The sequence below is a fragment of the Streptomyces sp. NPDC023838 genome (assembly GCF_040639555.1).
GTDB lineage: Bacteria > Actinomycetota > Actinomycetes > Streptomycetales > Streptomycetaceae > Streptomyces.
Window position 1 is genome coordinate 57,672 of record NZ_JBFAAD010000020.1, and the last position, 57,671, is coordinate 115,342.

At 71.4% G+C, this 57,671-nt stretch carries 40 protein-coding genes, 1 tRNA gene, 1 CRISPR repeat array and 1 riboswitch (2 of these 43 cut by a window edge); of the genes, 12 read left to right on the top strand and 29 right to left on the bottom strand.

Annotation, left to right across the window (positions count from 1 at the left end):
• A protein-coding gene (locus AB0G17_RS23645; RefSeq protein WP_361386326.1) for an RNA polymerase sigma factor SigF crosses the window boundary here: on the top strand, positions 1–264 show its 3' portion. It extends 585 nt beyond the left edge of the window; 264 of the gene's 849 nt are visible here — the last part of the coding sequence; its start codon lies beyond the left edge, outside the window; the stop codon is at positions 262–264.
• Between the two features lie 76 nt (positions 265–340).
• Here AB0G17_RS23645 and AB0G17_RS23650 read toward each other — a convergent pair whose 3' ends face one another.
• Positions 341–1,033 carry an aspartate/glutamate racemase family protein gene (locus tag AB0G17_RS23650; RefSeq protein ID WP_361386155.1) on the bottom strand — a complete coding sequence of 231 codons (693 nt, stop codon included), beginning with the start codon at positions 1,031–1,033 and terminating at the stop codon, positions 341–343.
• Positions 1,034–1,092: 59 nt separating this feature from the next.
• On the opposite strand from AB0G17_RS23650, the gene AB0G17_RS23655 reads away from it, so the two are divergent.
• Together AB0G17_RS23655 and AB0G17_RS23660 are read left to right on the top strand one after the other, a co-directional pair.
• A complete protein-coding gene (locus AB0G17_RS23655; RefSeq protein ID WP_361386158.1) occupies positions 1,093–1,704 on the top strand; it encodes an HD domain-containing protein in 612 nt (203 codons plus the stop codon).
• Between the two features lie 214 nt (positions 1,705–1,918).
• Positions 1,919–2,791, top strand: coding sequence for an NAD(P)H-binding protein (locus tag AB0G17_RS23660; protein WP_361386161.1), 873 nt, complete (start codon positions 1,919–1,921; stop codon positions 2,789–2,791).
• Here the strand turns inward: AB0G17_RS23660 and hutI are convergent.
• The 4 genes from hutI to hutU all read right to left on the bottom strand — a co-directional run bounded on the left by hutI (position 2,770) and on the right by hutU (position 8,869).
• Positions 2,770–3,939 (bottom strand): imidazolonepropionase, encoded by a 1,170-nt coding sequence (gene hutI, locus AB0G17_RS23665; RefSeq protein WP_361386164.1) that lies wholly within the window; start codon positions 3,937–3,939, stop codon positions 2,770–2,772. The two genes, AB0G17_RS23660 and hutI, sit on opposite strands and share 22 nt — an antisense overlap.
• 423 nt (positions 3,940–4,362) lie before the next feature.
• Entirely contained in the window at positions 4,363–5,700 is a 1,338-nt protein-coding gene (locus AB0G17_RS23670; protein WP_361386167.1) for a formimidoylglutamate deiminase, read from the bottom strand.
• Positions 5,691–6,881, bottom strand: a complete 1,191-nt coding sequence (locus AB0G17_RS23675; RefSeq protein WP_361386329.1) for an allantoate amidohydrolase — start codon at positions 6,879–6,881, stop codon at positions 5,691–5,693. Before AB0G17_RS23675 ends, AB0G17_RS23670 begins: the two co-directional genes overlap by 10 nt.
• 332 nt (positions 6,882–7,213) lie before the next feature.
• Positions 7,214–8,869: a urocanate hydratase gene (gene hutU, locus AB0G17_RS23680; protein WP_361386170.1), complete on the bottom strand. Its 1,656-nt coding sequence runs from the start codon at positions 8,867–8,869 to the stop codon at positions 7,214–7,216.
• A 162-nt stretch (positions 8,870–9,031) separates the two neighbouring features.
• Between hutU and AB0G17_RS23685 the strand changes: the two genes are divergently transcribed.
• A complete protein-coding gene (locus AB0G17_RS23685; RefSeq protein WP_361386173.1) occupies positions 9,032–10,390 on the top strand; it encodes a diaminopimelate decarboxylase in 1,359 nt (452 codons plus the stop codon).
• A gap of 173 nt (positions 10,391–10,563) precedes the next feature.
• On the opposite strand, the gene AB0G17_RS23690 is transcribed toward AB0G17_RS23685, so the two are convergent.
• Positions 10,564–11,403: a MurR/RpiR family transcriptional regulator gene (locus AB0G17_RS23690; RefSeq protein WP_361386176.1), complete on the bottom strand. Its 840-nt coding sequence runs from the start codon at positions 11,401–11,403 to the stop codon at positions 10,564–10,566.
• Positions 11,404–11,550: 147 nt separating this feature from the next.
• Between AB0G17_RS23690 and AB0G17_RS23695 the strand changes: the two genes are divergently transcribed.
• Complete coding sequence (locus AB0G17_RS23695) at positions 11,551–11,967, top strand: hypothetical protein (RefSeq protein WP_361386179.1); 417 nt, start codon at positions 11,551–11,553, stop codon at positions 11,965–11,967.
• 334 nt (positions 11,968–12,301) lie between these two features.
• Here AB0G17_RS23695 and AB0G17_RS23700 read toward each other — a convergent pair whose 3' ends face one another.
• Entirely contained in the window at positions 12,302–13,285 is a 984-nt protein-coding gene (locus AB0G17_RS23700) for an SGNH/GDSL hydrolase family protein (protein WP_361386332.1), read from the bottom strand.
• A gap of 188 nt (positions 13,286–13,473) precedes the next feature.
• On the opposite strand from AB0G17_RS23700, the gene AB0G17_RS23705 reads away from it, so the two are divergent.
• The 3 genes from AB0G17_RS23705 to AB0G17_RS23715 all read left to right on the top strand — a co-directional run bounded on the left by AB0G17_RS23705 (position 13,474) and on the right by AB0G17_RS23715 (position 17,880).
• On the top strand, positions 13,474–14,862 hold the full coding sequence (locus tag AB0G17_RS23705; protein WP_361386182.1) for a cystathionine beta-synthase: 1,389 nt from the start codon (positions 13,474–13,476) through the stop codon (positions 14,860–14,862).
• A gap of 576 nt (positions 14,863–15,438) precedes the next feature.
• Positions 15,439–16,659, top strand: a complete 1,221-nt coding sequence (locus AB0G17_RS23710; RefSeq protein ID WP_361386185.1) for an acetyl-CoA C-acetyltransferase — start codon at positions 15,439–15,441, stop codon at positions 16,657–16,659.
• Between the two features lie 417 nt (positions 16,660–17,076).
• On the top strand, positions 17,077–17,880 hold the full coding sequence (locus tag AB0G17_RS23715) for a hypothetical protein (protein ID WP_361386335.1): 804 nt from the start codon (positions 17,077–17,079) through the stop codon (positions 17,878–17,880).
• A 164-nt stretch (positions 17,881–18,044) separates the two neighbouring features.
• On the opposite strand, the gene AB0G17_RS23720 is transcribed toward AB0G17_RS23715, so the two are convergent.
• Positions 18,045–18,368, bottom strand: a complete 324-nt coding sequence (locus tag AB0G17_RS23720) for a hypothetical protein (RefSeq protein WP_361386188.1) — start codon at positions 18,366–18,368, stop codon at positions 18,045–18,047.
• Between the two features lie 135 nt (positions 18,369–18,503).
• On the opposite strand from AB0G17_RS23720, the gene AB0G17_RS23725 reads away from it, so the two are divergent.
• Positions 18,504–18,734: a DUF4287 domain-containing protein gene (locus AB0G17_RS23725; RefSeq protein WP_361386191.1), complete on the top strand. Its 231-nt coding sequence runs from the start codon at positions 18,504–18,506 to the stop codon at positions 18,732–18,734.
• Between the two features lie 124 nt (positions 18,735–18,858).
• Here AB0G17_RS23725 and AB0G17_RS23730 read toward each other — a convergent pair whose 3' ends face one another.
• The gene (locus AB0G17_RS23730) at positions 18,859–19,731 is read right to left on the bottom strand and encodes a Bax inhibitor-1/YccA family protein (protein WP_361386194.1); all 873 of its coding nucleotides are present in this window, start codon (positions 19,729–19,731) and stop codon (positions 18,859–18,861) included.
• Between the two features lie 379 nt (positions 19,732–20,110).
• Positions 20,111–20,192, bottom strand: a tRNA-Leu gene (locus AB0G17_RS23735).
• Positions 20,193–20,671: 479 nt separating this feature from the next.
• On the opposite strand from AB0G17_RS23735, the gene AB0G17_RS23740 reads away from it, so the two are divergent.
• Together AB0G17_RS23740 and AB0G17_RS23745 are read left to right on the top strand one after the other, a co-directional pair.
• The gene (locus tag AB0G17_RS23740; protein WP_361386197.1) at positions 20,672–21,442 is read left to right on the top strand and encodes an ABC transporter ATP-binding protein; all 771 of its coding nucleotides are present in this window, start codon (positions 20,672–20,674) and stop codon (positions 21,440–21,442) included.
• A gap of 84 nt (positions 21,443–21,526) precedes the next feature.
• Entirely contained in the window at positions 21,527–24,052 is a 2,526-nt protein-coding gene (locus AB0G17_RS23745; RefSeq protein ID WP_361386200.1) for an ABC transporter permease, read from the top strand.
• Between the two features lie 117 nt (positions 24,053–24,169).
• Here AB0G17_RS23745 and AB0G17_RS23750 read toward each other — a convergent pair whose 3' ends face one another.
• From AB0G17_RS23750 to AB0G17_RS23815, 14 genes are all read right to left on the bottom strand, one after another.
• Positions 24,170–25,396: a phospholipase D-like domain-containing protein gene (locus AB0G17_RS23750; RefSeq protein WP_361386203.1), complete on the bottom strand. Its 1,227-nt coding sequence runs from the start codon at positions 25,394–25,396 to the stop codon at positions 24,170–24,172.
• 195 nt (positions 25,397–25,591) lie between these two features.
• Positions 25,592–26,893: a cyclopropane-fatty-acyl-phospholipid synthase family protein gene (locus AB0G17_RS23755; protein ID WP_361386206.1), complete on the bottom strand. Its 1,302-nt coding sequence runs from the start codon at positions 26,891–26,893 to the stop codon at positions 25,592–25,594.
• Between the two features lie 225 nt (positions 26,894–27,118).
• A complete protein-coding gene (locus AB0G17_RS23760; RefSeq protein WP_361386209.1) occupies positions 27,119–28,504 on the bottom strand; it encodes an NAD(P)/FAD-dependent oxidoreductase in 1,386 nt (461 codons plus the stop codon).
• 380 nt (positions 28,505–28,884) lie between these two features.
• Complete coding sequence (locus AB0G17_RS23765; RefSeq protein WP_361386211.1) at positions 28,885–29,799, bottom strand: Ppx/GppA phosphatase family protein; 915 nt, start codon at positions 29,797–29,799, stop codon at positions 28,885–28,887.
• Complete coding sequence (locus tag AB0G17_RS23770) at positions 29,796–30,332, bottom strand: DUF501 domain-containing protein (protein ID WP_361386213.1); 537 nt, start codon at positions 30,330–30,332, stop codon at positions 29,796–29,798. Before AB0G17_RS23770 ends, AB0G17_RS23765 begins: the two co-directional genes overlap by 4 nt.
• Positions 30,333–30,410: 78 nt before the next feature.
• Positions 30,411–30,887, bottom strand: coding sequence for a septum formation initiator family protein (locus AB0G17_RS23775; RefSeq protein ID WP_361386216.1), 477 nt, complete (start codon positions 30,885–30,887; stop codon positions 30,411–30,413).
• 147 nt (positions 30,888–31,034) lie between these two features.
• The gene (gene eno / locus AB0G17_RS23780) at positions 31,035–32,321 is read right to left on the bottom strand and encodes a phosphopyruvate hydratase (RefSeq protein ID WP_329399523.1); all 1,287 of its coding nucleotides are present in this window, start codon (positions 32,319–32,321) and stop codon (positions 31,035–31,037) included.
• A gap of 409 nt (positions 32,322–32,730) precedes the next feature.
• Positions 32,731–32,953: a CRISPR direct-repeat array (repeat unit 19 nt; unit sequence GGGCGCGGGGAACTGCGCG).
• A gap of 109 nt (positions 32,954–33,062) precedes the next feature.
• Positions 33,063–33,731, bottom strand: a complete 669-nt coding sequence (locus AB0G17_RS23785) for a transglycosylase family protein (RefSeq protein ID WP_361386219.1) — start codon at positions 33,729–33,731, stop codon at positions 33,063–33,065.
• Between the two features lie 2 nt (positions 33,732–33,733).
• Positions 33,734–33,933, bottom strand: a riboswitch (cyclic di-AMP (ydaO/yuaA leader).
• Positions 33,934–34,192: 259 nt separating this feature from the next.
• Positions 34,193–35,206: a transglycosylase family protein gene (locus AB0G17_RS23790; protein ID WP_361386222.1), complete on the bottom strand. Its 1,014-nt coding sequence runs from the start codon at positions 35,204–35,206 to the stop codon at positions 34,193–34,195.
• A gap of 132 nt (positions 35,207–35,338) precedes the next feature.
• Positions 35,339–36,583 (bottom strand): cytochrome P450, encoded by a 1,245-nt coding sequence (locus AB0G17_RS23795; RefSeq protein WP_361386338.1) that lies wholly within the window; start codon positions 36,581–36,583, stop codon positions 35,339–35,341.
• 120 nt (positions 36,584–36,703) lie between these two features.
• Positions 36,704–37,663, bottom strand: a complete 960-nt coding sequence (locus AB0G17_RS23800; RefSeq protein WP_361386225.1) for a nucleoside triphosphate pyrophosphohydrolase — start codon at positions 37,661–37,663, stop codon at positions 36,704–36,706.
• Between the two features lie 22 nt (positions 37,664–37,685).
• Complete coding sequence (locus AB0G17_RS23805; RefSeq protein WP_361386228.1) at positions 37,686–38,345, bottom strand: SurA N-terminal domain-containing protein; 660 nt, start codon at positions 38,343–38,345, stop codon at positions 37,686–37,688.
• A gap of 68 nt (positions 38,346–38,413) precedes the next feature.
• The gene (locus AB0G17_RS23810; protein ID WP_361386231.1) at positions 38,414–38,848 is read right to left on the bottom strand and encodes a GtrA family protein; all 435 of its coding nucleotides are present in this window, start codon (positions 38,846–38,848) and stop codon (positions 38,414–38,416) included.
• Positions 38,845–39,834 (bottom strand): glycosyltransferase family 2 protein, encoded by a 990-nt coding sequence (locus AB0G17_RS23815; protein WP_361386234.1) that lies wholly within the window; start codon positions 39,832–39,834, stop codon positions 38,845–38,847. Before AB0G17_RS23815 ends, AB0G17_RS23810 begins: the two co-directional genes overlap by 4 nt.
• Before the next feature lie 182 nt (positions 39,835–40,016).
• Here AB0G17_RS23815 and AB0G17_RS23820 point away from each other — a divergent pair, with 182 nt between their 5' ends.
• Positions 40,017–42,467 carry a YfhO family protein gene (locus AB0G17_RS23820; protein ID WP_361386237.1) on the top strand — a complete coding sequence of 817 codons (2,451 nt, stop codon included), beginning with the start codon at positions 40,017–40,019 and terminating at the stop codon, positions 42,465–42,467.
• A gap of 31 nt (positions 42,468–42,498) precedes the next feature.
• Here the strand turns inward: AB0G17_RS23820 and AB0G17_RS23825 are convergent, their stop codons facing one another.
• The 5 genes from AB0G17_RS23825 to mfd form a co-directional block, all read right to left on the bottom strand.
• Entirely contained in the window at positions 42,499–43,320 is an 822-nt protein-coding gene (locus AB0G17_RS23825) for a glycoside hydrolase domain-containing protein (RefSeq protein ID WP_361386240.1), read from the bottom strand.
• A 124-nt stretch (positions 43,321–43,444) separates the two neighbouring features.
• On the bottom strand, positions 43,445–43,789 hold the full coding sequence (locus AB0G17_RS23830; RefSeq protein WP_361386243.1) for a hypothetical protein: 345 nt from the start codon (positions 43,787–43,789) through the stop codon (positions 43,445–43,447).
• A gap of 11 nt (positions 43,790–43,800) precedes the next feature.
• Positions 43,801–54,558, bottom strand: a complete 10,758-nt coding sequence (locus AB0G17_RS23835; protein WP_361386246.1) for a LamG-like jellyroll fold domain-containing protein — start codon at positions 54,556–54,558, stop codon at positions 43,801–43,803.
• A gap of 337 nt (positions 54,559–54,895) precedes the next feature.
• The gene (locus tag AB0G17_RS23840; RefSeq protein WP_361386249.1) at positions 54,896–55,576 is read right to left on the bottom strand and encodes an HNH endonuclease family protein; all 681 of its coding nucleotides are present in this window, start codon (positions 55,574–55,576) and stop codon (positions 54,896–54,898) included.
• Positions 55,577–55,829: 253 nt separating this feature from the next.
• On the bottom strand, positions 55,830–57,671 hold the 3' portion of the coding sequence (gene mfd, locus AB0G17_RS23845) for a transcription-repair coupling factor (protein ID WP_361386252.1). It continues 1,692 nt past the right edge of the window; the window shows 1,842 of its 3,534 coding nt (coding positions 1,693–3,534); its start codon lies beyond the right edge, outside the window — the gene reads right to left on this strand; its stop codon occupies positions 55,830–55,832.

Sequence of the window (57,671 nt, forward strand, 5' to 3'; positions counted from 1 at the left end):
GAGGAGGACGACACCGAGGGCGCGCTCTCGGACCGGATCGGCTACGAGGACCACGACCTCGAAGGCGTCGAGTACATCGAGTCGCTCAAGCCGCTGATCGCCGAACTGCCGCCCCGGGACCGCAAGATCCTGTCGCTGCGGTTCGTCGCCAACATGACCCAGTCCGAGATCGGCGAGGAGCTCGGCATCTCCCAGATGCACGTCTCCCGGCTGCTGGCGCGCACCCTGACGCGGCTGCGCAAGGGGCTGACGCTCGAAGAGTGAGCACGCTCGCGTGTGCTCGATGAGTCAAGTACGCCTGCGCGGGGGCCCGTTCCTTCTGGAACGGGCCCGCCGCGGTCTAGTCGGCCAGCGCGGCGGTGACGGCGGCCTCGGCGTGCAGACGGGTGGTGGGGAACACCGGTACGGGACTGTGCTCCTGACGGATCAACAGCTCGATCTCGGTGCAGCCGAGGACGACCCCTTCAGCGCCGTCGGCGACGAGCCGCGCGATGACGTCCCGGTAGGCGGTACGGGACTCGTCGCGCACCACTCCCAGGCACAGCTCGTCGTAGATGACCCGGTGGACGAGGGCACGGTCCTCGGCGCCCGGGATGACGACCTCAAGGCCGTGCGAACGCAGCCGGTCCCGGTAGAAGTCCTGCTCCATGGTGAAGGCGGTGCCGAGCAGGCCGACGCGCCGGATGCCCCGGGCGCGTACGGCCCCGGCGGTCGCGTCGCCCAGGTGCAGCAGCGGCACGGAGACGGCCGCAGCGACCTGGTCGGCCACCTTGTGCATGGTGTTGGTGCAGATGAGCACGAGATCGGCGCCGGCCGCCTCCAGCCCCTTGGCGGCCCCGGCCAGGACGTCCCCGGCGCGCTCCCACTCCCCGGCGCGCTGGAACTCCTCGATCTCGGCGAAGTCGACGGAGTGCAGGACGCAGCGGGCGGAGTGCAGCCCGCCGAGCCGCTCGCGTACGAGCTCGTTGAGAAGCCGGTAGTACTCCGCGCTGGACTCCCAGCTCATTCCGCCGATCAAACCGATGGTCTTCATCCGGCCACCTTAGGCTGTGGCCAAGATCGGTTGTCCGGACGAGGGGTGGGGCCGTGGAGATGGACAAGTTGACCGAGGTCGCGGGGATCGGGGTGCCCGAGGGGCACGCGGCCCGGGCGGCCCGGCTGGTCTGCGCGGAGTACGCGGACGAGGCGCTGTACCACCACTCCCTGCGGTCGTACTTCTTCGGGGCGGCGTGGGCCCAGGAGCGCGGCCTCGACTACGACCGCGAGCTGTTCTTCGTCTCCGCGCTCCTGCACGACCTGGCGCTCACGCCGCCCTTCGACAGTCACGCGCTGCCCTTCGAGGAGGCGGGCGGCCATCTGGCCCGCGTCTTCACGGCGGGCCTCGGCTGGCCCGACGCGCGCCGCGACCGGGCGGCCGAGCTGATCGTGCTGCACATGCGGGACGACGTGGCGCCGGAGGTGGACGTGGAGAGCCGTCTGTTGCAGGTGGGGACGAGCGCGGACGTGTCGGGCACGGGTCTGGAGGCGTTCTCCCCGTCGTTCCGGGCGGAGCTGGTGGGGGCGTACCCCCGGCTGGGCTTCGCGGCGGCGTTCGTCGACCTGTTCCGCGACCAGGCCCGGCGGAAGCCGGGGTGTGCGGCGGGGGAGCTGGTTGCCGGGGGCTGGGAGTCGCGGGCACTGGGGAACGGGCTGGACCGCGGGTAGCCCGGCGGCCGCTGCTGCTCTGCGGGTTCGCGGGCACGCGTGCGGGTTGCACTTGGGCGGCGTGCGCCGCGTGCCGCTGTGCCCACCCGTGCCGCCCCAGCGGCACGATGGCCCACAGCGGGGGGAACGAAGCAGCAGTGATTGCCCGCGGCGCGGGGCGGAGCAGCAGCGGTCGCCCACAGCGGCGCTCAACATCTAGCGCCAGGAGGTCTGTATGGCATCGGTCATCGCCGTCACCGGAGCGAGTGGAGCCATCGGTGGGCGGGTGGCGCGGCGGCTCGCTGAGCGGGGTGCGGGCACCCGGCTCGTCGGGCGCGACCCCGAGCGGCTGCCCGATCTGCCCGGGGCGGTCAAGGCTCCGCCCGCCGCCTTCGGGGACGGGGGCGCCATGCGGGACGCGGTCGCCGGGTCCGGGAGCATGCTGATGGTGTCGGCGCACGAGGCCCCCGGCCGCGTACGCGAGCACATCACCGCCGTGGACGCGGCCGTCGCGGCGGGCGTACGCCGCATCGTGTACGTGTCGTTCCTCGGCGCCGCCCCCGACGCCGCGTTCACGTTCGCGCGCGACCACTGGCACACCGAGCAGTACATCCGGGACACCGGCCTGGCGTACACGTTCCTGCGGGACAGCCTCTATCTGGGCGGGCTCGCCGCGATGGCGGGCCCGGACGGGGTGATCCGGGGCCCCGCCGGGGACGGCAGGGTCTCGGGTGTGGCGCACGACGACATCGCGGACGTGGCGACGGCCGTGCTCCTGGAGGAGGGCACGGGACACGACGGCGTCACGTACGACGTCACCGGGCCCGAGGCCCTCACCCTCACCGAGGTGGCCCGCGAGCTGAGCCGGGTCACGGGCCGAGCCATCACCTATACGGCCGAGACCCGCGAGGAGGCCTTCGCCTCACGGGCCGGGTACGGCGCCGAGGAGTGGGAGGTCACCGGCTGGGTGAGCTCGTACGAGGCGATCGCCGCCGGGGAGTTGGCCACCGTCTCCGACACCGTGCCCCGGCTGGCCGGGCACCGGGCGCAGTCGTTCGCCCAGTACCTGGACGCCCACCCCAGGGCCTACCGGCACTTGATGCCCTGACGCCAGACGTCGCTGATCAGCGGCACGCCGGGCCGGTAGGCGAGGTGGACGTGGCTCGGGGCGTCGAGCAGCGCGAGGTCGGCGCGGGCGCCGGGCGCGATCCGCCCCACGTCGGTGCGCCGCAGCGCGGCGGCGCCCCCGGCGGTGGCGGCCCACACGGCCTCGTCCGGCGTCATCCCCATGTCGCGTACGGCGAGCGCGACGCAGAACGGCATCGAGGACGTGAACGAGGACCCCGGGTTGCAGTCCGTGGACAGCGCGACCGTCACCCCCGCGTCCAGCAGCCGCCGGGCGTCGGGCCACTGCGCGCGCGTGGAGAACTCGGCGCCCGGGAGCAGGGTGGCGACGGTGGAGCCGTTCGCGAGCGCGTCGACGTCGGCGTCGGTGAGGTGGGTGCAGTGGTCGGCGCTGGCCGCGTCGAGCTCGACGGCGAGCTGGACGCCGGGGCCGTACGAGAGCTGGTTGGCGTGGACGCGGGGGGTGAGCCCCTTGGCCTTGCCCGCGAGGAGGACGGCCCGGGCCTGGTCCCCGTCGAACGCCCCCTTCTCGCAGAAGACGTCGACCCAACGGGCGTACGGGGCGCAGGCGTCGAGCATCGCGCCGGTGACGAGCTCGACGTAGGCGGCGGGGTCGTCGGCGTACTCCGGGGCCACGATATGAGCCCCCAGATAGGTCACTTCATCCGTGTGCTCGGCGGCGATGCGCAGGGCGCGGGCCTCGTCCTCGACGGTGAGGCCGTACCCCGACTTGGTCTCGAAGGTCGTGGTGCCCTGGCGCAGGGCCTCGCGGATGTACCGGGCGACGTTCGCGCCGAGCTCGGCGTCGGTGGCGGCGCGGGTGGCGGCGACGGTGGTCCGGATCCCGCCCGCCTTGTACGCCTGCCCCGACATCCGGGCGTTGAACTCCTGGGTGCGGTCGCCGGAGAAGACGAGGTGGGAGTGGGAGTCGACGAAGCCGGGGATGGCGGCGCGGCCGCCGGCGTCGTGCCGGGTGTCGGCGTCCGGGGCGCGCCCGCTCGCGCCCACCCAGGCGATGCGGTCGCCCTCGATGAGGACGGCGGCATCTTCGATGAGTCCGAGGGGGCCGGGGCCGTGGGTGGGGTCGTTGGTGACGAGGGTGGAGATGTTGGTGACGAGGGTGGTGGTCACGGGTGCGGCTCCTGTTCCGGTGGTGGCCTTTTTCTGATTCCCCGCCCCGCCCCTTCCCGAAAGCCCTGGGCGGGCGGCCGGGTGGTGGGGTGAGACGGCTTGCTGGAGGCTCCGCCCCCCCAGCCCCCCCGACGCGGGGCTGCGCCCCGGGCCCCCGTTTTCGTCTGCGGGCCGAGAAGGGGCGCGGGGAACTGCGCGACCAGCCCACCACCGGCCCGCAGACGAACACCGGGCCGAGAAGGGGCGCGGGGAACTGCGCGACCAGCCCACCACCGGCCCGCAGACAAACAGGGCCCGGGCGCAGCCCCGAAGCGGGGTGCAGGGGCCGCAGGCCCCGCCGGGGGTCCGGGGGCGTAGCCCCCGGGAGAAGCACCCTCACCCCCACCCACCCCCGGAGGGTCTCGGGAAGGGGCGGGGTGGGGGCTAATCCCGTAGGGACGCGATCGCCTCCCCCAGGGCCGCCCCCACATCCGGTACCCCCACATGCACCCCGTCCCGTACCACCTCACGCCCTCCCACCACCACATGCCGCACATCCGCCGCCGACGCCGCGAACACCGCCGTCTCGGCGCCGAGGCGGGGCGGCGGACCGGCCGTGCGGGCCGACGAGAGGTCCAGCGTCGCCAAGTCCGCCCGCGCGCCCGGCGCGATGCGGCCCGCGTCGGCCCAGCCCAGGGACGCGTGCCCGTCGGCGGACGCCGCGCGCAGCAGCGAAGCCGCCGTCCAGTGCCCCCGCGTCCGCGTCCGCAGCCGCTCGTTCAGCTCCATCGCCCGCGCCTCCTCCAGGAGGTCGATCACGGCGTGGCTGTCGCTGCCCAGCGAGAGCGGGGACCCGGCGCGCTGGAGCGCGACCGCCGGGCCGATGCCGTCCGCGAGGTCGCGTTCCGTCGTCGGGCACATGCACGTGCCCGTCCCCGACCCGCCGAGCAGCGCGATGTCCTCGTCGGTGAGGTGCGTGTTGTGGACGCCCGTCGTACGGGGCCCCAGCACCCCGTGGTCGGCCAGCAGCCGCGTCGGCGTGCGGCCGTGCGCGGCCAGGCACGCCTCGTTCTCCGCGATCTGCTCGGAGAGGTGGACGTGGAGGGGCGCCTCCCGCTCCTCGGCCCAGGCCGCGACCGTACGCAACTGGTCCGCCGGCACGGCCCGTACGGAGTGGATCGCCGCTCCGATCCGTACGCCCTCGCGCGGCTTGAGCAGCGACACGCGCTCGGCCCACGCCTGCGCCGTGCCGTCCGAGAACCGCAGCTGGTGCGCGTTGGGCGGCTCGCCGAAGCCGGAGGACAGATACGCCGTGTCGAGCAGCGTGATCCGGATCCCGGCGTCCTGGGCGGCCGCGATCAGCGCCTCGCCCATCGCGTTCGGGTCGGCGTACGGCGTGCCGCCCGGCGCGTGGTGCAGGTAGTGGAACTCGCCCACCGCCGTGACCCCGGCCAGCGCCATCTCGGCGTACACCGCCCGCGCGAGCGCGAAGTACGTATCGGGCGTGAGCCGCGCCGCGACCGCGTACATCGTCTCGCGCCAGGTCCAGAACGTGCCCGAGCCCACCTGCACCGTGCCGCGCAGGGCCCGGTGGAAAGCGTGCGAGTGGGCGTTGGCGAGGCCGGGCAGGGTGAGGCCGCGCAGGGCGACGGCACCGGGGGGTGGAGCCTCAACTCCCTTGCGTACGGCGGAGATCCGCCCGTCCGCCACCTCCACCAGCACGCCCGGCTCCACCACGGGGTCGAGCCAGGCGTGCTCCAGCCAGTACGACGTCACCTGCACGCCAGGTCCTCCAGAACGTCGGCGAGTGCGAGCACCCCGGCCACGCAGTCGTCTTCCTCGGCGAACTCGGCCGGGGAGTGCGAGACGCCGGTGGGGTTGCGTACGAACAGCATGGCGGTCGGGACCGTCCCGGAGAGGATCCCGGCGTCGTGTCCGGCGCCGGTGCCGAGGACGGGGGTGTGCCCGCCGAGGATCTTCGCGAGCTCGTCGCGCAGGGCGTGCTCGAACTCGACGACGGGCGTGAACGACTCCCGTACGACGGTCAGGTCCACGCCGTCGCGGGCGGCCCGGTCACGGGCGGCCGTCTCGATCGCCGCGACCACCGTGTCCAGGGTCCCCTGGTCGGCGGCGCGCGAGTCCAGCCAGCCGCGTACCAGCGACGGGATGGCGTTGACGCCGTTCGGCTCGCAGGAGATCTTGCCGAAGGTGGCTACCGCGCCCGCGAGTTCGGCCTCGCGGCGGGCGGCGAGGACCGTCTCGGCGTACGTGAGCATCGGGTCGCGCCGGTCCACCAGGCGGGTGGTGCCCGCGTGGTTGGCCTCGCCGGCGAAGTCGAACCGCCAGCGCCCGTGCGGCCAGATGGCCGAGGCGATGCCGACCGCGTCGCCGCTGAGGTCGAGGGCGCGGCCCTGTTCCACGTGCAGCTCGACGAACGCGCCGATGCGGGCGAGCCGTTCGGGGTCGGGGCCGATGGCGTCCGGGTCGTATCCGGCCGCCTCCATGGCGCCGGGCAGGCTGATCCCGTCGCCGTCGCGCAGCCGGTGCGCGGCCTCCACGGTCAGCTGCCCGGCGGCGAGCCGGGAACCGACGCAGGCGAGCCCGAAGCGGGCGCCCTCCTCGTCGCCGAAGTTGACGATGGCCAGCGGCCGCGTGAGGACGGCTCCGCGCCGGCGCAGCTCGTCGAACGCGGCGAAGGACGACACGACGCCGAGGGGGCCGTCGAAGGCTCCGCCGTCGGGTACGGAGTCCAGGTGGGACCCGGTGACGACGGCGTCCCCGGCGGCCGGGTCGCCGGCCCAGGCCCACTGGTTGCCGTTGCGGTCCAGCTCGTAGGTCAGCCCTCGGGCCTCGGCCTGGGCCCGGAACCACTCCCGGCACTCGGCGTCGCCGCCGGTCCAGGCGAAGCGGCGGTAGCCGCGGGTGTCGGCGTCGCGGCCGATGGGGGCGAGCTCGCGCCACATCTCGTGGAACGAGGGAGTCTCCCCCACCCCGCCCCTTCCCGAAAGCCCTGGCCGGGCGGCCACGGGGGCATCGCCCCCGGACCCCGTTCGGCTGCGGGCCGTCCGTGGCTGGTCGCGCAGTTCCCCGCGCCCCTGGGGGGCGGGGCCTGCGGCCCTCGCCCCGTCCGCTGTGGGCAGTCGTTCCGCTGGGGCGTTGGGGGTCCCCCCTGCTCGAGCGGAGCCGAGAGCTTGGGGGAGGGTGGGCACAGCGGAGCCCGCGGCCGGCGTACTACCCACGCCACCCACCGGGCCGGGCCCGCCCTCCGCCGAGGGCGAAGCCGAGGCGTTCGGGGTCACTCCGACTCCCGCATCGGGACACGGACGCCCCGCTCACCCGCGACCGACTCCGCGATGTCGTACCCGGCGTCGACGTGCCGGATCACACCCATCCCGGGGTCGTTCGTCAGCACGCGCCGGATCTTCTCCCCCGCCAGCGCCGTCCCGTCCGCCACGGTCACCTGGCCCGCGTGGATGGAGCGGCCCATGCCGACGCCGCCGCCGTGGTGCAGGGAGACCCAGGACGCGCCCGAGGCCACGTTGACCATGGCGTTCAGGAGCGGCCAGTCCGCGATCGCGTCCGAGCCGTCGAGCATCGCCTCGGTCTCGCGGTACGGGGAGGCCACCGAGCCGCAGTCGAGGTGGTCGCGGCCGATGGCCAGCGGCGCCGCCAGCTCCCCGCTCGCGACCATGTCGTTGAAGCGCTCGCCCGCCTTGTCGCGCTCGCCGTAGCCGAGCCAGCAGATGCGCGCGGGCAGGCCCTGGAAGTGGACGCGCTCGCCCGCCATCTTGATCCAGCGGTGCAGGGACTCGTTCTCGGGGAACAGGTCCAGGATCGCCTTGTCCGTCTTCGCGATGTCGGAGGCCTCGCCGGACAGCGCCGCCCAGCGGAACGGGCCCTTGCCCTCGCAGAAGAGCGGACGGATGTACGCGGGGACGAAGCCGGGGAAGGCGAACGCCCGGTCGTACCCGGCCAGCTGGGCCTCGCCCCGGATCGAGTTGCCGTAGTCGAAGACCTCGGCGCCCGCGTCCATGAAGCCGACCATCGCCTCGACGTGCCGGGCCATGGACTCGCGCGCGCGGGTCGTGAAGCCCGCCGGGTCCTTCTGCGCCGCCGCCATGTCGTCGAAGTCGATACCGATCGGCAGGTACGCCAGCGGGTCGTGCGCCGACGTCTGGTCGGTGACGATGTCGATCGGCGCGCCCTCGGCCAGCATCTGCGGCAGCAGCTCCGCCGCGTTGCCGAGCAGGCCGATGGAGAGCGGCCTGCGGGCGTCGCGCGCCTCGACCGCCAGCTCCAGCGCGTGCCGCAGGTTGTCGGCCTTCACGTCGAGGTAGCGGTGCTCGATGCGGCGCTCGATGGCGCGCGGGTCGACGTCGATACAGATCGCGACGCCGTCGTTCATGGTCACGGCGAGCGGCTGCGCGCCGCCCATGCCGCCGAGTCCGGCGGTGAGCGTGATCGTCCCGGCGAGGGTGCCGTTGAACTTCTTCGCCGCCACGGCCGAGAAGGTCTCGTAGGTGCCCTGGAGGATGCCCTGGGTGCCGATGTAGATCCACGAACCGGCCGTCATCTGGCCGTACATGGTCAGGCCGAGCGCCTCCAGGCGGCGGAACTCCTCCCAGTTGGCCCAGTCGCCGACCAGGTTGGAGTTGGCGATGAGCACGCGGGGCGCCCACTCGTGGGTCTGCATGACGCCGACCGGGCGGCCGGACTGGACGAGCATCGTCTCGTCCTGCTTGAGCGTGCGCAGGGTGCGCACCATCGCGTCGAAGGAGCGCCAGTCGCGCGCGGCCTTGCCGGTGCCGCCGTAGACCACGAGCTTGTCGGGGTGCTCGGCGACCTCGGGGTCGAGGTTGTTCTGGAGCATCCTCAGGGCGGCTTCCTGCTGCCATCCCAGGGTGCTCAGTTCCGTACCGCGCGGTGCCCGTACGGGGCGGGGTCCTGACATGGCGAGGCCTCCTCACGACGTGACTCAGATATTCACATCCTGGACGCCTGAATAGAACTAGTCAATAGACCGGCGGAGGGGAGCGGACGGAGAAGGGCGAACGGGCCAGGGAATCGGGCCGTATCCCTGCGCCGCCGGGCGGCCGGTGCTTGGCTTGACTCCATGACCGAGCCCGATGGCACGACCGAGCCTGATGCCATGACCGGCACACCGGCGGCGGCGCGCCGCGAGCAGGCCGTGCGGGCGGCCGTGGAGCAGGGGCTCGTCGGTCCGGACGCCCCGCTCGCCGCCCTCCTCGACGTCACCGGCATCCGGCTCGGCGCGGCCGCGCTGACCTCGGCCTTCGCGTCCGTGACCGACGCGCCCGTGCTGCACGCCTTCGCCGTCAAGGCGTGCCCGCTGGTGCCGGTGCTGCGACTGCTCGCGGCCGAGGGGCTCGGCGCGGAGGTCGCCAGCCCCGGCGAGCTGGCGCTGGCCCGCGCCGCCGGGATCGGCCCCGGCCACACCGTCCTGGACTCCCCCGCCAAGACCCCCGCCGAGCTGCGCGAGGCCCTCGCCCTGGGCATCGCGGTCAACGCCGACAACCCGCAAGAGCTGGCCCGCCTGGACGCGCTGGTGGCCGCCGCCGCGACCGCCTCGCCGCTGGGCCTGCGGGTCAATCCGCAGCTGGGCGCGGGGTCCATCGGCGCGCTCTCGACGGCGACGCGGACCTCGAAGTTCGGGGTGGGGCTGCGGGACGAGGGGGCGCGGGAGTGGGTCGTGGGGGCGTACGCGGCCCGCCCCTGGCTCACCCGGCTGCACACCCACGCGGGCTCCCAGGGCGTGCCGCTGGCCCTGATGGCCGAGGGGGTGCGGACCGCGTACGAGCTGGCCGAGGAGATCAACGCGCGCGTGGGGCGCCGCCAGATCGACACGGTCGACCTCGGCGGCGGGCTGCCGGTGAACTTCTCCTCGGACGAGGAGAGCCCCACGTACGAGGAGTACGCGCGGCTGCTCCGCGCGCGGGTTCCCGGTCTCTTCGACGGCTCGTACGCGCTGGTGACCGAGTTCGGGCGCTCGCTCCTCGCGAAGCACGGGACGGTGCTGGCGCGGGTGGAGTACGCGAAGACGTCCGGCGGGCGGCCCATCGCGGTCACCCACGCGGGCGTCCAGATCGCGGCCCGTACCGTGTACGCGCCCGCGTCCTGGCCGCTGCGGATCGCCGCGTACGGCCCGAAGGGCCGCCCCAAGGCCGGTCCGCCGGTCCTCCAGGACGTGGCCGGTCCCGCCTGCTTCGCGGGCGACCTGCTGGCGGAGGCGCGGATGCTGCCGCGGCTGGAGCAGGGGGATTACGCGGCGGTGCTGGACACCGGGGCGTACTACTTCGCCCACCACTACGCCTACAACAGCCTTGCCAGGCCGGGCGTCTACGGCTTCACGTCCGGCCCGGACGGGGTGCGCTTCGCGGTGGTACGGGAGCCGCAGGCGGTGGCGGACATCGTGGCGGAGTCCGGGGGCGCGACCCCGGATGCCCTGCTCTAGCGTGGCGCTCGCCTGCGGGCCGGTGGGTGGCTGGTCGCGCAGTTCCCACCGGCCCGCAGACAAACAACCGGCCCTTCAGGGGCGCGGGGCTGTGACATGTGCGGCTCCGCCGCGTGGGCGCGACCAGCCCCCACCCGCCCGCAGGCGAAAGCGCGCCCCTGCCGAGCAGACGGCTACTCCACGAACAAGCCGCGCCCCGCGGCCCCCGCGTCGAACTCCTCCAGCCGCGCCTGCGCGTCCGGCAGGTCGTCGCACATCGCCTCCAGCAGGACGCGGCCGAGCAGCATCGGGGCGCAGGCCGTGTCGAAGGCGAGGCCGGTGCCGACCGCCGCCGGGATCAGCAGGTCGCTGTGGCGGGCCACCGGCGCGAAGGCGGAGTCCGCGACCGTGACCACGGTGAGGTCCTTGGAGCGCGCGTACGCCAGCGCGTCCACCACCTCCTTCGGATGGCGCGGCAGCGCGAAGCACAGCAGCGCCGACGCCCCCGCCCGCCGCGCCGCGTCGATGCGGTCCACCAGCATCGAGCCGCCCTCGTCGAGCAGCCGTACGTCGGGGTGCACCTTGGCGGCGAAGTACGCGAAGCCGCGCGCCTGGGAGGAGGCCGCGCGCAGGCCGAGCACCGGGAGCGGCCGGGATGCGGCGAGCAGCCGTCCGGCCTCCTCCACCGGCGCCGGGTCCGCCAGCAGCCCCGCCAGATGGCGCAGGTTCTCGATCTCGGCCTGGACCGCCTGCTGGTACTCGTTGTACTCGTGCTCGCCCGCCTCCGGCGACGCCGAGGGCACCACCTCGCGCAGGTGGCGGCGGAGCGCCGGGTACCCGTCGAAGCCCAGCGCGACCGCGAAACGGGTCACCGACGGCTGGCTCACCCCGGCCAGCTCCGCCAGCTCCACGCTCGACAGGAACGGCACGTCGGCGGCCCTGCGCACCATGGAGTGGGCGATCCGCCGCTGGGTCGGTGTCAGCCGGCGCCCCTCGAAGAGCTGTTGCAGCCGCGCGGCAGGGCCGTCGCTCATGCCGTCCCCCCTTCCTCACGCCGGAAGTCCACCACCCGGAACTCCACGATATTCAGTCGCCCAGCACTCTGCATGACCATATGCAGACGGGCAAGTACGGGGGCTACCCCCACTGTGCCCGCGCCGCCCGCTCCGTAGGGTTGGAGCATGGAAGCCCGTGACGCCGATCTCAGAAAAGAACTCGACGCCACCCTGCACGCGCGCAGGGAGCTCGGCGAGGAGTACGAGCCCGCGCTCGTCGACTCGTTCCTGGAGAAGGTCGAGCAGCGCCTGGACCCGGCGATCGACCGCCGGGTGCGGCGCCAGCTCGCCGAACAGCAGATGGTGGTGGCCCGCGGCGGCCGCCCGGCCGGCCAGAACCCGGACCTCGGCTTCGCGGAGCGCTTCGGGTTCGGCATGATCTCGCTGGTCCTCGCCATCCCGCTCTCCGCGATCGGCGCCGTGAACGCGGGGCTGAGCGGCCTCTTCGTCACCTGGCTGGGCATCTTCGGCGTGAACGCCGTGCACGCCGCCCGCCCGTGGCCCTGGCCGCGCCGCCATCGCGGTGACGGCGACAGCGACTGAAGAAGGTGAGCGCGGGGACCGCCGCACCCCCGGTCGCCCGGGGGGCGGGACGACGGCGGTCCCCGCGCGGGACACGGTCCCGGGTCAGGGCCGGTCGCCGCGTCCTGGGCGCCGGGAGTCCGGGAGCCGCTCCGGAAGTCCTGTGACGCCGCTGGTGGTGCCGGCCGGGTCTCCCCCGCCGACATCCACCACTGTGCCGTGCTCGTGTTAAGCGGGTGCTGCGCGGACATGTCGCGCTCGTACCAGTTGCGCGACGAACGCGACGGCCCGTCAACTGGCGTGGGGCGTACGGCACTCAGCGGCCCTCGGGGACGCCAGGGGGACCCAGCGGCACTCAGGGATGTGCCGGGTGCGCGGTGGACGGTTCGGTCGCGGTCAGCCGCCGCCGGCGGCGGTGCTTGAGCAGCGCCCAGGGCGCGCGCGCCCCGCTGACCTCGGTGCCGGGCTCCGCCGCCGCCTCCGCCGCCGCCTTGGCGACCGGCAGGATGTCCTCGTGGCGGTCCGCGTCGAGCCGGTCGGCGTCCGGCCACAACCCGAGCGAGGCGCAGAGCGTGGGCAGCACGGCCATCGCGGCCGTCGCGTACCCCTCGGCCGACGGGTGGTAGTTGTCCGGCCCGAACAGCTCGCGCGGATTCGCCTCGAACTCGGGGCCGAGCAGATGGCCGAGCGACACCGTACGCCCGCCCTGCTCGACCACCACGATCGTCTGGGCGGCCGCGAGCTGGCGCGAGACGCGCCGGGCCAGCCAGCGCAGCGGCTGGTAGACCGGCTCGACCGAGCCGAGGTCGGGGCAGGTGCCGACGACCACCTCGGCGCCCGCCGTCCGCAGCCGTCGCACCGCGCCCGCCAGATGGCGCACCGAGGTGGTGGGCTGCATCCGGTGGGTGACGTCGTTCGCCCCGATCATGATCACGCAGACGTCGGGGATCCGGGCCGGATCCGCCAGTATCAGCGAGACCTGGCGGTCCAGGTCGTCCGACTGGGCGCCCGGCTGCGCCACGTTCCGCAGCGTGACCATCTGCTCGGCGACCGCCGCGAGCCCGGACGCCAGCAGCGCGCCCGGGGTCTGCCCGGCCCGCCGCACGCCCTGCCCGGCGGCCGTGGAGTCGCCCAGCATGCCGAGCCGCAGCGGGGGCGTACCGTTGGCGAAGGCCACCCCGTACAGCCCGTCGGCGCTCGGCGGGTGCGGGGCGGTGCCGCCGCCCACCGACCGCCTGGCCAGCGCCGCCTCCGCGAGCAGCACGCCGACCGCGGCCGTGGCGAGCAGCCCGATCCCGCCCCCGCCGAACGCCGCGCCCGCCGCGATCCGGCGGGCCACCCTCGCCCTCGACCCGGCCGAAACCCCGGCCGACACGGTCGACACACTCCCAGCCACCGCCACCTCCTTGGAGCCGTACATCAGCTACCTGCCCGGTGACAGGTGTCGCTCAATCCCGCCGTGAGGTGAACGGGCGCTCGCTCTGCGCATACGCTGGCAAGACCATCACGGAGACCCCGGAGACAACGGTGCAATTCCACGACTCGATGATCAGCCTCGTCGGCAATACCCCGCTGGTGAAGCTCAACAGTGTGACCGCGGGCATCCAGGCGACCGTCCTGGCCAAGGTCGAGTACTTCAACCCGGGCGGCTCGGTCAAGGACCGGATCGCCGTCCGCATGATCGAAGCGGCCGAGCAGAGCGGCGCGCTCAAGCCCGGCGGCACGATCGTGGAGCCCACCTCGGGCAACACGGGCGTCGGTCTGGCGATCGTGGCCCAGCAGAAGGGCTACAAGTGCATCTTCGTCTGCCCGGACAAGGTGTCGCTCGACAAGATCAACGTCCTGCGGGCGTACGGGGCCGAGGTCGTCGTCTGCCCGACGGCGGTCGACCCCGAGCACCCGGACTCGTACTACAACGTCTCGGACCGCCTGGTGCGCGAGACGCCCGGTGCCTGGAAGCCGGACCAGTACAGCAACCCGAACAACCCGCGCTCGCACTACGAGACCACCGGTCCGGAGCTGTGGGAGCAGACGGACGGGAAGATCACGCACTTCGTCGCGGGCGTCGGCACCGGCGGCACGATCTCCGGCACCGGCAAGTACCTCAAGGAGGTCTCCGGCGGGGCCGTACGGATCGTCGGCGCGGACCCCGAGGGCTCGGTCTACAGCGGCGGCTCCGGCCGTCCGTACCTGGTCGAGGGCGTGGGCGAGGACTTCTGGCCGACGGCGTACGACCGTGAGGTCACGGACGAGATCGTCGCGGTCTCCGACAAGGACTCCTTCCAGATGACCCGCCGCCTCGCCAAGGAGGAGGGCCTGCTGGTGGGCGGCTCCTGCGGCATGGCGGTCGTGGCGGCGCTGCGGGTGGCGGAGGGCCTCGGCCCGGACGACGTGGTCGTCGTGCTCCTCCCCGACTCCGGCCGCGGCTACCTCTCCAAGATCTTCTCGGACGAGTGGATGGCCGGGCACGGCTTCCTGGAGGAGGCGGGCCCGTCGGCGCGCATCGGTGACGTCCTCGCCGACAAGGAGGGCGCGATGCCCTCGCTCGTCCACATGCACCCGGAGGAGACGGTCGGGGAGGCGATCGAGGTGCTGCGCGAGTACGGCGTCTCGCAGATGCCGATCGTCAAGCCCGGCGCGGGTCACCCCGACGTGATGGCCGCGGAGGTCATCGGCTCGGTGGTGGAGAAGGAGCTCCTGGCGGCCCTGTTCGCCCAGCGCGCGTCCCTCACCGACCCGCTGGAGAAGCACATGAGCGCGCCCCTGCCGCAGGTCGGCTCGGGCGAGCCGGTCGGCGAGCTGATGGCCGTCCTGGGCGAGGCGGACGCGGCGATCGTCCTGGTGGAAGGCAAGCCGACGGGTGTGGTGAGCCGACAGGACCTGCTGGCGTTCCTGGCCAAGGACGCGGCGAAGTAGCCCGACCGTTCAGTGCCCCCCACTGGGACTGCGCCCCAGCCCCCGCCACCCGCCTGCGGGCCCGGCGGGGACTGGCCGCGCTCGGTCGTCGGTCGGGCGCGGGTCGTGGGTGGCTGGTCGCGCAGTTCCCCGCGCCCCTAAAAGATGCGGGGTGCAGCAGCCGCAACCCCCTAAGGGGCGCGGGGAACTGCGCGAGCAACCCACCACCGACCCGCAGACGAACACCGGGCCAAAAAAAGGGGCGCGGGGAACTGCGCGAGCAACCCACCACCGACCCGCAGACAAACCCCGGGCCCAAAAGGAGCGCGGGGAACTGCGCGACCAGCCCACCACCGGCCCGCAGACACACAGAGGCCCGGGCCGAAGCCCCCCAGGGGTGGGGGCGCAGCCCCGGAGAGGGCGGCCGGGGCGCAGCCCCGGGAAACCACCTGAACCGCACCCCCGCACTGAGCGGGCGCTTAGAAAAGAGGCCCGCATCACACGCGCCCCCCGATGACCAACTCCGTACGTACGGGTAACTTCCCAGAGAGTCCCCGACATCTCTGAGCCCGTCCCGCCGCCCCCATGGAGCCCGTGATGCCCGAAGCCGTGATCGTTTCGACTGCTCGTTCCCCCATTGGCCGCGCCTTCAAGGGCTCGCTGAAGGACCTGCGCCCGGACGACCTCACCGCCACCATCATCCAGGCCGCGCTCGCCAAGATCCCCGAGCTCGACCCGCGCGACATCGACGACCTGATGCTCGGCTGCGGCCTCCCCGGCGGCGAGCAGGGCCACAACCTGGGCCGGATCGTGGCCGTGCAGATGGGCATGGACCACCTGCCGGGCTGCACGATCACCCGCTACTGTTCCTCCTCCCTCCAGACCTCCCGCATGGCGCTGCACGCCATCAAGGCCGGCGAGGGCGACGTCTTCATCTCGACCGGCGTCGAGATGGTCTCCCGCTCGGTCAACGGCTCCTCCGACGGGATGCCCGGCACCCACAACCCGTTCTTCGCCGAGGCCGAGGCCCGTACCGCCGCCGTCGCGGAGTCCGCCGGCGCCTCCTGGCACGACCCGCGCGAGGACGGCCTGATCCCCGACGCGTACATCGCGATGGGCCAGACCGCCGAGAACCTGGCGCGCGCCAAGGGCGTGACGCGCGCGGACATGGACGAGTTCGGCGTACGGTCCCAGAACCTCGCCGAGGAAGCCATCAAGAACGGCTTCTGGGAGCGCGAGATCACCCCGGTCACGACCCCGGACGGCACGGTCGTGTCGAAGGACGACGGGCCGCGCGCGGGCGTCACCGTCGAGGGCGTCCAGGGCCTCAAGCCCGTCTTCCGCCCCGACGGCCTTGTCACGGCGGGCAACTGCTGCCCGCTGAACGACGGCGCCGCCGCGCTCGTGATCATGTCCGACACCAAGGCCCGTGAGCTCGGCCTGACCCCGCTCGCGCGGATCGTCTCCACCGGCGTCACCGGCCTCTCGCCCGAGATCATGGGCCTCGGCCCGGTGGAGGCGTCGAAGCAGGCGCTCAAGCGCGCGGGCCTGACGGTCGGCGACATCGACCTCTTCGAGATCAACGAGGCCTTCGCCGCCCAGGTGATCCCGAGCTACCGCGACCTCGACATCCCGCTCGACAAGCTGAACGTCAACGGCGGCGCCATCGCCGTGGGCCACCCCTTCGGCATGACGGGCGCCCGCATCACCGGCACGCTCATCAACTCCCTCCAGTTCCACGACAAGCAGTTCGGCCTGGAGACGATGTGCGTGGGCGGCGGCCAGGGCATGGCCATGGTGATCGAGCGGCTGAGCTGAGCTGAGCTGAAGCGGGGGTAGGGGTCGCCTGAGGAACGACGGCGGCACCTGCCCGCAGCGGAAGCGCGGCGGAAGCGAAGCGGAACGCGACCGAGTCAGCGCGCGGCTGAGCTGACGAGGCCCTACCCTGCGGTGGGGGTACTTTTCGGCGCCCCGGCCGCGCCTCGGCGGGGTGACACCTTTCAGCACCGCTCCAACCCCGCCGCGTCCGGTTCGTGACCGAATCTCCCCCAGGATGTGATGTACGCCCCGGGGGAGAGGCATAACCGCAGGTCACAGTAGTTACGGGACTAAACCCCAGACACAAAGACCTGTCCATTTCGTGACGTAATGCACTGACACGGGGAGCGGGTCCACGACAAGCTGATGTAGGAAGTCGGGGAATCGTTTGAATCCGGGAGTAAGTCAGTGAGCGCCATGTCTCTTGCCCTGCTGCTGACCACGGCCGCTGCCACGGCCGTGGGCGCCGCTGCCCTGCACGCCGCCCACGGCCTGCGCAAGCAGGTCGTGGCGCTGCGCGCCGACCTCGCGGTCACGAACGCCGGCCGGTCCGCCACCGTGCCCCACCAGGCGCGCGGCACGGACACCCCGCTCGCGGAGATACGGGCGGCCGTCGCCGAGGCGCTCGCCGAGGAGCGGGAGCGCGAGCTCGCCGAGGCGCGGGCGTTCTGGGCCGCGCAGGAGACGCGGGACGCGGCGGACGCACCGTCGCTCCTGGGCGGCCTCGCGGGCCTCGGGGACGACGCGGCCCTGTTCCTCCCCCGGCAGGCCGACTTCGCCGGTCTGGAGGGCGGCCTGGAGGGCATGGAGCTGGGCGCCGAGCCGTACGAGGAGTTCCCCGAGGACTCCCCCGAGCTGGCCGCGGCCCGCCGCCGCCACCCCTCGCACCCGGACTTCGTCCCGGTCCAGACGTCGGTGGTGGCGGACCACGAGTCCACGGTCGAGCGCCTGGAGCAGCTGGCCGAGGCCCGCACGGCGCTGGCGGACGTACGCCCGGGCCCGCTCGGCACCCTCGACGTCTACGTCTTCGCCGACGGCACCACGCTGTGCATGACCCCCGGCCACCGCGAGACCTCCGAACGCCTCGCCGAGGCCCTGCGCGAGGGCGACACTCCGGTGCTGCTCGGCGGCTCGGGCATCTCGGGCGCGTACGCGCTGACGTTCTCGTGCGGCGAGGAGAGCGTGTACATCCTGGCGGACCGGGTCATCGCGTCGCTGTAGCCCCGGCCGACTACGCCTTGAGGGCGGCGACCTCCGCGACGCGCGGCGCGAGCTGCCGCACGGCCGGGGCCTCCCTGAACGGCCTCAGCCGCAGCCGCATCGTGTCGAAGTCCCCCCGGTACGGGACCAGAAAGCGTGACCCGAACGCGTGATCGGAGCCGCGTCTAACCGAACGCCCTCCCCATCGCCCCCTCCACAAGACCCACCGCCTCCGCGAGACCCTCCGCCGGCGCCGCCCCCACCCGCAGTGCCTCGGCCAAATCGCGGCCCGCCACCGCCACTTGGTCGGCCACCGCGAAGGCGCCCGCGTCCGGCATCACGCGCGGCTCGGCGGAGGGGGTCTCGGCGCGTTGGGCCCGGGTCGACAATTCCCTGGCCAGGGCGAGGGCTTCGGTCGCCGCGCCACGGCGCAGGCGGCTCTCGGGGGCGGCGCGCAGGCGGTCGGCGAAGCGGTCCACGGCGGCGAGGAGCGGGGTCACATCAAGCACGCCGCGACCCTACGCGCCGCCCCGGGACTGTTGCCAATACGCGAACACTCAGGCACGGTGACGTGAAGGACCATCCCCGACGTTCTCGGCTCCGTCCGGGCAGGGGACCCCCAGGCAATGCGTCCGGAGGCGCCGATGTCCCAACTCTTCTCCGAAGAAACCCATCGCAACCTGCTCTCCCGCATCCCCCATTGCACCGGTCGTGAAGTCTCCGACTGGCTTCGCACCGTCGACGAAGGCCCTTCCCTCGTACGGTTCGAGGAGAAGGTCAGCTGGCTCCGGAGCGAGCACGATCTCGCCTACGGCCACGCCAAGGCGATCATCCACGAGTACGACCTGAGGCGGGCCGCGCGCCGCCTCATCTAGGAAGGGAACCCCAACCCCCCCTGCTGAACCACGCCGGCGTGCCACCTCGGCACCCCCGGCACAACGCGGAGGGGCCCGCCCCGGCTGCTGCCGGGACGGGCCCCTCCCCACTGCCTTACGGGCGTCAGTCGTCGCCCTGGAGGATCGCCACCAGTCGCAGCATCTCCATGTAGATCCAGACGAGCGCCATGGTCAGGCCGAACGCGGCCAGCCACGACTCCTCGCGCGGGGCACCGTACGTGATGCCGTCCTCGATCTGCTTGAAGTCCAGCGTCAGGTAGAAGCAGCCGATCAGGATGGCGAGTACGCCGACCGCGAAGCCGAGCGGGCCGAAGCTGCGCAGGCCCCCGCCGTCGGCGCCGCCGAAGGCGACCACCAGCAGGTTGACCGCCATCACCAGGACGAACGCGATGGCGATGGTCATGCCGATGCGCGCGTACCGCGCGGTCACGCGGACCCAGCGCTGCTTGTACGCGAACAGGGTTGCGCCGGAGACCGCCAGCGTGCCCAGGACCGCCTGGAAGGGCGCGCCGGACCAGCGCTCGTTGTACATCTCGCTGATCACGCCGAGGAAGACGCCCTCGAACGCCGCGTAACCAATGATCAGCGCGGGGACGGGCTTCGCCTTGAACGACTGGACCATCGCGAGGACGAACGCCACCAGGCCGGCACCGATCGCCAGCCCGTAGCTGGTCGAGGAGACCGGCAGAAGGGCCCAGGCGAGGGCCGCGCCCGCGGCCACCACGCCCAGCGTGATCGCGGTCCGCGAGACGACGTCGTCCATCGTCATCACGGCGCCGCGGGCCGGGGCCTGGGGGGCGCCGTACTGCGTGTCCTGCTGGGCGTAGGGATTCGTCGCGTACGGGTTCGTCGCGTACGGGTTCGTCGGTGCCTGCGCGTACGGGTTGCCCCCGGCCTGCGGCGCGGTGTTGAAGCCCGCGTAGCCGTTGTCGCGGCTGAACCCCCGTCGCGAGAAGACCGGGTTGCTGCTCCTCATCTCACTCCTCCATGGCCGCCGTGCGCGGCCTTGACGTCAAGGGTAATGGGAAAGCAAAACAATCACCCTAGTGCTCTGGGAGGATCTTTCCTCGCCAGGCGAGACGTACACCAGGGGGTCCGCCGTCACAAGAGTGCCACGGGTGGAGGTGAGTGGGGTGTGAGGTGCGGCGCCCGAGGCGGGAGCGGGTCGCCCGGGGGCGGGGCCGGAGCGGGCCGCGGGGCGGGCGCGGTCCGGCGGGGGCGCGGTCCGGCGGGGCGCGGGAACTGTTTACCCACGCGTCACCCATTCGCCGGTAATCCGGCCGTGCCGGCCGCCCGCGCTCGTTCTGTCCGCCGAATTATCGGTTCTTCCACCTCTCGCCGGAGGGGGCGAGAGGTGCCCGGAGCCGGACTTGAACCGGCACGGCCCTAGGGCCAGCGAGGTTTAAGCTCGCCGTGTCTGCATTCCACCATCCGGGCTGGTCGCGCGGTTCCTACGTTCGCCCGAAGAGCCTATCGGGACGGCTCCCCCGCACGGCGGAACGATGGCCGATGTTGTCTTATTTTATTGACGCTTGAGGGTGCGTCAGACCGGCCCGAAGCGCTGCGGCACATGCCGGAGGCGGTTGGCAGGCATACCGGTCAGCCGAACTGTGCGTAACGGAATGACGCGAATTCGACTCCCCGCTCCCCTCCTTCTGCTCTCCCCGCTCCCCTCCTTCTCCTCTCCCCGATCCCCTTCCTCTCCCCGCCCTCTCCTCGCCCTCTCCCGGACCGCCCGTGACGCCTCGTCGGCCGGGGGCGCCTCAGGGGTCGTGTCATACCGGAGGAGGAGGCGGGCGGCGCCCGTATAAGACTCAAGATGGCCCGGGAACGGGCACAGCGGCTGACGTTCCGGGGGGTCGGCGGCATCGAGGATGGAGGAGTCCCCAGTTCCGCCTTCCGACAGGAGTCCTCCGTTGACCTCCACCCCCACCGCACACCGCGCCACCGCGGTGGCCGCCCGCGCCACTGAGCTGTCGAAGGTCTACGGCTCGGGCGAGACCCAGGTGGTCGCGCTCGACCGGGTGACGGTCGACTTCCGCCAGGGCGAGTTCACCGCGATCATGGGCCCCTCGGGCTCCGGCAAGTCCACGCTGATGCACTGCGTGGCCGGGCTCGACTCGTTCAGCTCCGGGTCGGTCCGCATAGGCGAGACCGAGCTCGGCTCGCTCAAGGACAAGCAGCTGACCCAGCTGCGCCGGGACAAGATCGGCTTCATCTTCCAGGCGTTCAACCTGCTTCCCACGCTGACCGCGGCCGAGAACATCACGCTGCCGATGGACATCGCGGGCCGCAAGCCCAACAAGGAGTGGCTGCAGCAGGTCATCGACATGGTGGGGCTGTCCGGGCGCCTCTCGCACCGGCCCACCCAGCTCTCCGGCGGCCAGCAGCAGCGCGTGGCCGTGGCCCGCGCGCTCGCCTCCCAGCCCGAGATCATCTTCGGTGACGAGCCGACCGGAAACCTGGACTCGCGCTCGGGCGCGGAGGTCCTCGGCTTCCTGCGCAACTCGGTGCGCGAGCTCGGCCAGACCGTGGTCATGGTCACGCACGACCCGGTCGCCGCCTCCTACGCGGACCGCGTGATCTTCCTCGCCGACGGCCGCGTCGTCGACGAGATGCTCCACCCGAGCGCCGACGGCGTCCTCGACCGCATGAAGGAGTTCGACGCGAAGGGGCGTACGAGCTGATCAGCGGGCCCACCGGGCCCCAGCCCCTCCCCCCCCCTGCCGCGCCCTTGTGGACCGAACCCCTCCAGGACTGAGAAAAGCCCCATGTTCAAAACCGCCCTGCGCAACGTGCTCGCGCACAAGGCCAGGCTGCTGATGACCGTGCTCGCCGTGATGCTCGGCGTGGCCTTCGTCTCCGGCACCCTCGTCTTCACCGACACCCTCAAGAGCGCCTTCAAGAACCAGTCGGCCAAGAGCTACGACAACGTGGCCGTCGCCGTTTCCTCGTACGGGAGCGGTGACGACAAGGACGACCCCGGCGTCAGCAGGCAGACCGTCAAGAAGATCGAGGCCCTGGACGGGGTCGCCTCCGTCAACGGGCGCGTCGACGGCTTCGCCGGCGTGGCCGACAAGCACGGCAAGCTGATCGGTCAGGGCTGGGCCAACAAGGGCGGCAACTACTCCCCCGGCAAGGACGGCAAGGACCCGGCGTACACCTTCACCCAGGGCTCCGGGCCGGTCCAGGACGGGCAGATCGGGCTCGACAAGGACACCGCGTCCAAGGGCGGCTACCAGGTCGGCGACCGGGTGCGGGTGGCCACCAACGGGCCGGTGAAGACGTACACCCTCTCGGGTGTCTTCACCACCGAGGACGGCGGGGTCAACGCCGGCGGCAGCCTCGTCCTGTTCGACACCAAGGTCGCCCAGCAGCTCTACCTCAAGCCCGGCTTCTTCGAGAACGTCAACATCTCGGCCACCCCCGGCGCCGACGCGCAGAAGATCCTCGACGAGGTCCTCCCGCTGATCCCCGAGCACGCCACGGCCAGGACCGGCCAGGCGCTCGCGGACCAGGAGGCGGACGACATCGAGGAGGGGCTCGGCGCGCTCAACAACACGCTGCTCGCCTTCGCCGCCATCGCGCTCTTCGTCGGTGTCTTCCTGATCTCCAACACCTTCACCATGCTGGTCGCCCAGCGCACCAAGGAGCTGGCCCTGATGCGCGCGGTGGGCGCCTCGCGCTCCCAGGTGCGGCGCTCGGTCCTCACCGAGGCGCTGGTGGTCGGCGTGACCGCGTCCGCGATCGGCTTCGGCCTGGGCATCGCCCTCGCGGCCGGGCTGCGCTCCGCGATGTCCGCGTTCGACATGAAGGTCCCGGGCGGCTCCCTGATCGTCTCGGCCACCCCGGTGATCGCCGCGCTCACGGTCGGCGTCCTGGTGACCCTGATCGCCGCCCTGCTGCCCGCCTGGCGCGCCGCGAAGATCCCGCCGGTGGCGGCGATGAACAGCGTGCACGCGGTCGCCACCACCAAGTCCCTGGTCGTACGGAACACGATCGGCGCGATCGTCACGCTGCTCGGCGCCGGCGCGGTCCTGTCGGGCGCCGCGAAGGGCAAGGACGGCAAGACCATGATCGCCGCGGGCGCCTTCCTGGCGCTGGTCGGCATCATCATCCTGATCCCGCTGCTCTCCCGCCCGGTCATCGCGCTGGTCCGCCCGGCGCTGGCCAAGGTGTTCGGCGTCTCCGGCAAGCTGGCCAGCCAGAACGCGGTGCGCAACCCGCGCCGCACCGGCGCCACCGCCTCCGCGCTCGCCATCGGCCTCACCCTGGTCACCGGTCTGTCGGTGCTCGGCATCACGCTGGGCAAGGCCATCGACAAGACGACGACGGACAACATCAAGGCCGACTACATGGTCCAGATGGCGAGCGGCGGCGACCTGGACAAGTCCGTGGTGCCGGAGCTGCGCAAGGCCCCGGGCGTCCGCGCGGTCTCGCCGCACCAGTCCTCGTACCTGAAGCTGGACGGCTCCCACCGCGAGGTCTCCGGCGTGACGCCGGGCGACGTCGAGCAGGTGCTGCGCGTCGAGGCGGTCTCCGGCTCGCTCGCGACGCTGGGCAAGGGGCAGATCGCGGTCGACGACGAGACCGCGAAGAAGCACGGCTGGAAGCCCGGCACCACGCTGCCCGTCGAGTTCAACGACGACAAGAAGACGACGCTCACCGTGGGCGCGGTCTTCAAGAAGCAGGACTTCCTCTCCTCGGTGCTGGCGCCGACCTCGCTGCTCGACCCGCACGAGACCCGGCCGTTGATCCGCCAGGTCTTCGTGAAGATGGACGGCGGCGCCACCTCGGCCCATGAGCAGGCGCTGGTCAACGCCCTCGGCGACAACCCGGCGATCAGCTTCATGGACAAGAAGGACATCCGCGACGCGTTCGGCGGCATGATCAACATGCTCCTGAACATCATGTACGGGCTGCTCGCGATGGCGCTGATCATCGCGGTCCTGGGCGTCGTCAACACGCTGGCCATGTCGGTCTTCGAGCGCCAGCAGGAGATCGGGATGCTGCGGGCGATCGGCCTGGAGCGCGGCAAGGTCAAGCGCATGATCCGCCTGGAGGCGATCGTCATCTCGCTCTTCGGCGCGCTGATCGGCGTGGGCCTCGGCACCTTCCTGGCCTGGGCCATCGGCCAGACCATCAAGGGCTCCATCCCGGCGTACGCGCTGGTGATCCCGTGGGACAGGATCGGGCTCTTCCTGGTCCTGGCGGGCCTGGTGGGCGTACTGGCCGCGCTCTGGCCGGCCCGCAGCGCCGCCCGGTTGAACATGCTGACGGCGATCAAGACGGAGTAGTCGGCGCCTCGGACGTCGGCGCCTCGGACGTCAGCGCCTGGGACGTCAGCGCCTCGGACGTACGAGAAGGGCCGGATCCCCTGCTGGAGGGGGTCCGGCCCTTCGTGCGTGTACGCGTCAGCTGCCGGCGCAGTACGACATCAGCGTGTCGTGGTTGGCCTTGAACTGGTCGTAGATCGCGTCGTCATTGATCTTCAGGATGGTCTCGTCGTTGGAGCGCAGCGCCTGCCACGAGTAGTTGTGGCTGCCGGTCCAGACGACCTTCTCGTTGGCGACACCCTCGTACGTACCGTTGACCAGCAGGTACTTGGAGTGGATGCCGATGTTGGTGGTGTGTCCGGCGGGCGGGGTCTCCCAGCACTCGACGCGCCCGGTGAGCTGGCCGTAGAGGATCGACTCGACGGTCTTGCCCATCGACGGGACGCCCGTGCCGCCGCCGTTGGGGTTGGCGTCGGCCGCGAGGTAGACCTTGCAGCCCGCGTCCACCATCGAGGCGAGCTTGGTGGCGATCTGGTCGCGGTAGAAGAGGTTGGCCGCCATCCGCACCTCGGAGTGCTGGGTGGAGGAGCAGGTGACCTTGTCGAGGATCAGCTTGACCGTGTCGGTGGCCGGGTCCGTGGAGTAGGTCGTCCCGGACGTCTCCTTGCGGGGGAAGAAGTACGTCTTGTAGTTCGGGTTGGTCGAACTGATCGGCGTCGAGTAGTAGTTGTTGTTGCTGGTGCCCGAGGAGCCGTTCGTCACCTGGTCGTTGAAGTACGCCTGGTAGTTGGCGTAGAGACCGGCGTCGACCAGGGTGACGGCGTTGTTGAAGAGGTCGGTGCGCTGGGTGCCCGACATGTTGGCCGAAGTCTGCACGACGACGTTGTCCGCGCCTCCCGTGTGGGAGAAGAGGAAGAACTTGTTGTGGTTGATCGAGCCGTCGTCGCCGGAGTTGAGCTTGCGGTTGGCGATACAGGCGCGGCCCTGCGGGCAGGACAGGATCCAGGACGCCTTGGTGCGGTCGGTGCCGAGCGCCGCGGCCAGGTTCTCGTACTCGCCGCCCTTGGTCAGCTCGCTGCCGTCGGGGTTGAAGTTGTGCGACTTGTAGTCGACGACGAGCTTCACGGCGACGCCGCGGTCCTTCGCGGCGATCAGCGCGGTGCGCAGGACGTCGTCGGTGAAGGTGTACATCGACATCTGGATGGTGCTGCCCGCGGGGGCGTCGTTCACCAGCGAGACGACGTAGTCGCGGATCTTGTCCTGCTCGGCGGTGGGGCCCGAGGGGTCGTTGAAGATCGCGCCGTTGGCGACGGTGACGGTGTCGGCGGAAGCCGAGGTCGCGCCCGGTCCGGCGAAAACGGACATCACGGCAACGGCCAAGCCGAGGAGCCAGGTTCTGCGGTGGCGGTGCACACGACCTCCCATAAGCGGCATATACATGACAATCCGGACGCCATGATCCGCCGCCCGGGGTTGCCGAACGTATCATTCCGCCTGCGCGGCGATGGGGGCTGGTCGCTCGCATGCGGCGGAGCCGCACATCGATACAGCCCCGCGCCCCTACGGGGCGCTCCCCCACCTCCGTGCCCGCAGCGGCATCCCCGAAGTCCCGCCCTCCGGGGTCTTCACCGCCAGGATCTGGTTGACCCCGATCCGGTTGCGCTCGAAGGACAGCGCGGAGGCGGCCATGTAGAGCCGCCAGACACGGGCCCGGCCGGGGCTGGTCAGCCGCACCGCCCGCTCCCAGCCCGCCTCCAGATTGGCGACCCACTGACGCAGGGTCAGCGCGTAGTGCTCGCGGATGGCCTCCACGTCGCGCGCCTCGAACCCGGCGTCCTCCAGGGTCGACAGGGTCCGCCCGAGCGGGGCCAGCTCGCCGTCGGGGAAGACGTACGCGTCGATGAACTCGTCCACGTGGTACGCCGCTTCGTCCCCCTCGGGGCGCCGCGCGATCTGGTGGTTGAGCAGGCGCCCGCCGTCCTTCAGCAGGGCGTACAGATCGTCCGCGTACTCCCGGTAGCGCACGGAGCCGACGTGCTCGGCCATCCCGATCGAGGAGATCGCGTCGTACGGCCCGTCGCGCACGTCCCGGTAGTCCTGCACCCGGATCTCGATCCGGTCGGCCAGGCCCTCCTCGGCGATGCGCTTGCGGGCGTAGGCGGCCTGTTCGGCGCTGAGCGTGATGCCGACGACGTGGGCGCCGTGGTGGCGGGCGGCGTGCAGGGCCATCGAGCCCCAGCCGCAGCCGACGTCGAGCAGTCGGTCGCCCTCCCCCAGGCCGAGCTTGCGGCAGATCAGCTCCAGCTTGTCGCGCTGGGCCTCCTCCAGGGTGGCGTCCGGGCTCTCCCAGTACGCGCACGAGTAGACCATCGACGGGCCGAGCACCAGCTCGTAGAAGGCGTTGCCCACGTCGTAGTGGTGGCTGACGGCCTGCTTGTCGCGGCGTCTGGTGTGCAGACGGCCGGTGCGGCGGCGCAGCTCCTCGGCGGGCGGGGCGGGCGGCGGCAGGGGCCCGGCGAGCCGCAGCAGCTCGCGGGCGGCGGCCCGCAGCCTCGGGTCGCGTACGGGATGGACGGCGTCCTTGGGCTCGGCGCCGCGGTCCCAGATCAGGCCGGCCATCAGGTCGAGGGTCAGATAGAGGTCGCCCTCGATGTCGAGCTCGCCGGCCACCCAGGCGCGCACGAGGCCGAGTTCGCCCGGCTTCCACAGCAGTCTGCGCAGGGCGCGGCGGTGGCGCAGGACCACCACCGGGGCGCCCGGCGGGCCCGCCTCGCTGCCGTCCCAGGCGCGGATGCGGACCGGAAGGTCCTCGCCCAGGAGCTCGCCGGCGAGAGCGGTCAGCCGCGTCGCGGCGTCGGCCATGGCGCACACCTCCGTGAAGTCGACCCCACACGTGCCCACACGTGCCGCCACGTGCCCGGCACCCCGGACAAGATTGCCCCGGGCACCGGCCCTACCGCTACAGCGCCACGGGCGTACATCGGCGGCGCGAAGGTGACGCCGCCCCGGGGGGGCACACGCCGAAGGGGCCGCCCGCACCACGGATGGCGGGCGGCCCCTTCGGGACGTGCTGAGCGGTGACCTGGGTCAGGAGGCCTTGGCCTTCTCCTCGACCTTGTCCTTCGCGGCCGGGGCCGGAGCGGGCTTGGCGGCCTCGTAGAACTCCTCGCGCGGCGACTCCATGGCGCCGAGCGAGACGACCTCGCGCTTCAGGAACATCGCGAGCGTCCAGTCGGCGAAGACGCGGATCTTGCGGTTCCAGGTGGGCACGGCGAGACCGTGGTAGCCACGGTGCATGTACCAGGCGAGACGGCCCTTGAGCTTGATCTTCATCTTGCCCATGACGATCATCGCGACGCCCTTGTGGAGGCCGAGGCCCGCCACCGCGCCCTTGTTGGCGTGCGCGTACTCCTTCTGCGGGAAGCCCCGCATGCCGGAGACCACGTTGTCGCCGAGGACCTTGGCCTGGCGCAGCGCGTGCTGGGCGTTCGGCGGGCACCAGGCGTTCTCGACGCCGGCCTTGCGGGCGGCGAGGTCCGGGACCTGGGCGTTGTCGCCCGCGGCCCAGATGTAGTCGCTGCCCTGGACCTGGAGGGTCGGGGCGGTGTCGACGTGGCCGCGCGGGCCGAGCGGCAGGCCGAAGCGGGCCAGCGCCGGGTTGGGCTTGACGCCCGCGGTCCACACGATGGTGTTGGAGTCGACCTCAAGGCCGTTCTTCAGCACGACGTGGCCGTCGACGCAGGAGTCCATCGAGGTCGAGAGGTAGATCTCGACACCGCGGCCCTCGAGGTGCTCCTTGCCCCACTTGCCGAGCTGCGGCCCGACCTCGGGGAGGATCTTGTCGGCGGCGTCGACCAGGATGAAGCGCATGTCCTCGCGCTTCACGTTGGTGTAGTACTTGGCCGCGTCGCGGGCCATGTCCTCGACCTCGCCGATCGTCTCGGCGCCGGCGAAGCCACCACCCACGAAGACGAAGGTCAGCGCCTTGCGGCGGACGTCCTCGTCGGTCGTGGAGTCGGCCATGTCCAGCTGCTCCAGGACGTGGTTGCGCAGCCCGATGGCCTCCTCGACGCCCTTCATACCGATGCCCTGCTCGGCGAGGCCGGGGATCGGGAAGGTGCGGGAGACCGCGCCGAGGGCGACGACCAGGTAGTCGAAGGGCAGCTCGTAGGCCTCGCCGACGAGCGGCGCGACCGTGGCGACCTTGCGGTCCTGGTCGATGCTGGTGACACGGCCGGTGAGCACCTCGGCTCCGCGCACGACGCGTCGCAGCGGGACGACGACGTGGCGCGGGGAGATGCTGCCTGCGGCGGCTTCGGGGAGGAAGGGCTGGTACGTCATGTACGACCGCGGGTCGACGACCGTGACGGTCGCCTCGGCGTAGCGCATCTTCTTGAGAATGCGCCGTGCCGCGTACAGGCCTACGTACCCACCGCCTACGACGAGGATTCGGGGACGCTCCGTGGTGCTCATGCCATCGAGTATCCACCCCCCTCGGGGGCCTCGCTCGTGCGCCCCTTCACAAGGTCCTACGGGGCCTCTGCTACACTCCGCCACCCACGTGACCGAGGTCATGGCGCCGTGAGGGAACCAAGGTATAAGGGAGAACGTTCTCCACCCCGTCTGAACTGGCCCTCACACCCGCGCACGGCCTAGACCACTGGGCTGTGACACACGCGCGTAACATACGCCCCAGCCCCTGAATCGCGCCCCGTTGAGCCCTCACACCTACAGAAGTGAGGCCCTGGGCCCCCGAAAAGGCCCAACCGGCGGGTTTTCCTTGTGAAGAACTTCACGAACTTTCTTGCGAGGGGTGTCCCGGAGGGCCTTCCAGGGGCCCTCCGGGAGCGGTTTCAGGCGATCGACCAGGCGATTCCGTCGAGGATGTCGTGCTCGCTGACCACGACCTCGGACGCGCCCGTGCGGTCCATGACGGACAGCAGGACCAGTGCGCCCGCCGCGATCACGTCGACGCGGCCCGGGTGCAGGACCGGGATCGCCGTGCGCTCCTCGTGGGTGGAGGCGAGCAGGCGGTCGGTGACCCGCTTGACCTCGTCGTAGGAGATACGGGCGTGGTGGATCGCCGTCGAGTCGTACGCGGGCAGGTCGAGGGCGATCGCGGCCACCGTCGTCACCGAGCCGGCCAGGCCCACCAGGGTGCGGGGCTCGCGGAGCGGGACCGTTCGCTCGGCCTCGTCCAGGGCCGCCTCCACGTCCGCCCTTATCGCCGCGATCTGCTCGGGCGTGGCCGGGTCGCCGGGGTGGTGACGTTCGGTCATCCGGACGCAGCCCACGTCCACGGAGCGGGCCGCGCGGACGTGCTCGGAGCCGACCACGAACTCCGTCGAGCCGCCGCCGATGTCGACCACCAGGTAGTCGCCGCCGGAGTGGAGCTCCTTGGTGGCGCCGGTGAAGGAGAACTCGGCCTCCTGGTCGCCGGTGATCACCTCGGGCTCGACGCCCAGGATGTCCAGGATGCCCTGGACGAACTCGTCCCGGTTCTCGGCGTCGCGCGAGGCCGAGGTGGCCACGAAACGGACGCGCTCGGCGCCGAACTCCTTGATGACCGCCGCGTACTCGCGGCAGGCCGCGAAGGTGCGCTCCAGCGCCTCGGGGGCGAGGCGGCCGGTGCGGTCCACGCCCTGGCCGAGGCGGACGATCGTCATCCGGCGGTCCAGGTCGACGAGTTCACCGGTCTGCGGGTCCGCGTCGGCGACCAGGAGGCGGATCGAGTTCGTACCGCAGTCGATGGCGGCGACCCGGGTCACTTCGTCTCCTCCCCCGGCACGCAGGGGGTGACGCACGGGCCCTTCGCCCACCACTCGGGCAGCATCGCGATCGCCTCGTCGCCCAGCGGGTTCACGCCCGGCCCGGCCGCCAACGAGTGGCCGACCAGGACGTGCAGGCACTTCACGCGGTCCGGCATGCCGCCCGCGCTCGGGAAGCCCTCCAGGACCTCGATGGCGTCGCGGCGGGCGATGTAGTCCTCGTGGGCGGCGCGGTAGGCCGCGGCCAGCTCGGGGTCCGTCGCCAGGCGCTCCGACATCTCCTTCATGACGCCGTTGGCTTCCAGCGTGCCGATCGCCGACGCCGCCCGCGGGCAGGTCAGGTAGTACGTCGTCGGGAACGGCGTGCCGTCGGGCAGCCGGGGGGCCGTCTCGACCACGTCCGGGTTGCCGCACGGGCAGCGGTGCGCGATCGCGCGCAGCCCGCGCGGCGGGCGGCCCAGCTGCTCCTGGAAGGCGGCGATGTCCGCGTCGGTCGGCTCGGTGCGGGGCGTCTGGGGCGGGGGCGTTTCCATCGCGGTGTCTGTCTCAGTCTCTGTCTGGCTGTAGGTGCGTAGGTAGGTCTGGAGCTGTCGTCGGCGCGGTGCGCGCCGTCAGTCGCCGGGGCGGTCCGTCTTGTCCACGCCGTCCCAGAGGTTCTGGTGCCAGGGGCGGCCGGTGGCGGCCTTGTCGTCGCGGTGGCCCTTGCCGGCCGACGGGTCGGTCACGGTGTAACCGGTCTCGCCCGGAAACTGCATGTGCAGATGCTCGCGGGCCAGCCGCTTGATGTACGCGTCGTCCTGGAGCCGCGCCTTCTCGTCGCGCAGCCGCTCGACCTGCGCGGCCGCGTCGTGCTCCTTGCGGCGCTGCTCGGCGATGTCGCCGCGCTGCGACACGTACTGGCGCATCGGGTACGCGAGAGCCACCACCAGCGAGCACATCACCAGGGCGAGCAGCGCGGCCCGGCCGGTGAGCCGGGAGCGGCGCGCCTGGCGCTTGTTCTGGGAGCGGTAGACCCGGGCCGCGGTCTGCTCGCCGAGCACCTTGAGCCGGGCCGCGGTGGAGAACCGGTCCCGGTTGCCCTTCGCCATGTCGCCCCGCTCCCCTCACGTACGTACAACGTCCCCGGACACGGTACGGGACCGCGGCCGGGGACGTACGTACGACTGGCTAGGGCTTAACCCTCGAAGCGCTCAGTCCGTGAGGGCTCAGCCCTTGAAGGCTCAGTCCGTGAAGGCTCAGCCCTTGAAGCGGGGGAACGCGCTGCGGCCCGCGTACACCGCCGCGTCGTCGAGGATCTCCTCGATGCGCAGCAGCTGGTTGTACTTGGCGACGCGGTCCGAGCGGGCCGGGGCGCCGGTCTTGATCTGACCGCAGTTCACCGCGACGGCGAGGTCGGCGATGGTGACGTCCTCGGTCTCGCCGGAGCGGTGGGACATCATGCACTTGAAGCCGTTGCGCTGGGCCATCTCGACGGCGTCCAGGGTCTCGGTCAGCGAACCGATCTGGTTGACCTTGACGAGCAGGGCGTTGGCGGTGCCCTCCTCGATGCCGCGGGCCAGGCGCTCCGGGTTGGTGACGAAGAGGTCGTCGCCGACGATCTGGACCTTGGAGCCCAGCTTGTCGGTGAGGGTCTTCCAGCCGGCCCAGTCGTCCTCGTACAGCGGGTCCTCGATGGAGACCATCGGGTACGCGGAGACGAGCTCCTCGTAGTACTCGGTCATCTCGGCGGCCGAGCGGGACTTGCCCTCGAACTCGTACTTGCCGTCCTTGTAGAACTCGGACGCGGCGACGTCGAGCGCCAGCGCGATGTCCTTGCCCGGGACGTAACCGGCTTCCTTGACGGCCTCGAGGATGAGGTCCAGGGCGGCGCGGTTGGACTCCAGGTTCGGGGCGAAGCCGCCCTCGTCGCCGAGGCCGGTGGACAGGCCCTTGCGCTTCAGGACGGCCTTGAGGGTGTGGTAGACCTCAGCACCCCAGCGCAGCGCCTCGGAGAAGGACTCCGCGCCGATCGGGGCGATCATGAACTCCTGGATGTCGACGTTGGAGTCGGCGTGCGACCCACCGTTGAGGATGTTCATCATCGGAACGGGCAGCAGGTGCGCGTTCGGGCCGCCGAGGTAGCGGAAGAGCGGGAGGTCGCTGGCCTCGGAGGCGGCGTGGGCGACGGCGAGGGAGACGCCGAGGATGGCGTTGGCGCCGAGCGAGCCCTTGTTGTCCGTGGCGTCCAGGTCGAACATCGCCTGGTCGATCAGGCGCTGCTCGGTGGCGTCGTAGCCGACGAGCTCCGGGCCGATCTGCTCGATCACGGCGAGGACGGCCTTCTCGACGCCCTTGCCCATGTAACGGCTGGGGTCGCCGTCACGCAGTTCGATGGCCTCGAAGGCACCGGTGGAGGCACCGGAGGGGACGGCGGCACGGCCGGTGCTGCCGTCGTCGAGGCCGACCTCGACCTCGACCGTGGGGTTGCCTCGGGAGTCCAGGATTTCCCGGGCTACGACGACGTCGATGGACGGCACGAGCATCTCCTTCTGGGATGTGACGCGAATACGCCGGGCCGCGTGGTCCGGCACCCCTGAGCCTAACCGGCTCCGGGGCATCGGCCAGCCGACCGACCGGCCCGTGGGACGAAACGGGGGGCAAAATGTTCCTGAACGAAACAAAGCCGGGCCCTGCGGGGCGGGCGTCTGTGGGGTGCCCCCACGCCCCCGGTTCAGCTTTCAGCTGAGCGGGGCGCGCCCTTCTTGGCCCGGTGTTCGTCTGCGGGCCGGCGGGGGTTGCTCGCGCAGTTCCCCGCGCCCCTAAAAACAGGTTGTTTCACGACTGCGGGCCGGTGGGGGCCGGTCGCGCAGTTCCCCGCGCCCCTATGGGGCGCTCGTCGGCCGGGCGCGCCCACGCGGCGGCGCCGCCGCACATGCCACAGCCCGCACCACCAGGGGCGCGGGGAACTGCGCGAGCAACCACAGACGGCCCGCGGACAACAGCCGAGGTCGGGAACCCCTTAGGGGCGCGGGGAACTGCGCGGCCCGCCACAGATGACCCGCAGACGACAGCCGAGCTCGGGGCCCCTCAGGGGCGCGGGGAACTGCGCGACCAGCCCACCACCGGGCCGCAGACGAACACCGGGCCAGAAACGGGCGCGGGGAACTGCGCGGCCCCGCCCCCACCGGGCCCGCAGGCGAGCGCCGGGCCAAAAAGGGGGGGCTGCGCGCTCAGTCCGTCACGGCCCGTGGCCGTGAAACGCAGCCCCCCGCCCCGCAGAGCGCCTAGCTCAGGTGGAGGTGCTGGTTCACGTAGATCAGGTTCGCGTCCTTCACCACGTCCTTGTTCAGCTCGAACAGCTTCTGCCAGCCGCCCTTGACGCCGTGGGCCGACGCGATGGAGCCGAGGGTGTCGCCGGCCTTCACCTTGTACTCGCCGTCGCCGGTCTTGACCGGGGCCGGGGCCGGGCGGGACTCGCCGCGCGAGGCGGCCGCGGGGGCGGACTCGCGCTTCGGGGCCGGCGCGGCCTTCTTGGGCGTGGCGGACGAGCCGGACGTGTCCACGTCCGCGGCGCCGCCACCCGCCGTCAGGTTGCCCGCACCCGCACAGGACCAGGCACCGGGACCCTGCATCGCGAGCAGCTTCTCGGCCGTGGCGATCTGCTGGCCCTTCGTGGCCAGGTCGGCGCGGGAGGCGTACTGCGTGCCGCCCGCCGCGGCCCACGAGGACTGCGAGAACTGCAGACCGCCGTAGTAGCCGTTGCCGGTGTTGATGGACCAGTTGCCGCCGGACTCGCACTGGGCGACCGCGTCCCAGGTGGAGACCGAGGCGGCGGAGGCGGAGCCCGCGGCCATCAGCGGGGCGGCGACGGCCGCACCGGTGACACCGGCGAGCGTGACGACACGGACGGCCTTGGACGGGCGACGGTGCTTGCCCTTGCCGGAAAGCAGCATGGAGTTCTCCTCACCGACGCCTGCGAGGTGAGCTGTCGGGTTCGGGCGAGTGAGTGGCCCGGCCGCGCCGTGCTGGCGCGTCTTCACCCCAAGCCGGTCCCGTGGCCGTCTGGTACGTCCCGCCGCATGGCGTACGTCCTTCAACGGCCGGGCCCGGCGCTTACCTTGGGTCCCCCGCTCCTGCCTACGGCGCATCGAGCGTCGACTGTTCCCCGCGACCGGCGGCAGGATTCGGCGTTTCCGGTCGGAGGGGCCCGTGGTGACGAGCGCTCCGACCGTAAACACACCAACCCCTGATGTTCAAAGGGGCACATCGGGGAGAAATCGCCCCCCGCCGCCCTTCCGTAACGCCTGTTTCCGCAGGTGGGGGGCGTAACGCCCGTACCGGACGGACAGGACACACCAGTTGGGGGAAAGAGACCCATGTCTCACTTGCACAGAAGTGGACATAGGCCCCTGAACTACCCCTGAGCCGGGGCCGGGTTGTCCGTCTTTGCCAGGTTCAGATCAAGGCTCTGGCCGGGCAGGATGAGGTCCGGATTGGAGCCGATCGTCTTCTCGTTCGCCTTGTAGAGCGCGGACCAGCCGCCCTCGACCTTGTGCGAGCGCGAGATGTCCCACAGGTTGTCGCCGGGGCGGACCGTGTAGTCGCCGGCGGCGTTCAGCACGTCGCCGGACGCGCGTGAGTCGGCGTCACCCCGCGAGGCATGACGCCCCGATTCGTGGGTGTTGTCCGTATTGCCCGGGTCGGTGGTGGTCGCGGGGGCGCCGCTCTCGGCCGGGTCCGGCGTACCGCGGTGCTTGCCGCCGGAGGCGGAGCCCGAGGCCGGACCGGAGGCGGAGCCCGATGCCGAGCCCGAGGCCGAACCCGATGCAGAGTCGGCCGGCGGCGTCGTCGGAGTGGCGGGCTTGGTGGCGCCGCCCGTACCGGTCGCCGGGGCCGCCGGGGTCGTCGACGGCTTGGGCGCGGCCGAGGAGGACCCGGGGGGTGCCGGAGTCGTCCTGGCGGGCGCGGACGGAGTCGCGGTGACGTCCGCCCCCTCGGAGGCCGTGGCGCCGGGCGAGGGCGTCGCGCCCGGGTCGACCGCCGGCGCGCCGCCGCCCGAGGTGAGCCCGGAGATGGCCGAGCAGCTGGTGAAGGCCTTGGGGCCCTTCGCCGCGAGCACCTTCTCGGCGATGGCTATCTGCTGTGCGCGGCTGGCCAGGTCGGGCCGCTCGGCGTACGCCGTACCGCCGTAGCTCTCCCAGGTCTCCTGCGAGAGCTGGAGCCCGCCGTACAGGCCGTTGCCGAAGTCGGCGCTCCACGCGCCGCCGCTCTCGCACTCCGCGACACGGTCCCAGGTGGTCGCGGAGGCGGCGTTCGCGCCGCTCGCCGCGAAGAGCGGAAGGGCGAGGGCCGAGCCGGTCACCCCCGCCGCGACGACGATTGCGGGAGCCTGGCGGGGTCGGCGGTGCCGTCCGTTCCCGGAGCGCATGCTGTGGCCTTCCGTGTGACTACGTCTGTGACTCCTGAGCCGGGCGTTGAGCCTGGTTTGCCGAGTCGAGGGGTGAACGTAGCCGTACTCGAACGCTTGTCACAAGTCGATGCACCCGCGATAACGCGAAAGTCACAGTTTTGACGAACCGTCAGTTCGTACGGGCGTGAACTCGACCGGAAGCGTGCGCAGTCCGCGCATGATGAGCCCGCCGCGCCAGCGCAAATCGGCAGGATCCGCCCCGAGCCGCAGGTCAGGAAGGCGGCGCAACAGGGTCGCCAGCGCGGTCCTCGCCTCCAGCCGGGCGAGCGGGGCGCCCAGGCAGTAGTGGATGCCGTGGCCGTAGCCGAGGTGCTGGTTGTCGCGGCGACCGAGGTCGAGCACGTCCGGGTCACGGAACCGCTCGGGGTCGCGGTCGGCGGAGGCGAGGACGACGAGCACCGGGTCGCCGGCCGCGATCTCCTGGCCCCCGATCGTCAGCGGCCGCGTGGCGAACCGCCAGGTGGCCAGCTCCACGGGCCCGTCGTAGCGCAGCAGTTCCTCGACGCCGGTGTCCAGCAGGTCCGACTCCCCGGCCGCGAGCGAGGCCTGGAGCCGCTCGCGCTGCTCCGGGTTGCGCAGCAGCGCGTACACGCCGTTGCCGATGAGGTTCACGGTCGTCTCGAACCCGGCGAACAGGAGGATGAAGGCCATCGCGGCGGCCTCGTTCTCGGTGAGGTGCTCGCCGTGGTCGCTGGCGCGGATGAGCCCGGAGATGAGGTCTTCGCCCGGGTTCTCCCTCTTGCGGTGGATGAGTTCGAGCAGATACCCGCGCATCTTCTTGACCGAGCGGGCCACGCCGCCGCGCGGGCCCTTGCCGTGCCGGATCATCATCCCGGCCCAGTCGCGGAAGTCGTCCTGGTCCTCGCGTGGCACGCCGAGCAGGTCGCAGATGGCGTAGATGGGGAGCGGGAAGGCGAACTCGTGGATGAGGTCGGCCTCGCCGCCCGCCGCGAACCGGTCGATGAGCGTGTCCGTCAACTCCTGCACCCGGGGCGCGAATTCGGCGACCGTACGGGGAGTGAACGCCTTCGACACGAGCCGTCGCAGCCGGGTGTGGTCCGGCGGGTCGATGTTGAGCAGATGCGTCATCAGATCGGCCTTGCGCTCGCCCGGAATGCCGGTCTTGCCCTTGGCGTGCGCGGGCTCGTCGTGGTGCGCCGGGTTCTTGGAGAGCCGCTGGTCGGCGAGTGCCTGCTTGGCGTCCGCGTACCGCGTCACCAGCCACGCCTCGACCCCGCTGGGCAGCTTGGTCCGGTGCACCGGCGAGTGCTCCCGCAGCCACCCGTAGGCCGGGTACGGGTCGGTGGCGAACTCCCAGGTGAACATCTCGGGCATGACCGAAGGAGCCTGGGCCTCGGGAGCCTGCGCCTGCGGAACGTGCGTCTCCGGAGCCTGCGCCTGCGGAACCCGCGCCTCCGGAACCTGCCCGGAAGGCGGTGTGGGGGACTCCATGGTTCAGCTCTTCTCCGCCGCGACGATCGCGTCCCGGTACGCGCGCGCCGCCGCCCGCAGCGCCGCCTCCGGGTCCGCGCCCTCGGCCTCCGCCGCGACCGCCAGGGCGAGCAGGCGGTAGCCGATGCCCTCGCCGGAGGGCAGCGGGACGTCCAGGGACGCGATACGGGCGCGGGAGGCGAGCTTGGCCGCCAGGGCCAGGGCGGGCTGGCCGAGCGGGATGCCCTCGGTCACCGACTCGCGCCGCTTCTCCGCCGCCTTCTGCCGCAGCCAGTGCTCCTTGACCTCCTCCGGCGTCTCGGCGCTCTCGTCGCCGAAGACGTGCGGATGGCGGTGGATCAGCTTCTCCACGATCGTCCCGGCCACGTCGTCCACCGAGAACGGCTCCTCGGGATCCTCCTGAGCGATCCGGGCGTGGAAGACCACCTGGAGCAGCACATCGCCGAGCTCCTCCCGCAGCTCGTCGCGGTCGCCCTCCTCCACCGCCTCGACCAGTTCGTACGCCTCCTCGAGCGCGTACTTGGCGAGCCCCTTGTGGGTCTGCTGGGACGACCACGGGCACTCGCGCCGGATCCTGTCCATGACCTGGACGAGGTCGAGCAGGCGGGCGCCCGGCAGGTCGTACGAGCCCGGCAGCAGCTCCAGGTCGGGCATGGCGACCCTGCCCGAGCCCGCGAGCCGGGCGAGCCCGTCGGTGAGCCGCCGGTCGCCCTCGCCGGAGGGGAGGACGACGACGGTACGGCCACCGGCACACGCCTCGACCAGCTCCCGCGCCTCGGGCTCCACGATCTCGACCTCGACGCCCGCCTCGCGCAGATACGGCAGCTGCGGGTGCCCGGCGTCGGCGCAGAGCACCCGGTCGGCGGCGCGCAGCGTCTGCCACGCGGCCCAGGAGAGCAGTCCGGGCGCCACCCGGTGGCTGGCGGTGAGCAGGACGACGCGGCCGGGTTCTTCGAGAGTCACCTCTCGAACCTACCCCGACGGCTCACCCGGTGACTGCGGCCTCCTCCTGGGGCCCGTTCTTGGTGACCTGCGCGATCCACGGCGTCTTGGCGTCGGCGAGCTGGATCGCCTTGTCGTCCCACGTCCCGTACCGCGGATTGACGTCGATCCTGAGCTTCCTGGACGCCTCGGTGAGCGTCTTGGTGACGGCCGCCTGGCCGGTCGGCGTGGACAGGTCGGCGCCGGTCGCGGCGGCCAGCTTGGTGAGCTGCACCTGCTCGCGCACCGCGTCGTCGATCTGGCCGGGCGCGACGCCGCGCTGCTGGAGGAGCATGGCGGCGAACGCCTGCTCGCCGCCGGACTGCTGGGTCATCGCGGTCCGGGCGTCCTGGATTTCCTTGCGGGTCACGCTCACCCCGGCGTCGGCGGCGGCCTGGTCGAGCACCTTGTCGAAGATCAGCCCGTGCAGCTTGGCGCGGCTGAGCTGGCCGGTGTTCTTGATCAGCTGGTCGGCCTGCGGCGAGGCCTGCTGCGCCGTACGGACGTCCTTGACCTGGGCCTGGAGCGCGGAGACCGGGATCCGGTCGCCCCCCACGACGGCCGCGGCGCCCGGGTGGGCCTCGCTGCCGCACGCGGTCAGGAGTGGGCCCGCGCCGAGGAGCGCGACGGAGAGGGCGAGTGCGGTGCGACGGCGGCGGTGCAAAGGAGCCTCCCGGCGGATCGTGCGGCAGTGCAGCGACCAGATGACCTATGACCTTGCGGTGATCGATGTTAGGCAGTCTCAGTGGCGTGGGCCACTGATTCGCCCAACGATTCGGCCGCCTCAGGAGTCTCGGGCCGCAACATGATCGTCCGGGAGAGGACGAAGGTGACCGGAATCGCCGCCGCCGCGGCGATCAGCGGGGCCCAGGTGCTGCTGAGGCCGAGCAGGTCCACCAGGACGTACATCCCGGTCGTGGTGATCACGAAGTTGGCCGCGTTGGTGAGCGGGAAGAGCAGGAACTTCCGCCAGGTGGGCCGGGTGCGGTAGGTGAAGTACGAGGTGAGGAAGAAGGAGCCGACCATGGCGAGCAGGAAGGCCGTGATGTGGGCGACCACGTACGGCACCCGCGGCAGGAAGAGCAGGTACAGGCCGTAGTACGTGCCCGTGTTCACCGCCCCCACCAGGGCGAACCGGACGATCTGGGCGGCGGTCGCGGACGTCATCGGCGGGCGAACTCCCGGTCGCTGCTCTGCCGCTCCGGCTGGCGCGGCACGCCACCACCGTCGTGGCCGGAAACGTTCGTCGCCTGCACCAGGAAGTGCGGCCGGCGCTTGACCTCGTAATAGATGCGGCCGACGTATTCGCCGACCACGCCCAGCATCACCATCTGCACTCCGGCGAGCGCGGTGACGACCACGAGCAGGGTCACATATCCGGGGGTGTCCACACCGTTCACCATCGCGACACCGACGATCCACGCGGAATACGCCGTGGCGATCCCGAGCAGCAGCATGCCCAGATAGACGGCGGCCCGCAGCGGCTTGTTGTTGAACGAGATCATCCCGTCCAGGCCGTAGTTGAGCAGCTTTCCGAAGGTCCAGGCGGAACGCCCCTGTTCCCGTACCGCATTCTCGTAACTGAACGTGGTGGTGCGGAATCCGACCCAGGCGAAGAGCCCCTTGGAGAAGCGGTTGTACTCGGTGAGTTCGAGCACCGCGTCGACCGTCCTGCGCGAGAGCATGCGGAAGTCTCCCACGCCGTCGACCAGTTCCACATCGACCAGGCGGTTGATCAGGCGGTAGTACAGGCGCGCCGTGAGGGTGCGGGTGACGCGGTCGCCCTTGCGGGTGCGCTGGGCGATCACCTGGTCGTGGCCCTGGGCGTGCAGGTCCATCATGCGGCCGATGAGCTCCGGCGGGTGCTGGAGGTCGGCGTCCATGATCACCACGGCGTCCCCGGCCGCGTGCCGCAGCCCGGCGAGCATCGCGGCCTCCTTGCCGAAGTTCCGGCTGAACGAGACGTAACGGGTGCGCGGATCGCGGGCGGCGATCTCCTGGAGCAGCGGGAACGTGCGGTCCTTGCTGCCGTCGTCGACATAGAGGAGTTCGAATTCCGCGTCGAGCCGGGAGATTTCCTTGGTCACCTGATCATGGAAGCGGCCGATGATCTCCTCTTCGTTGAAGCAGGGCACGACAATCGAGATGAGCACGGTTCTCCCCCGTCGATACGGAGTACGGCTGTGGCAGTCAAGGAAGGACAACCGGGCCAGACGTCCGGGGCGGATTCACCGAATGACGACCGGGCGTCGATTACGTGAACTGAGCCCCCGGCCCGCTGATTTACCCGCACCGGTCCGGCATATTCGACGGCAGCGAACAGCAGAGGATCCCCATGCCGACTCTCGAAGCCGTCCAGCTTCCCCCCGCCGCCCCCGCCGCGCCCGCCGGGACCGGACGCCCGCGCGCGCGGGCGGCCGCCCTCGCCGCGCTGATCACCGTGGTCGCGGTGTGCGCCGCCGACGCCGTCGCCCGGAGCTTCCCCTTCGGGCGCCACACCCGCGGCGTCAACGACCTGGGCAACCAGTTCGTGCCGTTCCACGCCCACCTGTGGGACCTGCTGCACGGCCGCGCCCACGGCGGCGCGCTGGTCAACTGGCAGTCCGGGTACGGGACTTCGTTCCTGCCCGACATCGGTACGTATCTGGGCAGCCCGTTCGCCCTGCTGGTCGGGGTCTTCCCGCGCGACCGGATCGACCTCGCGGTGTATGTGATCACGGTCTTGAAGATGGCGGTGGCGGCGGTCGCGATGACGGTCCTGCTGCTCACCCTGCGCCCGGGGGCCGGGCGGCGCTGGGTGGCTGGGGTGCTGGGGGCGGCGTACGCGCTGTGCGGCTGGTCGGTGATCGAGGCGACGTACAACACGATGTGGCTGGACGGGCTGATCGCGTTCCCGATGCTGTGCCTGGTGGGCGAGTGGGCCCGCACCCGCGCCCGGCCGCTGGTCGGCCCGGTCGTGGTGGCGCTGGCCTGGACGGCGAACTTCTACACCGCGTACATGGCGACGATCGGGGCGGCCCTGGTCCTGCTGCTGCGTCTGTTCCTGGAGGAGACGGAGGTACGGGCCCGGGTGTGGGCGCTGACGCGCGCGGTCTGGACGACGGCGCTCGGCATCGGGCTCTCGGCCCCCGTCCTCTTCACGGTGTTCCTGGGCACCAAGCACGCGTATCCGGGCTGGAGCAAGGAGTTCACCCCGGCCCCGTGGAGCGACTTCCTGGCCCGCTGGCTCCCGGCGACCTACAGCTTCTCCAGCCCGGCGCTGTTCCTGGGCACGGGGGCGCTGCTGCTCGCGGGGGCGCTGGCGTTCAACAGGGCGGTGCCGGGCCGCGAGCGGTACGCGTGGACGGGGCTCGCCCTGCTCGTCGCGCTCTCCTTCCAGTGGAAGCCGACGCATCTGGCGTGGCACGCCTTCCAGACGCCGAACGGCAGCCCGTACCGCCAGACGTTCGTGCTCAGCGGCCTTCTGGTGATCGCCGCCTGGGTGTGTGTGGCGGACGGCCTGCCGGACCGGCGGGCGCTGCTCGGCGGGGGCGGGGTGCTGGCGGTGATCGCGGGCGGGGCGGCCTTCAGCGGGCTGGTCTCGCCGTGGTCGTACCCCCTGTTCTTCGGCGGCCTGGCGGCGGCGCTGGGCGCGCTGCTGGTCGCCGGGCGGGCCCGGGGCCGCCGGGCGGTGGCGCTGACCGCCGTACTGCTGCTGGCCGGTGCGCAGACCGCGCAGGCGGCGGTGACGGTGGCGTACGGCGACCGGGAGCGGCTGCACCGGCTCGACAGCTATCCCGCGTGGGGCGGGGCGCACGACGCGCGCGAGGCGGCGGTGGCCGGGGCGGACGGCTGGCCCGCGTACCGCACGGACCCGGGCCGGCGCCAGCTCACCGGCAACGACCCACTGCTGGTGGGCGGCGAGGGCGCGTCGTACTACAGCAGCCTGACGCCGGACGTGCTCACGAAGACGATGACGGCACTGGGTGGCGGCTGGACCTCGCGCGGCCGGTCCGTGCAGAGCCTGGACAACCCGGTGACGGACGCGGTGTTCGCGGTGGGGGCGCGGGTGCGGGCGGAGAAGGGCGGGCGGCCGGAGGTCACCCGGGCCCCGGTGCCGCCGCTGGTGACGGTACGGGACGGCGGCCGGACCACGGTGTACGGCAACTCCCCCTTCCGCAACCAGGAGTTGCTGCTGGGGGCGCGGGTGTACACGTTGCCGCGTACGGTCGCGCAGGGGTGTGCGGCCGGGCAGGAGGCGTTCCTGTGGGCGCCGGAGTACACGGGGTGGGCGCGGCTCGGCACGACCGGGAAGTGGGTCGAGTTCCGGGGCGGCGCGCCCAAGCGGCGGGCGGCGCTGGCCCCCCTGGGCGTCTCGACGGGCCCGCCGTCACGGGTGGAGCTGCGCCCGGCGTACGCCAAGGCCCAACTGGGCTGTCTGGACCGGGGCGCGCTGACGGCGGCGGTGGAGCGGCTGCGGACGACGGGGGCGAGCGAGGTGCACGTCACCGACAGCGGTGTACGGGCGGTGCTGCCCGCCGGAGCCGGCGGGACGGCGGTGTTCGCGATGCCGAGGATCGCGGGGTGGCGGTGCGCGGTGGACGGCGGGCCGTCGAAGCCGGCGGGGTCGTATCTGGGCCTGGTGGCGGTGGAGTTGCCGGGGCCCGGCTCCCCCACGGCCGTCTCCTGCGCCTTCCGCCCGCCGGGCCTGAAGGCGGGGTCGGCGGCGGGGGCGGCGGGGTTGGTGGGGTTGGCGGGGACGGGGGTGTGGGCGGCGGTACGCAGACGGCGGGCCGGGACGCCGTAGCGCGCCCGACCCGCCGTGTTGTTCCCGGTGTCTACTTGGCCACGACCGCGACCATCGAGTCCCAGGCGTCCCGGTCGACGGTGAGGGTGACGCCGCCGTACGTCTCCTTCTTGTTGACGGCGTACTGGTGGCCCCGGCGGTGGCCCGCCCACTTGGTCCCGAAGGGGTAGCCCGTGGTCGTGGACTCCGTGTCGTCATAGGCCGCGTACCAGAGCGCGTCCGGCATGTCGGTGCCGGGCGATACGGCGGCGACGGCTGCGGCGCTGGAGGAGGCGAAGCCGTAGTAGCCGGTGCGGTAGCCCTTGGCGTGCAGGGCCTTGTTCCAGGCGCGGGTGTAGGTGAGCACGGTGTCCTTGCAGGAGGTGTTCGTGGTGTCGAACCCCTCCATGTCGAGGTAGACCGGGCTGCCGGGCCGCATCGCGAGCGCGGAGGCCTTGGCTCCGGCGTCGGCGCCGTCGGTGGCGCCCAGGGAGGCGGCGGTGGCGGCGGTCATCCGCTCCGGGTTGCTTCCGGACTTGCAGGGCGGCTGGGCGCCGACGTAGAGGGGGATGAGCTTCCACCCGACGGCGCTGACGGACTTCACCCAGTCGGGGGTGAGCTGCGGCTGCGCACACCCGCGGTTCTTGCCCCCGATGTACACGGCGGCACCCCCGTACGGCGAGGCCGTCTTCCACGCCTTCATCTGGGCGAGGGTGGGGGCGGTGCAGGTGTCGAAGGCGCGGCCGGTGTAGGTGGCGGGCTTGGAGAGCGAGACGGCCCGCGCCGGCCCGGCGGCCGCGGCCCCGCTCCCGGAGGAGGCGGCCTCGGCGGTGAGAGCACCGGCCACGAGGAGGGCTGCGCCGCCGAGGGTCATGGCTATGGTGCGGTGTTTTTTGGTTGTGCGGTGCTTGGGCAACGGATCCCTGGTTCCTGTCTGAGATGCGGCGATGCCCGGGCCCACACCGGAAGTTCCGGCGTGGGCCCGGGCATGAAGGAGGCTACTGTCCCGGCTCCAGTTCATAGGCCGAGAGGTCCGGCTCAGCCCATGCCGCGAACACAAGCACCGGCCGGTACGTCAGCCGTCCCGTCGAGTCGTCGGCCATGGACCGGCGCACCCGGGGCCCGGAGCGGATCCGGTACGTGATCCCTTCCACGACGGCCGATCCGAGCACGCCATCCTCCCAAGGCTCGTTCAAGGGAGCCATGGAGGACACCTCCCAGCCTTCCCGGCGGGCCAGGTGCACCCAGAGTTCGAACCCCCGGTCGAGGTCGCTGAGCTCTTCGGTCACCCCGCCCACGACCGCGACGATCTGGACTGGATCCAAGCGTTCTGCTTCTGACATCTCACTCCTTCTCACCCTGATGCGCTCCACCAGGCGTGCTTACCAGCTTCCTTCCACAAGTAGACGAATGTCGACGCGGTGTCCTGCGCCGCGCGATTCATCGCCCCTCTGCAACTGGAGCATGGCGACCGGGTGCCCTTGATGATCACATAGCCGTCCACTGGCACCGGCTTCTCCAAGAAGAACTCGTCATTGTTGACGATCTTCGAGCCGTAGCTGGGGACGCCGCCCGCCATCCGCGCGGCGCGGTTCTCCGTGTGGCTGAGCGTCTCGCCCGCCCGCGACCCCATCGCCTTTTCCGCCGCGGTCTGGGCGCCGCTGCGAATCGGGTACTGGTGGACGACATTTCCGACCGCGTCGTGCACCGACACATCGGCGAGGTGCGTGGTGTGCGACAGCGGGCACGCGTTCAGCTCGTCCAGGTCGATGTTGTGGACCAGGACCGGGGTGTCACCCGCCTGCACGAAGTACGTGTGCAGCGACCCGATGGTGAGGTCGTACGTCGTCGTGTTCGCGTGGTACAGGCGAACGCCCGTGACCTCGGCCGTGCCGGTCGGGGTCTGGAGGACGTCGCCCTCGTGGAGGTCCTTCGCCTCCACGAACGCCGACTGCGTGGCGTCGTAGAACGGGTGGTGGAACGTGGTGGTGAGGTGGTCGCCCTTGGCGGTCACCTCCGCCGCCTGCGCCTTCTGCGGGGTCGCCGTCAGCGCTCCCAGGACCGCCGCCGAGGCCGCGAGACCCAGCGCCGCCCTGCGGACCGCCTTCTTGACCGTCGCGCCGCGCTTGGTGGCCTTGATCGTGACGTCCACGAAGTCGTGGTCCGTCTTGGTCACGATCACCGCGGTGACCTTGTGTGCCTCGGTACCCGAAACACCTGGCACCGCGTTGGCGATCGTGTCGCCGACCTTGATCTTGTCGATTGCCTTGGTCGAGCCGTTGGCCATCAGGACCTTGGTGTTACCGCTGAAGCTGTGCGGACGCTTGCAGCTCGCAGCGGATTCGCTCCGGCCACCAGCCCCTTCCGCCTCAGCCCGAGAAGCCGCCGTCTCCGTCGCATCCCGCGCCGCCGTCTCCTCAGCAGCCGCCCCCTTGCCGAACAGACCGCCCACGGCCTTCATCGCCTTCGGGGCCGCCTTCGCCAGCAGCGAGCCGCCGATCTTGCCGAGGACGCCGCCCAGTGCTCCGGACGCCGCGCCCTCGATCGCCGAGCCCGCGAAGGCTCCGACGCTGCACTCGTCGCCGCCCTTCTGGGCGCAGGCGAAGCCCTGGGTGACCAGGGAGCCGACCGCTCCGGCGACCGCCGCGCAGCCGATGGAGCCGACGCCCGCCGTGACCGCCTCGCAGCCCATGAAGACCGCCGTGGAGACCACGAACGAGGTGATCGCGGCCGCGTGGTTCTTCACGAACGTGGCCGTGGTCTTCACGGCCTTCACCGTGGCGTGGTACGCCGTCCTGGTCGCCTTCGCGACCGTGTGCACGGCCGCCTTGGCCACCTTCTTCACCGCGTGGACCACACGCTTCACGGCCTTGGTGGCCTTGTGGTACGCCGTATGCACCGCATGGACGGCCGCGTGGTAGACGCGCTTCACCTTGCGTACCGCGTAGTGGTAGACCCGGCGCACCACCCGGACCGTGGCGCGGTACACGTCACGGACCCGGTGGACGACCTTCTTCGCCACGTGCTTGGCGACCTGGACCACCTGGTGCACCACCTGGACGGCGGCGTGGTAGATCGGCGCCGCGACCTGGTGGACCACCGCGGCGGCCTTGTGCGCGACCTTCTTCGCGCCGCACACCACGTCGTACCAGGAGCAGTTGCCCGACTGGTCGGTACCCGCGAGCGGGTTGTCGTTGACGTACGCGAACGGGTTCGCGGAGACCGAGTTCGGGACCGGGTTGAGCGAGATGGAGTCCTTGTTGCGGAACTGGCCGGTCGCCGGGTTGTACCAGCGCGAGGCCGTGCCCACGTCGCCCAGACCGGGCTCGGTCCAGCCGGACTGGAAGCCGAGGTGGCCGAGGACCGTGTTGGTGCCGACACCCTTGCCCAGCGGGTCGTAGCTCGCCGAGCCCGACAGCGCGGTAGCGCCGGCGGTGAACGTGCCGATCACGTCGTCGTGCTGGTCGGTGAGGGCCAGCGCGCTCCCGGAGGAGCCGTTGCCGACGCCGATCACGCCGCCCGACGGGTCGTAGGTGTAGGTGTAGTTGCCGTCGGAGGCGATGGTGTTGCTCGCGCCCGAGTACTGGAAGGTGCGGCTGCCCTGGGTCGCGGTGTCGGTGTCGGTGATGTTCCGCCCGGCCGCGTCCAGGTTGTACGCGTGGGTGCCCGCGGTGATCTGGGCGCCGAACGCGTCGGTGGTGAAGGCGACGGTGCCGTCCGACCCGGCCTGCTGGGTCATGGTGCCCCGCGCCGAGTACGTGTAGCTGTGGTTGCCGTCCGAGGTCAGCTGGTCGCGGGCGTCGTAGGTGTAGACGTCCGCGCCGACCCGGGTGCGGTTTCCGGAGGCGTCGTAGCCGTAGTTGGTCGTCGTGGAACCGTTGTTCCACGAGGTCAGGCGGTTGGCGTAGTCGTAGGTGTAGGTGTGGTTCGCCGCGCCCGGCACCCCGGTCGTCGACTTCGACGTCAGGTTGCCGTTCTTGTCGTAGCCGTAGCCGATGGACGCGAGCCCGGTGGCGCCCTGCATCAGGGTGTCGCCGGTCAGGCGGTGCGCGGTGTCGTAGGTGTAGGTGCGGGTCTGGCCGGTGGTGCCGTACTTGACCTGGGTGAGCTCGTTGAGCTTGCCGTAGGAGTACGTCAGCCGGTTGCCGGTCGCCGCGTCGTCCAGGGTGGACAGACGGCCCGCGGTGTCATAGCCGTACGTCGTCGTGCCGGCCGCGTCGGTGCGGGTCAGCGGCGCCGAATCGGCGTTGTAGGTGAAGCTGGACGCACCGGCGGCGCCGGACGCGGAGAGCAGGTCGCCGCGGTCGTCGTAGCCGAACGCCTCGTGCGTGGCGGACTGGTGGTCCGCGTTGCCCGTGATGCCCGCCTCGGCGGTGTCGGCCGTCAGGACCCGCCCGGCCTTGTCGTAGCTGAAGGAGCGGCTGGCGGTCGCGGCGTCCGCGCCCTGGCCGTTCATCGACAGGACCTGGTCGTTGCTGTCGTACGTCATCGACGTCGACGTGCCGCCCGGCTTGACGGCCTTCACCATCCGGCCGTCGGCGTCATAGCTGTAGGTGGTGGTGGAGTCCGCCGCCGAGGTGTACTGCGCGGTGGACGGCTCGATCACCTTCTCCTGCTGGCCCCACGGTGTGTAGGTGTAGCGCCAGGAGTTGCCGCGTCCGTCGGTGAACCGGGTGCGGTGGCCCGCCTGGTCGTAGCCGAACGAGGTGGTGATCGACGAGGTGTCGCTGACCGGCTGGATCTCCTGGGTGACGGTGCCCGCCGCGTCGTAGGTGAAGCGGGAGGTGTGGCCGTTGGCGTCGGTCGTGGAGACCGTGTTGCCGACCGCGTCATAGGCGACCGAGGTCTGCGCCAGCAGGGTGTTCGACGCGTCGTACTGCTTGTTGTACGTCGGGTCGCCCGCCGCGTTGTAGTCCGTCTGCGTCCAGGTGTTGTCCGGCAGGATCGTCTTCTGCCGGTTGCCCTGGAAGTCGTACGTGAAGCGGGTGGTGTTGCCCGCCGCGTCGGTGACCGCGGTGGGCTCGCCCACGCGGTTGTAGCCGTACGAGGTGGTGACCCCGCCCGGCGTGGTCGTCGACGACACGTGCGTGCCGTACGGGTTGCCGGAGGTGACCGCGTAGGAGTTGGTGGTGGTCAGCGTCCGGGTGGACGGGAACCGCTCCAGCGTGGTCGAGGTGAGCTGGCGGCCCAGGTAGTCGTAGGTCGCCTGGACCGTGGAGCCCGTGCCGTCGGTCACCGAGAGCGGGTCGCCGGCGTTGTCGTACGTGGAGTGCACGGTGGCGCCGTCGGGCCTGGTGACCTGCGCGACCCGGCCCAGCTGGTCGTAGAGGTAGCTGGTGGTGCGCCCGCCCGGGGTGGTCGACGACGTCTGGTTGCCCTCGCTGTCGTACGTCCACGTGGAGGCGGCCGTGACCGGAGTGGTCTCACCGGCCGGGGTGTACGGCGGCAGGGTCTCCATGACCTTGTTGCCGTTGGCGTCGTAGGCCGTGGTGGTCACGTCGCCGTTCGGGCCCTGCTCCTCGACGGCCTCGCCGAAGGTGTTGAACCCGCTGGTGGTGACGGGCCGCACGGTCACCGGGTTGGTGCCGTCCGCCTCGGCCTGGACGGCCGGCGCGGTGGTGACGGCCAGGTTCCCGGCCTCGTCGTAGTCGTAGCTGGTGGTGTTCTGGTTGGCGTCCGTCATGGACGTGCGCAGACCGCGCTTGTCGTACGTGTACGTGGTCTTCTGCTCGTCCGAGGAGCCGGCGGTCCCGCCGGTGCGCCCCTTGCCGTACAGCGAGGTGACGTCGGTGGAGTTGAACGCGCGCTGGTAGACCTGCACGTTGGAGACGCCGGCGGGCAGTGCGTCGCCCATGGCGCCGCCGTACTTGGCGCCGCCGATCACCAGCGGCCCGTGCGCGCTCCACGGCGTGGTGTTGGTGCCGCTGCCGGAGAGCGTGCCGTTGACGTAGATCTGCACGGCGCCGGTCGAGGCGTTGTACACACCGACCAGGTGCGTCCAGCTGCCCGCCACGGGCTTGGCCGTGGAGTAGGCGGCGGGGAACGACGGCGAGGCCGCGTCGCTGCTGGTCTGCTCCATGGACCACAGCGGCGCGCTGGTGTGCGCGTAGTTGTACTGGAGCATGAACGCGCTGTTGGTGGTGCCGCTCTGGGCGACGACCGTGGCGTTGTGGGTGGGCAGCGAGGCCATGTTGACCCACGCCGAGACCGTGTAGGACCCGGCGGTGTCGAGCACCGGCCCGTTGGTGGCGATCTGCTGGCCGGTGGTGCCCGCGAAGTTCGCGGCCGAGTTGTTCCAGGTCACGCCGGTCGCGGCACCGGTGTTGCCGGAGCCGGAGGAGTCGGTGACGGTCGAGCCGGACGGCTGGTCGAGCTTCCACCAGCCGGCCGGGTGCCCGGCGTCGTCCCCGTACAGCGTCTCGGCGATCTTGTTGCCCATCGCGTCGTACGCGTTGGTGACCGTGCGGTCCCAGCCCGAGGAGTCGTGGTCGTTCTCGGTGGCGACCTCGTCGTCCGGCGTGTAGGACACGCTGGTCACGCGGTTGACACCGGTCGGGTCGACGGTGCTGGAGGTGTTGCGCGAGGCCGCGTCGACCGTGTTGGTCGTGACGGTCTCGCCGTTGTCGGTCACCGTGGTGATCACGTTGCCGGCGGGGTCGTACGTGTTGGACTGCAGCACCGTGGAGCTGCTGCCGTCGGCGCTCTTCTTGGTGACGGTGGCCGTCAGGCCGTTGTCGGTGTAGGTGTACGAGGTCGTCGCGCCCATGGCGTCGGTGACCGAGGCGAGCCGGCCCGCCGGGTCGTAGGCCCGGGACGACTCGGTGAGCAGCGAGGGCGACTGGGGGTTGACCGGGTCACCGGTGTACATGACGCCCTGGGTCAGCAGCTGACCGTTGTCGTCGTAGGTGTACCGGGTCTCGGTGCCCGAGGAGGAGACCTCCTTGGTCTTGTTGCCCTGGCTGTCGTAGGTGTAGGTGACCGTGTCGCCGTTGGACGCGTTCGCGTTGGCGTTGGCGTCCCGCTTGGTGGCGAGGTGGTCGTAGGCGTCGTAGGTCTGCGTCTCGGTGCGCGTGTAGTCGCCGCCGCTCGCGTCCGCGACGGACTGCGAGGTGATGTTGCCGTCGACGTCGTACACCGTGGTGGAGACCGCCGAGTGCACCGCGCCGGTCACCCGGTCGGTGATCTTCGGGTCCTTCTCCTGCACGACCTGGCCGTCCGCGTCGTACGTGTACGTCGTGGTGAGCCCGGCCGGGTAGGTGTCGGAGACGACCTTCTTGGTCAGCACCTGGCCGACACCGTCATAGGTGTACGAGGTGACCAGACCGGCCGCGTCCGTGGTGGAGGCGACGTCGCCGTTCTTGAAGTACGACACGGAGTTGACCGCGCCGCCCGGGCTGACCGTCCTGACCGGCAGGCCCTTGGGGACGTTGCCGCTGTCGGCCGCCGGGTAGGTGGCGGTGCCGTCACTGAAGACGGTCGTGGTGGTGCGCCCGCTGGGGAAGCCCGCCACGGCCGGACCGGTGATGGTGGTCTGGTTGCCCGCGCTGTCGTAGCCGAACGACGTCAGATACGTCGTGTCGGTCTCGGACGCCGAGCGGCCGTCGCGCCGGGTGAGCAGGATGTCGTTGCGCGGGTCGGCGGTGGTGAGCTGCGCGGTGGTGTCGTCCGGGAAGTAGCTGAAGTACTCCGTGGAACAGGCGTTGGCGGCCTGGTTCTGGCAGGTGGTCGTGGAGACCGTGTTGCCGCGGACGTCGTGGCCGGTGACCGTCATCGCCCCGTTGGGGTTGGTGACGGTGTGCTCGAAGCCACCGGTGTCGTAGCCGAAGCTGGTGGTGTTGCCCAGACCGTCGGTCTCGGTCAGCGCCCGGTTGTTGTGGTTGACGTCGTACTGGTAGGTGAGGGTGGCGTTGGCCGGGGAGGTGACCTTGACGGTCGACACCGGCAGCAGGCCCGTGGAGTTCTTCGCGGCCTGGAAGTGCGCCGCCGCGTCCTGCGCGGTGAGCGCCGAGCGGTAGGTGGCGACCTCGGCGAGCGAGCCGTTGAAGTACACGGTCGCCGGGTAGGGCAGACCGGCCCAGCCGGAGCCGGTGGTGGCCGCGCCGATGTAGTCGGTGGTGCGTCCGCCGGTGGTGAGCGAGGCCGTGCCGGTCTTGGTGGCGGCCTGGGCGCCGTCCAGGTACAGCGTCTGGCTGGTCGGTGAGGCGCTCAGCAGCACGTGGTGCCACTTGCCGTCGGTGACCGTGCCGGTGGTGCCCATCTGGACGGAGCCGGAGGTGGTGTAGAAACCGCCGTACAGCTTGTTGTCGGTGCCGATCCACAGCTGCGGGGTGGTCGAGGAGACCGTGCCGCCGATCGGCGCGCTCTGCGCGTTCATCAGGATCGCGCCGCCGTGCGTGGTGTTGAACCACAGTTCGGCGGACGCGGAGGTGCTGCCGGTCTGGACGTCCGGCACCTGCACCCAGGAGCTGGTCCCGTTGAAGGCCGCGGCCTTCTGGTCGCTGAACGGCCCGGTGGCCCCCAGCGTCACATTGCTGTACGTGCCGTTGCCGCCGCGCGTCTCGTCGACCGCGGCGGACGCGCCCGCCGCCTCACCGAGGCGGAAGTACGTGGCGGGGGCGCCGCCGAGGACCGCGCCGCGGTAGGTCTGGCTGGAGCCGGTGACCGTGGGGGCGCCGAGCTTCCAGACGCCGCCGTTCTCGTCGGTGAGCTGGGTGAGCGCCGCGGTGCCCGGGTCGTAGGTCATCGCCGCGTACGTCTTGCCGGACGGGCGGGTGACCGAGGACAGCAGGCTGGCGGCGTGGGTGCCGTAGCTGTAGAGCGCGTTGACGTCGGCGGCCACCAGCGGGCGGTCGTACCAGGCGGCGCCCGCGATCGAGCCGTTGAAGTAGGTGGCGTAGCCGGTCTTGCTGGTGGTGCTCTGGTGCGGCTGGTCCGGCCAGTTGCCGCCGAGGAAGCCGGTGCCGAGGTAGTTGAACGGCTGGTTCTTGCCGAACGCGGTGCCGCTCTTGATGGAGACGGTGCCCGAGAGCGAGCCGACCTTGGCGTTGTCGAGGAACAGCGTCTGCGAGTTGCCCGCGGCGGAGAGCACCACGTGGTGCCACCTGCCGTCGGCGACCGACGCGGAGGTGGTGAGCGGGGCGATGCCGCCGCTGTACCAGAACTCGGCGTTCAGCTTGCCGTCGCTGCCGACGTAGATCGACGGGGTGTAGTAGCCCGCCGCGTTGCCCGCGTCGATGGGCTGCGAGGCGTACGAGTAGAGGACGCCCGGGCCCGCCGAGGTCTTGAACCAGAGCGACAGGGCGCCCGAGTCGGTGTTGTTGCCCGTGTCGTTGGGCAGCGCCACCGCCGAGGAGGTGCCGTTGAACCCGGCCGCGGTGCCGCCGTTGGGCGGTCCCGGCTGGCCGAGCGTGACGTTCTTGTACGTGGCGTCGAGGGTGTTCTCGTTGCCCAGGACCGCGTCCTTGGCGACGGTGCCGGACGCGTCCGACAGCGGCCACATGGCGCGCGGGTCGAGGTCGAGCGAGGCGTTCTGGTACTGCGAGCCCGACGCGTACGTGTACTTGGTGCACGCGGTGGTGGAGGACGGCGGGCAGACCTTGACGAGCTGGTCGCCGGTGTAGCCGTAGGTCCAGGTCAGCGCGGTGGACTGGTCGGTGCCGACGACCGGGTCGGTGACCACGGTCGCCACGTGCGCGGCGGACGCGCCGGACGGCGTGGACCAGGTGACGTTCAGGGAGCGCCCGGAGACGGCCGAGCTCAGCTTGGAGACGTGGCCGCCGGACCAGGTGAGGTTCAGGGCGCGGCCGTTGGCGTCGGTCACCGAGGTGAGGCCGTAGCCGCCGGAGCCGAGCGCCTGGGTGAAGGTGTAGACCGTGTCGTCCTTGTCGGTCAGCGAGTAGCCGCCGGTGACCGACTTGAAGGTGGAGAAGCGGCCGGAGCCGGACGAGAAGGTGCCGTCACCGTTCTTGCCGAACCCGACCTGCGAGCCGTTCGGGTAGGAGACGACCGCGCTGGTCACCGCGCCGGCGGCGTTGTACTGCTCGGTGGCGCGGGAGTCGAAGATCGCCGACCAGCCGGCGCCGAAGGAGCCGGTCCAGCGCGGGTCGCGGGAGTTGTAGTCGCGCACCACGTCGAGGCTGGGGCCGACGGTGGACAGCGAGGCGTCCGTGTCGGTGGTGGTGTAGTTGCCGCTGGAGGCGTCGAAGCCGTGGTCGCTGCTGTTCTGCGACAGGCCCGAGGTGATCACCGGCTGGGGCACCTGGATCTGCAGCGCGTACCAGTCGGCGGCCGGGGTGTAGAGCGAGCCGTCGTACCCCTGGACCGTCCAGTAGTACGTCTGGCCCCACTTGAGCTTGCCCGCCGGGACGGTCCAGTCGCCGTTGGCGATCAGGCCGGAGTCGACGACCTTGGTGTTGGTGTTGTCGTAGACCTGGAAGTCGTACTGCGGCGTGGTGGTGACGTCGTCACCGGCCCAGGCGGTCAGCTCGGGCGTGGTGGTGTTCGCGACCGCGTTGTTGTTCGGGTACTGCTGGTAGATCTGCGGGGCCGCGTTGCCGGTGTAGGTGACCGACATGTACGGGCCGAGCGCCGGGTCGTTGAACGAGCCGAACTGCTTCCAGTGCAGGTTGTCGTTGGTGGCCGCGTAGACCGCGAGGCCGTTGTCGGCGGTGGTGCCGTTGAACCAGCCCTGGATGGCGCTGGTGGTCAGCGGCACGTCCACCCAGTCGCCCACCGTGCGGTCGGCGCCGGTGTTGGCGCAGGCCTTGGAGACGGTCGGGGTGGCGTTGCCGATGGAGGAGCCGTAGGACGGGCCGGGGTAGCCGGTCACCGTGTTCGGCTTCCAGGCCTGGGTGACCAGGGCGACGTCGAAGCGCTCCGGGGTGCAGGTGGAGGCCCAGGTGTCGAAGAGGTGCAGCGTCGCCGAGGTGACCGTGGCGTGCGTGCCGTCCCAGGTGTTGTACCAGTGGTTGACGTACGCGGCGGCCGAGTGCGGGCCGGAGTCGTAGGAGCCGACCTTGATCGTCTGCTCGGAGGAGTGGTCACCGGGGGCGCCGGACTCGGCGTAGGTGGTGGTCCAGCCGTCGGTGACGGTCGGGTCGACGGTGACCGGGAAGACGCGGGCGCGGTCGTGCAGCCAGCGCGGGTCCAGCGTGACCTTCAGGGCGGTCTTGGCGCCCTCGCGGACCAGCTGGTACGTCACCGAGTGCGTGGTGGCCGGGTCGCCGGAGCGCGGATCGACCTTCGCGTCGTAGGCGTACGCGGAAGGGATGCGCTCGACGGTCTTGCCGGCGGTGTCCACCAGGTCGATGGAGCCGTCCTTGGCCTGCTGGGCGGTCAGGCCCTTGAGGTCGAGGGGGAAGGTCCAGCTGTTGCCGGCCTTCGCGGAGTGCAGGACGATCGCTTCCTTGAGCCCGGTCGCGGTGGGCGCGAGCTCCAGGTCGGTGCCGGGGAGCACGTTCGCGTAGGTGACGCGGGAGCCGTGCGCGGTGCCGGTGACGGGGGCCGCGCCCTGGAGGCCGTAGCTGAGGGCGTGCGAGCCGTCGGTGGCGAAGGAGGCGAGCTGGGAGTCGGCGGCCTTGGCGGCGAAGTCGACGTCGAGGGAGTTGGCCTTCTCGTGCCAGCGCTTGTCCGGCCCGGCTCTCACGTCGACGTCGATGGGCTGCCACGTGCCCTGGTCGTCCTTGTAGTTCACCGGCGCCATGGCGAGCTGCCGGGTCAGCGTGCCGTCCGCGTTGTCGAAGACCGTGGCGGTACGGGAGGACTTGGCCGGATTGCGGTGGCTCGTCTTGGCGTTGAAGCCCTGGGCCGAGCCGCTCTTGCCGCCCTTGGTGGCTTTCGCGTACGGGTGGTACGCGTCGAGCTCACCCTTGCCCTTGCCCGGCTTGTGCCCCTTGCCCTTGTTCGCCTTGGTGGCGGCGGCGCTGGTGTGGTGGCCGTGCCCGGCGGCGGTGCCGCCCTGCTGCTTGGGCAGCGAGCCCCAGTGCGGGTCCTTGAACCAGGCGGCGACCGAGCTCAGACTGGGCAGCGATATCCGGCCCAGATGGGCGTCGTCGGCCATGGCCTGCTGAGTGGTCAGCATCAGGGCGAGGCTGGTGAGCAGGAGCAGTGCCACACGTCTTTGACGGCGGCGATAGAGCGAAGGCCGCCGTATGGAACGGCGGAAGGGGCGCGGACGCACGAGGCGACTCCTGAAGAAGGGCACAGTTCGGCCAAAGACAGAAACGCGCCGATCTTGTCCGTAAAGAGCACCTAAATGACAGTCAGCAGACCCGTTCTTGGCTCCCGCTTGAGCAACCCATTGCACAAGTGGAAGGGGTTGTTCCGTCTGTCCGATTCGGCCTTTCCCGTACTTTTGCCAGAAAGAGTCCGAAGGGATGCTTCCGGCGGTCAGAGGAAGGCGATGGTCAAGCGCGTCCCGCGTCCCCCGTGGCCGAAGAGGCGGCCGGGCCTCACCCCGTGGGCAGCTTCTGCTGCGGGCACTCGGTGAGGACCTTCTTCATCGCGTCCTTCTCGGCGTCCGTCACCCACACCCCGTACTTCTTCTTGACGGCCACCTGGTCCGCCACATACGTGCAGCGGCCCGCCGCGAACGTCGGCAGCCAGGTCGCCGCGTCACCGTCGCTCTTGCGGCGGTTGGCGCTCGCGTCCACGGCCAGCAGGTTCAGCGGGTCGTTGGCGAAGGCCACCCGCTTCTTCTTGTCCCACTGCTGGGCGCCCTTCTGCCAGGCGTCCGAGAGGGCCACCACATGGTCGATGTCGACCTTGCTGCTGCCCCGGACGAACTTGATGGTCTGGCCGGTGTACACGTCCTTGGTCAGCGTCCCGGACGCGACGTCGCACTTGTCCTTGAACTTCACGTCCTTGAGGTCCCGCTTGAGGATGTCCTCCCGGGTGGCGCAGCCGTTGGCGTCGGTGTCGGTCCAGCCCCTGCCGAACTGGTCGCGCGAATAACCGGTCTTCGCCGCCCGGCCCTTCACGGTGAGGGTGTCGACTGCGGCGAGGGCGGAGCCCCGCGCGGCGGGCGCGCCGGGCTTCGCCTTGGACGCGCCCTTGTCGCTGTCGGAACATCCGGTGAGGGCGAGCGCGGCCGCGAGCGCGGCGGCGGGAAGGGCGATTCGGTACGTACGCATCACAACGGCCGTCCTCGAAGGAAGTTGGCGGAACCCCGCGATCCTATGGACCGTTGGACTTCTACCCGGCCATCCGGCGGCCATAGGGGCTCGAAGGCGGAAACCCGCGGCCGGGCCGGCCGCCCGCGCACGGCGTCGCGGGGCCGGCCCCTGGCCGTGCCCCTGTCCACGGGCGACGGGCCGCCCGCGACAGGGCGGCGACGGCGAGGCTGATGGAGGCCTCCGCCAGGAAGCCTCCGTCAGGAAGCCCTGATCACGACCCCAGGATCGTGGTGAGGAACTCCCCCGTCCACGCCAGCAGCTCGCGGCCCACCACCGGCTTGCCGCCGATCTTGCCCGCCGTCGGGCGCGGCACCAGGATCTGGTGCGTGGGCGCCTTGACGACCGTACGCGGGTACAGCCGCTTCAGGCGCAGCTCCTGGGACTCGCGCAGCTCCACCGGCGCGAAGCGGATGTTGCTGCCCTGGAGCACGATCTCGCCGACCCCGCAGGCCCGCGCCAGCATCCGCAGCCCAGCCACGAGCAGCAGGTTCTCGACGGGCTCGGGCAGCTTGCCGTACCGGTCGGTGAGCTCCTCGCGGACCGCCCGGATGTCGTCCTCGGAGTTGGCCGAGGCGATCGCCCGGTAGGCCTGCAGGCGCAGCCGCTCGCCCGGCGCGTAGTCGTGCGGGACGTGCGCGTCGACCGGCAGCTCGATCTTGACCTCCAGCGGCGGCTCCTCCTCCACCCCGCCTTCGACGGCGGCCCGGTAGTCGGCCACGGCCTCGCCGACCATGCGGATGTACAGGTCGAAGCCGACGCCCGCGATGTGTCCCGACTGCTCGCCGCCGAGCAGGTTGCCCGCGCCGCGGATCTCCAGGTCCTTCATCGCCACGTACATGCCCGCGCCCATCTCGGTGTGCTGGGCGATGGTCGCCAGGCGCTCGTGGGCGGTCTCGGTGAGCGGCTTCTCCGGCGGGTAGAGGAAGTACGCGTATCCGCGCTCGCGGCCACGGCCGACGCGGCCGCGCAGCTGGTGGAGCTGGGAGAGGCCGAAGTTGTCGCCGCGCTCGACGATCAGCGTGTTGGCGTTGGAGATGTCGATGCCGGACTCGACGATCGTGGTCGAGACGAGCACGTCGAACTTCTTCTCCCAGAAGTCGACGACGACCTGCTCCAGCTGGCTCTCGCCCATCTGGCCGTGGGCCGTGGCGATGCGCGCCTCGGGGACGATCTCGCGCAGCCGCGCCGCCGCCCGGTCGATGGACTCGACCCGGTTGTGGATGTAGAAGACCTGGCCCTCGCGCAGCAGCTCGCGCCGGATCGCGGCGCCGATCTGCTTCTCCTCGTACGGCCCCACGAAGGTGAGCACCGGGTGGCGCTCCTCCGGCGGGGTGGTGATCGTCGACATCTCGCGGATGCCGGTGACGGCCATCTCCAACGTACGGGGAATGGGGGTCGCGGACATGGTCAGCACGTCGACGTTGGCGCGGAGCTTCTTCAGCTGCTCCTTGTGCTCGACGCCGAAGCGCTGCTCCTCGTCGACGACGACCAGGCCGAGGTCCTTGAACTTGGTCTCGGAGGAGAAGAGGCGGTGGGTGCCGATGACGATGTCGACGGCCCCGTCCTTGAGCCCTTCCAGGGTCGCCTTCGCCTCGGTGTCGGTCTGGAAGCGGCTGAGCGCCTTCACGTTCACCGGGAACTGCCCGTACCGCTCGGAGAAGGTGCCGAAGTGCTGCTGGACCAGGAGCGTGGTGGGCACCAGGACCGCCACCTGCTTGCCGTCCTGGACCGCCTTGAAGGCCGCGCGCACCGCGATCTCCGTCTTGCCGTAGCCGACGTCGCCGCAGACCAGCCGGTCCATCGGGACCGTCTTCTCCATGTCCTCCTTGACCTCGGCGATGGTGGAGAGCTGGTCGGGCGTCTCCGCGTACGGGAACGCGTCCTCCAGTTCGCGCTGCCAGGGGGTGTCCGGGCCGAAGGCGTGGCCGGGGGCGGCCATCCGCGCCGAGTACAGCTTGATCAGGTCGGCGGCGATCTCCTTGACCGCCTTCTTGGCCTTCTGCTTGGTCTTGGTCCAGTCGGCGCCGCCGAGCCGGTGCAGGGTCGGGGCCTC

Bases quoted from the DNA above. Each gene is read 5' to 3' on its own strand.
- AB0G17_RS23650 (WP_361386155.1), bottom strand. From the start codon at position 1,033: ATGAAGACCATCGGTTTGATCGGCGGAATGAGCTGGGAGTCCAGCGCG.
- AB0G17_RS23655 (WP_361386158.1), top strand. From the start codon at position 1,093: ATGGACAAGTTGACCGAGGTCGCGGGGATCGGGGTGCCCGAGGGGCAC.
- AB0G17_RS23660 (WP_361386161.1), top strand. From the start codon at position 1,919: ATGGCATCGGTCATCGCCGTCACCGGAGCGAGTGGAGCCATCGGTGGG.
- AB0G17_RS23675 (WP_361386329.1), bottom strand. From the start codon at position 6,881: ATGTGGCGCGAGCTCGCCCCCATCGGCCGCGACGCCGACACCCGCGGC.
- hutU (WP_361386170.1), bottom strand. From the start codon at position 8,869: ATGTCAGGACCCCGCCCCGTACGGGCACCGCGCGGTACGGAACTGAGC.
- AB0G17_RS23685 (WP_361386173.1), top strand. From the start codon at position 9,032: ATGACCGAGCCCGATGGCACGACCGAGCCTGATGCCATGACCGGCACA.
- AB0G17_RS23690 (WP_361386176.1), bottom strand. From the start codon at position 11,403: ATGAGCGACGGCCCTGCCGCGCGGCTGCAACAGCTCTTCGAGGGGCGC.
- AB0G17_RS23695 (WP_361386179.1), top strand. From the start codon at position 11,551: ATGGAAGCCCGTGACGCCGATCTCAGAAAAGAACTCGACGCCACCCTG.
- AB0G17_RS23710 (WP_361386185.1), top strand. From the start codon at position 15,439: ATGCCCGAAGCCGTGATCGTTTCGACTGCTCGTTCCCCCATTGGCCGC.
- AB0G17_RS23715 (WP_361386335.1), top strand. From the start codon at position 17,077: ATGTCTCTTGCCCTGCTGCTGACCACGGCCGCTGCCACGGCCGTGGGC.
- AB0G17_RS23725 (WP_361386191.1), top strand. From the start codon at position 18,504: ATGTCCCAACTCTTCTCCGAAGAAACCCATCGCAACCTGCTCTCCCGC.
- AB0G17_RS23730 (WP_361386194.1), bottom strand. From the start codon at position 19,731: ATGAGGAGCAGCAACCCGGTCTTCTCGCGACGGGGGTTCAGCCGCGAC.
- AB0G17_RS23745 (WP_361386200.1), top strand. From the start codon at position 21,527: ATGTTCAAAACCGCCCTGCGCAACGTGCTCGCGCACAAGGCCAGGCTG.
- AB0G17_RS23750 (WP_361386203.1), bottom strand. From the start codon at position 25,396: ATGTCCGTTTTCGCCGGACCGGGCGCGACCTCGGCTTCCGCCGACACC.
- AB0G17_RS23755 (WP_361386206.1), bottom strand. From the start codon at position 26,893: ATGGCCGACGCCGCGACGCGGCTGACCGCTCTCGCCGGCGAGCTCCTG.
- AB0G17_RS23760 (WP_361386209.1), bottom strand. From the start codon at position 28,504: ATGAGCACCACGGAGCGTCCCCGAATCCTCGTCGTAGGCGGTGGGTAC.
- AB0G17_RS23770 (WP_361386213.1), bottom strand. From the start codon at position 30,332: ATGGAAACGCCCCCGCCCCAGACGCCCCGCACCGAGCCGACCGACGCG.
- AB0G17_RS23775 (WP_361386216.1), bottom strand. From the start codon at position 30,887: ATGGCGAAGGGCAACCGGGACCGGTTCTCCACCGCGGCCCGGCTCAAG.
- eno (WP_329399523.1), bottom strand. From the start codon at position 32,321: ATGCTCGTGCCGTCCATCGACGTCGTCGTAGCCCGGGAAATCCTGGAC.
- AB0G17_RS23785 (WP_361386219.1), bottom strand. From the start codon at position 33,731: ATGCTGCTTTCCGGCAAGGGCAAGCACCGTCGCCCGTCCAAGGCCGTC.
- AB0G17_RS23790 (WP_361386222.1), bottom strand. From the start codon at position 35,206: ATGCGCTCCGGGAACGGACGGCACCGCCGACCCCGCCAGGCTCCCGCA.
- AB0G17_RS23795 (WP_361386338.1), bottom strand. From the start codon at position 36,583: ATGCCCGAGATGTTCACCTGGGAGTTCGCCACCGACCCGTACCCGGCC.
- AB0G17_RS23810 (WP_361386231.1), bottom strand. From the start codon at position 38,848: ATGACGTCCGCGACCGCCGCCCAGATCGTCCGGTTCGCCCTGGTGGGG.
- AB0G17_RS23820 (WP_361386237.1), top strand. From the start codon at position 40,017: ATGCCGACTCTCGAAGCCGTCCAGCTTCCCCCCGCCGCCCCCGCCGCG.
- AB0G17_RS23825 (WP_361386240.1), bottom strand. From the start codon at position 43,320: ATGACCCTCGGCGGCGCAGCCCTCCTCGTGGCCGGTGCTCTCACCGCC.
- AB0G17_RS23830 (WP_361386243.1), bottom strand. From the start codon at position 43,789: ATGTCAGAAGCAGAACGCTTGGATCCAGTCCAGATCGTCGCGGTCGTG.
- AB0G17_RS23840 (WP_361386249.1), bottom strand. From the start codon at position 55,576: ATGCGTACGTACCGAATCGCCCTTCCCGCCGCCGCGCTCGCGGCCGCG.